Genomic DNA, 57,671 nt, shown 5'->3' with positions numbered 1-57,671 from the left:
TATATTGCGATGACATTGGCTGTATTGGGCATTTCGATACCGAACTTCATCCTGGCAACCTTGCTGATCCAGCAGCTGGCTGTCAATCTGCAGCTGCTGCCGGCTGCGACCTGGTCCTCACCGATGCATATGATCATGCCGATCATCGCTTTAGCGACAGGTCCCACCGCAATCATCGCCCGGCTGACTAGATCCAGCATGCTGGAAGTGCTGACGCAGGATTATATCAAGACTGCGCGGGCAAAAGGGTTGTCTCCGGCAAAGATTGTCATCAAGCATGCCTTGCGAAATGCGCTGATGCCGGTAGTGACGATTCTTGGAACATTGGTGGCTGCCATTTTGACAGGTACGTTCGTCATCGAACGCATCTTCGCCATCCCCGGCATGGGAAAGTACTTTGTTGAAAGTATCAATAACCGGGATTATCCGGTCATTATGGGTACGACTGTATTTTATAGTGCCTTCCTCATTTTCATGCTCTTTTTGGTAGATGTGGTGTATAGCATCCTGGATCCGAGAATCAAGCTGCATAAGAAAGGAGGCAGCTGAAATGGAGCATCCGAATAGACCGATCGAAACGACGGCCCGGCACGTGCCGGATGAATGGTTCCGGCCAATCGAGAAGGATTTGAAAAAAGCAGAAGAAGTGGCCCGGCCCAGTTTGTCCTTTTACAAGGATGCCTGGCTCCGATTGAAGCAGAACCGCTTGGCTGTCACAGGGTTGTTCTTTTTGATTGTGCTCATCCTGGCGGCAATCTTTGCCCCGATTTTCTCGCCTTATTCCATTTCGGAAGGGGCGCTTGCCAACCAGAATCTGGCACCATCTGCTGCGCACTGGTTCGGGACGGATAATCTGGGGCGCGATGTGTTCACCCGGCTTTGGCATGGGGCGCGTGTTTCCTTGTTTGTCGGAGTCGCAGCTGCTTTGATCGATTTCTTCATCGGCATAATCTATGGCGGCGTCGCTGGGTACAAAGGAGGACGCACAGATAGCATCATGATGCGTATCATCGAGATACTTTATGGACTGCCCCATCTGCTTGTCGTCATTTTGCTGCTGGTGGTCATGGGACCGAGCTTGTTCACCATCATTGTGGCACTGACGATCACCGGCTGGATCGGCATGGCCAGGATCGTCCGCGGTCAAGTGATGCAGCTGCGCAGCCATGAGTATGTGCTTGCCTCCAAAACATTGGGAGCCAGCACCGGTCGGATCATCCGCAAGAACTTACTGCCGAATACGATGGGGCCGATCATCGTGCAGATAACATTGACGGTTCCATCGGCAATCTTCGCTGAAGCGTTCCTCAGCTTTTTAGGACTTGGTATACAGGCTCCGAATGCCAGCTGGGGATCGATGGCAAACGATGGTTTGTCCGCCATCCTTTCGGGAGATTGGTGGCTGTTATTCTTCCCGGCATTGTTCATCAGTTTGACGATGTTTGCCTTCAATGTACTGGGTGATGGCTTGCGGGATGCGTTCGATCCGAAGCTGAGGAGGTGATTGGAATGGAAAAAATACTTGAAATCAAGGACTTGCATGTTCATTTCTCGACATATGGCGGTACTGTCCAGGCAGTCAGAGGTGTGAATCTGTATTTGAATAAAGGAGAGACGCTGGCGATTGTGGGAGAATCGGGGAGCGGGAAAAGTGTGACAAGCAACAGCATCATGCAGCTCATCCCAGCTCCATCAGGCAAGATCGTCCAAGGGTCCATTCATTTCAAAGGCAGGGATTTGGTACAGACCACCAAAAAGGAAATGCGGGGCATACGCGGTGTCGATATATCGATGATTTTTCAGGATCCGATGACAGCTCTCAATCCGACTTTGACTATCGGTGATCAGTTGACGGAAGGATTGAAGCAGCACGCATCAATCAGTAGTGAAAAAGCAAAGGAGAAGGCGCTGGAAATGCTCCGGCTTGTCGGTATCACCAGCCCGGAAAGCCGGCTGAAGCAGTACCCGCATCAATTCAGCGGCGGGATGCGGCAGCGGATCGTCATTGCCATGGCATTGATTTGCGAACCGGATCTGCTGATTGCCGATGAACCGACGACTGCACTCGATGTGACGATCCAGGCGCAAATCATGGAATTGTTCAAGGAGATCCAGGAAAAGACAGGTGTATCCATCATCCTTGTCACGCATGATCTTGGTGTCGTTGCCAGGGTAGCGGATCGTGTTGCTGTCATGTATGGGGGGAAGATTGTAGAGACCGGCAATAAGGACGATATTTTCTATCGTCCGCAGCACCCTTATACCATCGGTCTGCTGCAATCCGTACCGCGGCTCGATATGAATGACGATATGCTGCAGCCGATCGATGGGACGCCGCCGGATTTATTCGCACCGCCGCAAGGCTGCCCATTCACAGCCCGCTGTGCCCATGCGATGCAGGTTTGTGCAAGGGTCCATCCAGCGACCAGCCATCTTTCCGATTCACATCAAGTGGAATGCTGGCTGCAAGATGCACGTGCCAAAAGGCAGCCTGTCTGATCAAATACCAGAGGGGGAAAAAGGGATGAAAAGAAAATGGAAATTATCTACTGTAGCTTGTCTTGCTGCATTGATGCTTTTGCTGTCTGCGTGCACAGCGAATAACAGCGCTGGCGGCAGCGGTGATGGGGAGGGCGGAGAGGATAAAAAAATCCTGCGCCTGAATAATGGTCAGGAGCCTACATCACTTGATCCTCCAGAAGGCTTTGATAGCGTTTCGTGGGTGATGGTAAATAACTTGATGGAAGGGCTGACACGCCTTGATGAAAATCATCAGCCTCAGGCTGCCATTGCAGAGGATTGGGAAGTAAGCGATGATGGGAAGGAATATACGTTCAAGCTGCGCGATGATGCGAAATGGTCGAATGGGGATGACGTCACTGCCAATGATTTCGTTTATGCTTGGAAGCATATGCTCGATCCGGAGCAAGCATATCAGCCTGCATTCCTGGCGTATGTGATTGAAGGAGCGGAAGCATATAACAGCGGAGAAGGCAGTGCCGATGATGTTGCCATCGAAGCAGTCGATGATAAAACGCTGAAGGTGACACTGACTGCACCAACTGGCTATTTCTTGAATCTATTGACGAATCCGGCTTTCTTCCCGGTCAATGAAAAGGTTGCCGAGGAAAATCCGGAATGGTTCTCCGAAGCAGAGACATATGTAAGTAACGGGCCATTCAAGATCGATAGCTGGTCGCATGATAAAGAGCTGATCATGGTCAAAAACCCCGAATATTGGGATGCAGACACCGTGAAGCTTGATCAGGTGAACTGGGCGATGGTTGCTGACCGGAACACCGAATATCAAATGTATCAGAGCGGTGACCTGGACAGATCGTCCATCCCGGCCGATAATGCGAAAGAACTGATGGAAAGCGAGGAATTGGTGACCGAGGTACAGGCAGGCGATCAATTCCTGCGCTTCAATGTACAGAAGGAACCATTTACGAATGAAAAGATCCGCAAAGCCTTTGCGATGGCAATGAATCGTGATGATATCGTGCAGTATGTCCGTGGCATCGGCGAACAGCCAGCACGCGGTTTTGTGCCATATGGGTTCGAGACCCCGGATGGCGCAGATTTCCGTGAAGAGAATGGCGATCTTGTCCAAGATGATCCAGCCGAAGCAAAAAGGCTGCTGGAAGAAGGGATGGCTGAAGAAGGCTGGGAGGAGCTGCCGGCTGTGACCCTTACTTATGGCACCAATACAGAAAATGAACGATTGGCTGAAGGCATCCAGAGTATGCTGTCGGAAAACCTTGGTGTGGATGTCGAGCTGCAGACAGTTGAATCCAGTGTATTCAGTGAAGAGCAGACGAAATTGGTCTATCAATTATTCCGCGGATCCTTCCTTGCGGATTACGGCGATCCCGTCAACTTCCTGGAAAGCTTTACAACTGATTCTTCCTCCAACCGTACAGGCTGGTCCAACGAAGAATACGATAAGCTGATTGCTGATTCCAAAAAACAAACCGATGAGACAAAACGTTTCGGGATGCTGATGGAAGCGGAAAAGATCTTGATGGATGAAATGCCGATCGTGCCGCTGCACTTCTACCAGCATGTGTATTTGCAAAAGACGAATGTGAAGAATATCATCATGCACCCAGTCGGCTACTTGGAGCTGAAATGGGCTGATATTGAATAAGGAAGAAGGAAAGAAGTGGTGAAAGCCACTTCTTTTCCGGCTTCCGGACCATACATATAACAAGAGGAGGAGATGAGCGTGAAGCCGCCTGTATGGAAAAAAGGGGATACAATCGGGATTGCAGCTCCGGCAGGTCCGATTAAAAGAGAAGAGCTTGTGCGAGGCATCAAGATTGTGGAATCATTGGGTGTCCATGTGAAGCTGGGAAGGCACGTCCATGATAAGTATGGCTATCTTGCCGGTACCGATGCCGAAAGAGCCGCCGATTTGAATGACATGTTCCATGATGACGAAATAAAAGGGATCATATGTGCCCGAGGCGGCTATGGTTCCGGACGGATAGTCGAACTACTCGATTACGAAGTCATCAGACAAAAGCCGAAGGTGCTGCTCGGATACAGTGATATAACGTATTTACATACTGCGATACGGCAACGGACAGGGCTGATCACCTTTCACGGTCCCATGGTGGCTTCCGACATGGGGGAGTCCGACTTTGCCAAACTGAGCTATGATCTGCTGCAGCAGTTCTTCATACCGCAGGAAATCGTCTATACGACCGCTATTTCCCGGCTGGAGGTCATCGTGCACGGCAAGGCCAGCGGACCCTTGGTGGGAGGCAACTTATCTTTGGTGACGAGCACGCTGGGTACACCAGATGAAATTGATACGAAAGGCAAGCTGCTGCTATTGGAGGATGTCGATGAACAGCCGTATCGGATCGATAGTATGCTGAATCAGCTGAAGCAGGCAGGCAAGCTTCGGCAGGCTGCAGGTGTCGTTATCGGGGATTTCACCAATTGCGACGCGAAAGATCCCGAAACGTCGCTGTCCTTCGACCAAGTACTGGTTGATTATTTCGCTGATTTGAATGTACCGATCATGAAGGGCTTTTGCATCGGCCACTGCAATCCGAATATTACGATCCCGCTTGGGACGGAGGCGACGATGGACACCGAGACGAAAACATTGCGTGTACAGGCAGGAGTGAGCGCATGAAGATTGCCCGGATAGATGTGTTTCAGTCAGCTGTGCCGTTAAAGAAAGCCTTCAAGACCGCGCTTCGAACAGTGACGGTTGCAGAATCCGTTGTGGTGAAAGTGACGACAGATGATGGTTTGATCGGCTGGGGGGAGGCTCCGCCGACACATGTCATAACCGGGGACAGCCTGGCGAGCATTCGATATGCCGTGAAGGCTGTCATAGAGCCGGCCATCCTTGGCATGTCGCTGATGGAAAGGGATATGCTGCTCAAAAAGCTCCAGCAGTGTCTCATAGGCAATACGAGCGCCAAGGCAGCAGTGGATATGGCCTTGCATGATTGTATCGCACAGCATGCCGGATTGCCTTTATATCAATTCCTCGGCGGAGCCAGGGATACCTTGGAGACAGACTATACCGTCAGCGTCAATAGTCCCGAGGAAATGGCGGCTGATGCAGCAGCATTCGTAGAAGATGGCTTCCATACCTTGAAAATAAAAGTCGGCAAGAATGACATCGATACGGATATGAAACGGCTCCTTGCAGTCCGGGAGGCAGCCGGCTCCAATATCACGCTCCGGCTTGATGCAAACCAGGGCTGGGATACAAAGACAGCCATCCGCGCCATCAGCAGGATGGAGGACCTGGGATTGGATATCGAGCTTGTGGAGCAGCCTGTGGCAGCTGCCGACTTGAAGGGGCTGCAGTATGTGACAGCCAATGTCCAAACACCGATCATGGCAGATGAAAGCTTATTTTCCCCGCAGGATGCCCTGAAGATTTTGGAAATGCGGGCGGCGGACTTGCTGAATATCAAATTGATGAAAGCAGGCGGCATTCAGCAAGCATTGGACATAGCCCGCATTGCCGGGAGCCATGGTGTGGAATGCATGATGGGATGTATGATCGAATCCCGGATTGGTATCAGTGCAGCAGCGCATCTGGCAGCAAGCCAGACGCATATCACCCGTGTCGACTTCGATGCACCGCTCATGCTGCGGAATGATATCGTAACGGGAGGGGTCCGTTATGAAGGGGAAAGACTTATGCTGAATGCATCTCCCGGGCTTGGTATCCTGGCTGTGGATGCCTTGGAGGAAAAATGATATGAAAGAGCATATGATTGCTGTTTCCGTCGCGAATCTATGGACGCATCCCGGCTCGGCCAGGCAGGTGGATATGTCCATTGCCGGTAATCCAGCCGATCCAGCGCGCTGGGTGCATGAGCTGTCGCACGCTGACCGCTTGGAGCTCCATGAGAACGATTTGCTTCAGTCCCAAGTGCTATTCGGGACAACGGTATGGGAAGTGGGGAAAAAGGATGACTGGATCAAGGTTGTGGTTCCCTCCCAGTCCACGCCGAAAGAAATAAATGGCTATCCTGGATGGATTCCGGCCCGGCAGCTAGCGGCCCCTCTTCCGAAGACCGATCGCATGATCGAAGTAAGGGCAAAGCAGGGCACGCTTATCCTTGATGAGACTGGGGAAGGAATTCCGCTCAGTTACCTGACAAGACTTCCATTGGCACATGAATCAGGGACTGCCTTCACGGTCCTGACACCGCTCGGCCCGGGGAGGATTTCCAAGTCTGAAAGCGGCTTCTGTGCCAAGCGGCAGGAGAGCGGATCGGAACTGATCGCCTATGCAGAACAATTCATCGGCTTGGACTATCTATGGGGCGGCATGAGCAGCTGGGGCTATGACTGTTCCGGCTTTGCTTATAATATGCATCTGGCCGGCGGATACACCATTCCAAGGGATGCCAGTGCACAGGCTCTGGAGGGAAAGCCGATAGCTTTGAATCAGGCAGAGCCAGGTGATTTGCTGTTTTTTGCATATGAAGCAGGGAAAGGGAGCATCCATCATGTCGGCTTCTATCATGGAAACGGAAAAATGCTGCATGCACCGAAAACAGGGAAACAAATCGAAATACTCGATTTGGCTGATACGGTTTACGAAACCGAGCTTTGTGCCATCAGGAGATATTGGAACTGATAGAGTGCCCGCGGCACTCTATTTTTTTTGGACAGATGTTCTAGCAAACCATGGAGGAAACATAGAGTAAAGAGTAGACCAGCTGATAAGGAGGTCCTCTATGCTCAAGAAGAAGCCAAGCAAAAAACGACGCATCAAGTCCCACATAGTCATCAGTATGCTGATTGTCTGTTTATTCGCTGTCATCGTGGCGCTCCCGACATTGATTGTAGTACCATTTATAGACCCCGGCGGAATGGAGAGGACGGCAACAGCGATGGAACAGGAAAAAGAAGTCAAGGAAACAGCTAATGTAGCGGTGGAAGTCAGCCGCACAGCAAGCAATACAGTCGAGACGGTCCCGCTCGAGACATACGTGACACGTGTGGTCGCATCCGAGATGCCGGCCGAATTCGAGCTGGAGGCACTGAAAGCACAAGCCGTCGCGGCCCGGACATATGTGGTGCGTTATATGGAAGATCATCAGGAAGAAAACCCGGAAGCGATCGAGGTATCCGATACCACAAGCGACCAAGTATACAAGAATGAAGACGAGCTTCGCCAATCATGGGGAAAGGACTATGAGGAGAAAATGGCCAAATTGACGGAAGCCGTGCAAGGAACCAGCGGGGAAATCATCACTTACGACGGGGAACCGATTACACCTTCTTTTTTCTCCACCAGCAATGGATTTACGGAAAATGCAGAAGACTATTGGGATAATCCGCTGCCTTATCTGAAATCAGTCGAAAGCCCATGGGATAAGCAGTCGCCGAAATTCGCAGACCAGAAAGTGATCGGAATTGCCGAAGCGGAAAAGCTTCTTGGAGTGGAAATCGATCCGAACAAACCGCCAGGCGAGCTGAAGCGAAACGATAGTCAGCGGGTAGCCGAGGTGGAAATTGGCGGCAAGCAGTTCACGGGCAGGGAAATCCGGGAGAAGCTGGGACTCAAATCGACAGATTTCACCTTATCCCTCAAAGATGATCATCTTATTTTCCAGACGAAGGGTTATGGCCATGGAGTCGGCATGAGTCAATATGGTGCCAATGGCATGGCTGCCGAAGGGAAATCGTACAAAGAGATCCTGACATACTATTATACGGATACAAAGATTGATAAATTGCCCGCAGAAGGCGCAAAGCTGGTGTCGAAATAAGGTTGGGAAAATTTTCTGGAAGAAATGTATAGGAATCTATCTTTGTGACCACAATGGTTGCAGAGGTGATGATCTATGAAGGAAAAAAATAGCGTTTCAAAATCCAAATGGAAACGTCTTTTCCGTAAAAAATGGTTTTTCCCAGCATTGTATCTTGGTATTTCCGCTTTGCTATTAACCGCGGTATTGTGGTATCAGAGCGGTACGAACGAGCCTGAGCAGGCAGAAGATGATAAAGGTATCTTCGATTCTCTTGATTTCAGTGGAGATGAAGAGGCTACGCCTGTAGCAGAACAGGACGAGGTTGTGAAGGCTCCTGTAGCAGAAGATGCAGAAGCAACAGTCGTAACTAAATTCTATGATCACAAAGCCGACAGCGAATCCCAAGAGAATGCACTCGTACTCTACGACAACAAATACTATCAAAGCACCGGAGTGGATTACGCTGCAGCAGATGGCGGAACTTTCGATGTCCTGGCAGCTTTGAGCGGTACAGTGACGGAAGTGAAAGAAGATGCCTTGCATGGGAATGTTGTCCAGCTGGAGCATAGCAATGGCGTTACGACGTATTATTCCAGTCTAGAAGATGTGAAAGTGGAAGTTGGTCAAGAAGTGAAGCAAGGCGATGTCCTGGCGACAGCAGGCCAAAGCCTGTTCGCGAAGGATAAAGCGACACATCTTCACTTCGAAGTTCGCAATGGAGACACAGCCGTAAACCCCGAGAGCTTCTTCAACCAGCCGGTAAGCAAGCTCCAGGAAGCGAAGGCAGAAACAGAAGCAGTGCAGGAAGAAGCAGCTGATACATCCAGCCAGAAGGAGCAAGAGGAGACGGAAGCACCGGCAGAAGACGGTACGGATGCCAATGCAGACCCAGCGGATGAAGCAGGTGATTCGGAAGAAACACCAGATGCATCCGATGAAGAAAAATCTCCTGAACAGGATGAGCAGCCAGAGGACGATGCAACTTCTTCTTCCTCCCAAGCTCAGACTTGAGCCAAAAAACACTCCGGGACCGGAGTGTTTTTTTTGTTTTTCGTTAGGTATAAAGCAGCCCACCGATATGAGCAGGAAATTCAGGAATTTGTCGAACGAATCCATCCTGAAACCGCTTGAAATAATCTGAAAAGATGGAATAATGAAATGGTGCCAAGCACAAGGTGAAAGTCTAAGTCAAGTGATACCATGGAGGTAAGATTGGGAAATGTGAGAGGAGAAAGGAACGTTGAATCGATCAAGTTTGCGTAAGGAAGCAACTGACTTGGGCAAGCTCTCGGCTGCAACAAGCCGGATGACTGATCTTTGGTCTTTCATTCAACTAGTGGAGACAAGTCATGACGTAAAGCAGATTACAGACCTGGCTGCAAGTTTCTGTATACAATCCGGATCAGCAGAAGTCATGCTTGCAGCGATGGATTTCCTGGGTATGAATTACTATGAGGAAGAGCTTCAGCTTATGATCGAAAGGAATAAGCATTGCCTGCATCAGCGAAACAGATCATATGCCCGTTTATATGAACTGATCATTCAATATCAGGCGTATAAGCTGCCGGGTGATGAATTTGAAAAGCAGATCAGCCGCCATCAAGCTGATTTTCCCGAAGCAAGGGCCTTGATTCTGATCGGCAGGATCTACCAGCATTTTCACTGCCACGATTATCATGCCATCGGCTACTATTTGGACGAATTGCAGGAAACGATCCTCCACATCAAAGACTATTTCCTGCGGATGATGATGACTGTCCGGATGGACAAGCTTTTGTTCCAGTATCATTGGAAGCGGAACGAATTGATCCTAGCCAGGAAACATAGCCGAAATATCCTCCATCATACATATCTACCAGGTCAGCGTGCCGTGCAGCATTACAAGATGGGATTGACCTTTCTTTTTGATGACAAGATAGCAAGCTTCTCCCATCTGGCAGAAGGAAGCAAGCTGGCAAAGCAGTACCATATCTCGTGTCTTGCCCAATTGCTCGACAGGCAAGTCCTGCCGATAGTGGCTGCTCATTTCGGCATTCCGCACGCGTATCTGACGGATGATCCGCATGCCCTCGCTTATATCGAATTCCAGCTTGGACAGATCGATAATGCAAGAAAGCGCTATCCCAAGTGGAAGCCTGAAAAACAGACTGCATTCTATAAATACTTCTATGGACTGATCCACCAAAATAAGGATTACCTGGTAGCATCCTATCACCTGTTCATCCGCCGACACAAAGACTTCTATTTTTCCCGTTTACCTATGTATGCCATCCAAAAAATCGATAACGACAGACCCTCCACGATGTAGGAGGGTCTTTTTTATGGAATAAAACCAAGGTACAGGTAATAAGATGATACAAACCAAAGCAAGTGTTTGAAGGGAACGAGTGTGAAGCGCTCAACGCCACAGATGTCCAAACAGCTATGACTTGCCAAAGAAAAGTACATATCCGGATTACTTCATCGCTTCTCATCTTGTCTCATGAACATCAAGAACCGTCAACTTAAGGAGGCATGGGCTGTGCATGATTATATCAAGGAGCGCACGGTGCGCATAGGCAAGCACATTGTGGAGACGAAAAAGACAGTACGCGTCATTGCAAAGGAATTCGGTGTATCCAAGAGTACCGTGCATAAGGACCTGACAGAAAGACTGCCGGAAATCAATCCTGATTTGGCCAATGAAGTGAAGGAAATCCTCGATTATCACAAAGCGATTCGTCATCTGAGGGGCGGCGAAGCGACCAAACTGAAGTATAAATTGGAAACCAATACCGACGCTCCGGCCTGAAACACGACTTTCATCCTGTAAAGATATGACCATTCCTTTTCCAATATTCCTACTTTTATCCTTCTTTTCTTTCACAAATTGCTACTATTCTCCATGTTTTGTGCTAAACTATAAAATAAGTAGCATTATGTTCTCGAACGGATGCGACAAAGTTCTATCTTTACAGGGAGGATCTGAGGATATTGGCACGAGATATAGGAATTGACCTCGGTACGGCAAACGTACTAATACATGTAAAAGGAAAAGGAATCGTTCTGAATGAACCATCCGTTGTCGCGATGGATAGAAATACAGGGAATGTACTGGAAGTAGGGGAAGAAGCACGACGCATGGTAGGCAGAACACCTGGCAATATTGAAGCGATTCGTCCGCTTAAGGATGGCGTAATTGCTGATTTTGATGTGACAGAAGCGATGCTTCGCTATTTCATCAACAAGATCAATGTAAAAGGTTTTCTATCCAAACCGCGCATGCTGATTTGCTGCCCGACGAACATCACGAAAGTCGAACAAAAAGCAATCAAGGAAGCAGCAGAGAAATCAGGCGGTAAGAAGGTGTATTTGGAAGAAGAACCAAAAATAGCTGCAATCGGGGCAGGGATGGATATCTTCCAGCCAAGCGGCAATATGGTAGTCGATATCGGCGGCGGTACGACGGATGTCGCAGTTCTGTCCATGGGGGACATCGTGACTGCACAATCCATCCGAATGGCCGGGGATAAGTTCGATGCAGAGATCCTGCAGTATATCAAACGCAAATACAAGCTATTGATCGGGGAACGCACAGCCGAGAATATCAAGATCGAGATCGCGACCGTCTTCCAAGGAGCGCGTCAGGAATCGATCGATATCCGCGGCCGGGATATGGTAAGCGGTCTTCCGCGCACCATCACTGTCCATTCGGAAGAAATCGAAGAAGCATTGCGTGAATCGGTTGCCTTGATTGTACAAGCGGCACGCACGGTACTGGAGCAGACTCCTCCAGAGCTGTCCGCGGATATCATCGATCGCGGTATCATCCTGACTGGCGGCGGCGCGATGCTGCATGGTATCGACCAGCTGCTGGCAGAGCAGCTGAAGGTTCCTGTCTTCATTGCCGAAGATCCGATGGATTGTGTGGCAAAAGGCACTGGCATCATGCTTGAAAATATCGACAAACTAGAGAAACGCAAAGTAGTTTGAGAAATTGACCTCTTCTGTATGCAGAAGAGGTTCAATTCGTTTAGGAATCTGCCGATATAAGTAATGGAAACCAATATTTTTGGCAATCAGACTACTTAGGAGGATCACACATTGCTGAAAGGATTATATACTGCTGCATCCGGTATGCTCGCCCAGCAGCGCAAGCAGGAAGTACTGTCCAATAACTTAGCCAATGCGAATACGAATGGATACAAGGCAGATCAAGGCCAGCTTCGGGCCTTTCCCGAAATGCTTTTGAAAGCGACGGAGAGCAAGCCGGCATCGGTCGATGATTCCCGCTACATTTCCGTTTCGAGGGAAATCGGGAACATCAATTCAGGTGTGTATGTACAAGAGACGATCCCGAATTTCGTGCAGGGGGATTTGCGTGAAACAGGCATCAGTACGGATACGGCATTGGTGGATGGTGCATATCCGGATGAGAATGGCTCCGTCTTCTTCAACCTCCAAACCGCGGATGGGGAAGCCTACACCCGAAATGGCAGCTTTACGATCGATGCGGAAGGTTTCCTGACAAATGATCAAGGCAGCTACATATTGGATGCCGATGGAAACCCGATCCAGACGAACGATCAGACGTACACGATGACAGCTGATGGCACGATGCAATTCGCCGATGGCAGAAACATCCAGCTCGGATTGACTTACGTACAGGATGCAAATCTGCTGGACAAGCAGGGAGAGAATGTATATACCGCAAGTGAAGAAGCGCAGGCAGAAGATGCCAGGGCGACGGCCGGGGTTGCATACAACATCGTCCAAGGTGCCGTAGAGGGTTCCAATGTCGATATGGAGCAGACGATGACCGATATGATGCAGGCATATCGAACATTCGAGATGAACCAGAAGGTCATGACGGCTTATGATGAGAGTCTTGGAAAAGCAGTCAATGAAGTAGGGAAGCTGTAAAGGAGGAGCAAGATGAGCAGAATGATGACACAGGCTGCGGTAACGATGGGACAGCTGCAGCAGCGATTGGATTTGATCGCGAATAATATGGCAAATTCGAGTACAGCAGGGTACAAAGCGCAAACCTCCAATTTCTCTTCCTTGCTTTATCAGCAGCTGGACAATCCGCCGAATGATGAGGCGAACACGGATAACAGGAGTACAAGTGACGGCATCCGCATCGGCTCGGGAGCCTATATGAGCAGTACGAATCCGCTCATGACGAAAGGGACGATCCAGACGACAGATCGCAATCTCGATGCCGCATTGGTGAATGACAATCAATTTTTCACCATCACTGGACAAGACGGACAGCAGCGCTACACGCGTGCCGGGAATTTCTATCTTCAGCCGCAGCAGGACGGGACAGTGGCGCTGACAACAGCTGATGGAGACTTTGTCAACGGTGCCGATGGTCCTATTGCATTACAGCCTGATTTTGATAGTATTACAATCAATGACAGCGGAGAAATCGTTGTTGGCCGTAATGGCCAGACTGCTGTGGAAGCGAACCTTGAGATCACGGCAATCGATAATCCGCGCGTGCTGACCAGAACCGGCGATACGGCCTTTGAGCTGAATGATCCGGCACTTGCACGGGGATTGGCTCCGGATGAAGTCGAACTGCAGGCAGGCAGCCTGGAGGGCTCGAATGTCGATCTAAGTGAACAAATGACTGCAATGGTCAATACACAGCGCGCCTATCAATTCAATGCCCGTTCGATTTCCATGAGTGATCAGATGAGCAGTCTCATCAACCAGATAAGATAATTAGTAAGGAGCCAGAACGTTATGCCGAGTAATGCATCCAAACTCCAGACAAAGGAACAATATGAGAAGAAAAACCAGGCAGAAGGAGAGAAGGCGCCGAAGAAACAGCGGAGAAGGCTGTTCCCGATTTGGCTTCGCTTGCTGGTGGTGCCGATCATCCTCGTCATCTTCCTGCTGCTTGGCATGCTGTTTGGGTATGGAGTACTTGGAGATGGCAATGCACTGGACGTCCTCAAACGAGATACATGGACACACATCTATGATTTGATCAACGAGAAGTCCTGAAAAAGGCTTGCTCCCGATTGCGGGAGCAAGCCTTTTTTTTATGTCCTGCCCCTGCTTTTCCTGATCGCATAAATGACAAACAGGATGGCGGCGATGACGAGGAAGATATGGATGATACCTCCGAGAATATTGAAAATGACACCAATGAGCCAGAACGCGACTACGATGATGCCGATCCATAATAAAAGATTCAGCATTTGACCTACCTCCCAGCACTTTTATGGAACCATACCCCAACCTGGAAACACATGAAACATACAAGCTTCATTTTTGGTATAATACGTTAGGAAAGACAACCATTCAGGAGGCTCACCATATTATGTATGATGTACAACAAATCAAAGAAATAATCCCGCATCGCTATCCATTTTTGCTGGTGGATCAAATAACGGAAATCGAAGAAGGGAAACGTGCTGTCGGAAAGAAGAACGTGACGATCAATGAACCATTCTTCCAAGGGCATTTCCCTGATTATCCGGTAATGCCGGGAGTATTGATCATCGAAGCCCTTGCACAGACAGGTGCGTTTGCGATGCTGATGAAAGAAGAGAACAAAGGGAAGATCGGTTTTCTTGCCGGTGTCGACAAATGCCGCTTCAAACGCCAAGTAAAACCAGGTGATACATTGAAACTGGAAGTGGAAATCATCCGCCTGAAAGGACCGGTCGGCAAAGGAAAAGCGACTGCGACCGTTGATGGGGAGCTTGCTTGCGAAGCAGAAATCACATTTGCCATCAAATGAGGGAACGAAGCATACTGCTTCGTTCTTTTTTACTATTTTTTACATCTCCTTTACATATTGGAAGACCGGTTTATAGTAATATAGTCTTGTAAGCCAATATTGGAGGGGGAAATCATGCAAATAGAAAAAAGGGATCAGTATATCATCAATCGCAATACCATAGCTGTCCTTCATCTGAATGATCCAATCTATCAAGCTCGTGTCCTCGAAGCCGATAAAGAAATTTGGGTGGAACAATCACCTCTTGCCATCATCGATCATAGCTGTATGCAATATGGTTCTTCCTATGAAGGCAGGGTGCATGCAATCGGCAGGCTGCTGCGGACAGATAAGAAGGTGCCTATCCCTGTGCATCCTGCTCATGGTGTTTTTATGCTTCCGACTTCCTCACCTACGAATTCCCATTGCGTCTGGCTGTCTTTCTATCACATACAATCCTACAAAGAAACAAAAAGCCGCACCCGAGTCAGCTTCTATAATGGTACCGTTTTGTTCACGGAAACATCGGAGCGCTCCTTCGACCAGCAATATAAACGGACGGGCACTGTCATCGCGCTGCTGAACAATGAGCACTTCTTCATAGGACAGTCACTTTCCTGAATGATCAATCGCTTCTTCTGCCGAAGCTGTTATGTTATCATGTAAACTATCATAATGAGCTTGAAAGTGGAGGAGGACACCTGTCTTATGCGCACCACATACACTGGAACAGACCTGATGGAGCAGCTGCTGCTTCAGCAGGATGAGCTTTTTGCATCAATCAGACGGGAGGATATTGCCCTCGATGCATTTTTAAGGCGGGAAGCAAGGCGGCCTGAACATCATCCGGTATTCCGCTATGTATTGAGACATTACATAGGCTTGGTCAATCCGAATTTAACCGAGGAATTCGAACAGACCTTTTTCCATCTGTTTCAAGAAGCTGCACGTCAGCCGGACAAGCGCAGCATTGTCGGTTTGACAGCAGCATTATTCGAAGTGAAGAATCGCCGGGGCAACCCTTCGATGCAATTTCCGCAAGTGACCCATATGCTGCATTTATTGAATGTCCATTATCCGATATATGATCCGGCAGTTACCGCGTTCCTCGGTATGCCGTCAGCTAATCATCTCAGCGGATTCGATAAAAAGATGGCTCGTTACATCGAGCAATACAAGCAGCTTTTCGAATGCTGCCAGTCCATCCTGCATGACAGCCGTTTCCAGGCATTGGCATCGGCATTCGACGAATATTTCCAGGAGCCCGGATATGAGGCGCCAAGCGATGCGAAGAAGCTGGATCTGCTGATACAGGCACTCTGCCGGACAAGCTGAGCACTTACAACGGTAAGTGCTTTTTTTTGTGGGAAAAATAAGGACTTGATGGATAGAGTTTGTAATCATATTTCATCCAGTTTGTGTTGTCATTACAGTTCTGTTAAAGCTATTGCGATATGGAAGGCTGAGGGTATATAAAGAAGAAAAGACGGATATGATTTCTTAAAAAAGAAAGCAGGTAGATGCAAATGACGAGAAACTATACCATCGACTTCTTCAAATGCCTAGCCATCTTCGGAGTCGTTTGTATCCATACGCATACATTCCGGGATACAGCCGTCCCCTTCGGAAATGGGGAAATTTGGGCATTCATCATTGATACACTGGCGCGTTTCTCTGTCCCATTCTTCTTTGCCGCATCCGGCTATTTATTCGCTATGAAGCTGCAACGGACAGATGACACATTCGCGTATTTCAAACGCTATACGGGAAAGCTGATCGGTCTGCTTGCCGCCTGGTTTTCTTTTTATTGGATATATGATTTCATCAGGATGCTGACCACTTCCTCCGGGACGATGAATGAGCAGAAAGCCCAGCTGACAGCTTATTTTCAGGATACCTTCCAGTGGCGTACATTGCTGGACGGGATATCCTATACGCAATATCAGCTTTGGTTCATGTTCGCTTTGATCTTTTCGATCATCATCATTTACGCTGCCTACAGGCTGCGGCTCCTGAAGCTTACCTTGCTGGCAGGTCTTCTGCTTAATTTGATCGGTCTCCTCGGACAATCCTACGGACCATTGTTTCACGTCACCATGGAGGAAACGACGAGAAACGGTATTTACTTCGGATTATTTTATACAGCGCTTGGTGCTTGCTTTGGATTGTATGAAAAGCAAATCATCCAGAAAGCCCAAGCAATCCGTTTGAAAACGATAGGAATGGTTATAGCTGCCGGTTTTATCCTGCAGCTGATCGAACGTTATCTCCTGCATTATGGACTGGACTTGCCGCAAGGGGAATATTTCATCAGCACGATTCCTTTGACGATAGCTCTCCTGCTGTTTACCCTAAAAGCACGGCATATCGGAAATCACCGTTATGTCAGCATAGTCGCAAAGAATGTAGTCGGCATTTATTTGATCCATACATTTTGGCGAAGTATTTTCGATCAAGCGCTGGATCAATCGAACATCACGCATACATTTGCCTGGGGCCTTCTATATGCCCCGATTCTATATGCGGTGTCCCTGCTGTCTTACATGGGCTTGCAATATATGAAAGGGAAGCTCAGCAACCCGACTGTCCCAAGACAAGCGAAGCCTCGTACTGCCCTGCGACCAAGCAACAGTCTCATCAAATAGACTGGCGTTTTGCCAGTCTATTTTTTTATTGTAAATATATGTGCAATTTTCTAAAAGTTACGGTAATCTTTTACTATATACATAGAAAAAGGATGACAAAACATGACATATCATACGAATCCTTTCCGTCTTCTGACAAATGCGAAGGAGACATTATTCAAGCTGCGGGAAGCGGAGGAGCTTCGCGGCCATTGGCTGTGGACGATTCTGATCCTGCTGGCATTTTGCCTGGTTTATGCAGCGCTCGGATGGGTGGGTGCTGGTACGGAGGCGTTGAATCAATTGAAATCAGACTACATAGGCTCGGATTATGAATACGCCAAGTTTTGGTTCATGATCGGACGGGCCGTCTCGGGGCTGGTTCTCGGATTGCTTATAATCTTTGTTGTGTCGCTTGTATTCTATCTTTTTTATGAAATTCCTTATCAAAAACTGCTGATCATCCAATTAAGCGCAAGCATGGTATTTCTGCTGGAAGCCGTCTCCTGGCTGCTTTTATTGCCGGCTGCCGGTCTGGAATGGGATCGTTCACCCTTCTCGCTCGGCATCCTTGCTGATTTGTTCACGGACAGACCTTGGATCATCAGCTTATTTGGTGCCATATCTTTATTCCAACTGTTCATCCTGTATTTCCAGGCCAAGTGCCTGCTTGGGCTGTATCCGGCAAAACGCTGGCATGTATGGGCGGTTGCCGGCATGATCTATCTTTGTTATGTACTTCTGCTGACATTGTTTGGCGGTATCGGCAATAAGATTGTTGCCTTCATCTTCGCATAGGAGGTCTATATAGGATGATGAAAAAGCTAGTATTGCCATTGGGAATCGTCCTCGTACTGGTCAATATCGTCATTTTGTCCCTGGATGATGAAGGGCAGGTGGGCAGGACGAATTTCATACCTAAGTGGGAACAGGTGACAGCACAGGATGTAAAGGAGACTTTATCCGTCCCCGCTGTGCTGACATCTGCAGAAGAAGTGCCGGTCTATTTGGATCCGGAATCAGGGTCGATGTCCGAAATCCTTGTCAGGCCTGGTGATACGATTGAAGAAGGGGATGATCTCTTTACTTATAAAGCAGCTGATTATGGGAAGACATATCGCGAGTTGACGGCTGCGATCACAACGCTTGAGCAGCAGGCCGAGGCAGTGGAGCAGGCCATCTCGGCTGTGGAGGGAGCTGGGGACATCGAGGCAGCTGCAGCTCCTATGGAACCGATCGTGCCAACGGAGGATGGGGGAGATGCCGATGCAGCAAATGAGGCGCTGCGTCAGGCGACAGAAGAGCAGACAGCCCAAATGCAGGAGCAATATCGTATCGGTTTGGAAAAAGAGCTTGCCCAGAAGCATGCAGAGCTGACAGCAGCCGAGGCACAGCTGTCGGAATTGGAGGAAACAGGGGAGTATGTGACCGTGACGAGTCCTTCAGCCGGCACGGTGAAATCAGTCAGGCAAACCGGTGAGGGGCCGATCGTCACCTTGGAGAGCAAGGAGCTTGTCATTTCCGGTGAGCTGACGGAAGCGGAGCGCAAGCAGGTACAGGACGGGATGGCGGTCGAAGCGAAGCTCCGTGACGGCGGTCCTGTCCTGGAAGGGGAAATCGCGGATTTGGCGGAACAGCCTGTTGCTGCGGCACAAGAAAGCACTTATAGATTCGAAGCATCCTACGCTTCCGAAGAGGAACAAACTGATCAGCTTGTGGCTGGCTATCATTTGGATACCGATATCTTGCTTGATTTTGCCCGTCAGGCTCCGGCAGTCAAGCCAAGCCAAGTGAAAGACGATCGAATCTGGAAAATGGCAAATGGTCAGCTATTTACGGCAAAGGTGGAAATAGGGGCACAGAATGACAAGCAGGCTGCTGTCACCTCCGGTCTCGAAGCGGGGGCATTCATTCCGGCCAAGCAGGGAGATCACTATCAGAACGAGCCCTTCGTTACACCTTGGAAACCGCATCAGATGGCTTGGTCGACTTGGAAGGATTCATTTACAGGCTATGAATTCCTGCTTGGTTTGCTTGATCATTGATTGTAAATTGTTTTTAAAGAAGTGGTTGATTCTACTGCAAGCCTTGTCGAATAAGCGTACAATTTGTTTACAATCACGTACGTAAGGGGCCCATTGTATGAAAGTTCATTTGATCGCAAATATGTATCCAAGCAAGCAGCACCCCAATTATGGGGTTTTCGTCGAAAATACAGAGAAGATCCTTGCCCGATCGGGGGTGGCTTTCGACCGCACCGTCGTTACCAAACAGGCCGGTTCGATCGGAAAATTGATCGCTTATGGAAGCCACTTCTTTAAAGTGATCGGCAAATCGTTATTCCGGAAATATGATGTCACTTATGTGCACTATGCAACACATAATTCCATACCAGTATTGATTGCCAAGAAATTGAATAAGAAGATGGTCATCTATACGAATGTGCATGGCAGCGATGTGGTGCCGGAGTTTAAGAAACGGCAAAAATATCAGCCCTATGTGAAGCGGCTGCTGGAAGAGTCGGACACTGTCATCACACCGAGTGCTTATTATAAGGAGCTTGTGCAGCAGAAGTATGGGTTGACGAATCGAATTGAAATATTTCCTTCCGGCGGTATCGACAAGCAAACCTTCTTTGAAAAGGAAACAAAGCTTGCGTGCCGAGAACTGGAAATAGATCCTGCTTACAGCTATATCGGATTCGTCGGCCGGATCGATCGCGGAAAAGGCTGGGATGTCTATTTGAAGGCAGCCAAGCTGCTGAAGGAGCAGGGGAAGCTAGGGAACTGCAAGTTATTGTTCATCGGTGATGGCCTGGAAAAAGAAAGCTTCGAAACAATGGTGGACAGCTATGGCTTGCGGGATCATCTTGTCCATTTCCCGCTTTTGTCCCAGCAAAAGCTGAATAGTGTATACAACAGCATGACTGTGTTCTGTTTCCCGACGATGCGGGAAGGGGAAAGCCTCGGTCTAGTCGGTCTGGAAGCGATGGCTTGCGGTACGCCTGTGATTGGCAGCAGCATGGCTGGTCTGCTGGACTATATGGAAAATGGCCGCAACGGCTTTCTGTTTGAGCCGGGTTCGGCAGAGGGGCTTGCGGCAAGCATTGATACTTATATGGAATTGCCGGAAGAGGCAAAGCAATCCATGCGGGAAGCTGCAAAGCAAACAGCTGCCGCTTATGAAGTCGAGGCGATCAAGCCTCGTTTGACGGAAATTTTTTCTGTATGAAGTCCAACTGTGGTTGGGCTTTTTTATTAAGTGATTGTAAAATCAGGCTTGGCATTGTTAAGTTTGTTCTGAGCATCTAGTAAATTCCGCCTGCTCTTTTTATAGTTTAAAAGAAGCATTACAAAAATCGACATAAGCGTTTTGTACTGCGAATCTAGCAAAGAAAGAGGGTAACAGGTGGAAAGAAGCAGAGCGACGTATCTCATTGTTTTTGGTGCTGGTCTATTTCTCACATGTATGGCATGGATCCTGCCGGCTGATGTGCAGGCAGAATCGTCCAGCCATACTTTTTCAACTGGCACTGCGACGGTACAATTGCCGGATGGGAAAACAGTCGAAGTTACGAATGATAAAAATGGTACGCTCCGAATCATGGGGGATGCCGGGACACTTTATGATTCCACGATTCCAGATGCCGATATAGCTTCCATCCAGGAAGCCGAGATGGCTGACGATTCCTATTTGATTGTTGAATATCGTACGCATGGTACTGCCCAAGCCTTGCAATTCGATGTGTTGCATGTGACAAGCGAAAAGCTGGAACGCATTTATCAATCTGATTTATATGAAGGGGCAAGGCTCACTGTTGCGAAGGACCGTTCCGAGCTTGAAGTCAGCTATCCGAAAATCGAACAGGATGTGCCGCTTGCCGAGCCAAAGGAAGTATATATCGAGGCATTCACGGTAGCACAGGAGCAAGTGACGAAAGAAGATAAGAGAACGGAACCGGCAGAAAGCAGTACAAAGGCACGTACATTCCGTGCAAGTGCAGCCGGATATACGAACCCAAGCTATGACACGATCAGCCGTAAGCTGACAGCGGCAGCCGTCAAATATGATGTGCCGCCGGAAATCGTCAAATCCATCGCTTTCCGTGAAAGCGGATGGAAGCAGTATTGGACTGGCACCACGCCTGCGTATCAGGATTCCTGCAGCGTTTCGGATGGATCGAATGTAGTGATCGGCTACGACTGCATCGGTATCGGGATCATGCAGGTCTCTGACTATGATCGAAGCGACAAGCAGGAAATCCAAAAGCTGATGCACGATATCGATTATAATATCGATCGCGGTATGCAAATTTTGAAAGATAAATGGAATGAAGCCAATGCAAAAGCCGAATCCACTCTAGCCTATAATCTGATACCGAAAGTCAATGACGGGAATCCTGATAAGCTGGAAAACTGGTACTTTGCCATTCTGGCATATAATGGCCGCCTGGAGCGGAATGATCCGATAGCCAATCCGCAGACTGCTTACCAGGAGCTTATTTATAAGGAAATGGAAAATAACTCATTGGTTGCAACGACGCCATTCCCGACCCACCTTTTAACACCGGGCAGGATCAGCGGGAAGCTTGGTTCCTATTTCTCCTTCCAGACAAATCAAGTATCCACCCCCGGCCCATTGCATGAAAGCACCCAGAATTATGGGAATGGAAGCACGGTTTACGTGACTGCGGATAAGCTCACATTGCGCAGCAGCCCGAATGGGTCAGCCATCGGCACCTTGCCTCGCGGTGAGAAGCTGACAATCACTGGAGGCTATACTGCCAATGATTCCAGTGTAAATCATTATGTCTGGTATCCTGTACGCACCAGCAGCGGGAAAACGGGATATGTAGCAAGCGGTTATCTGAGCAAGGATCCAGTAGTCGTACACAATCTGGAAGGTGCCCGCCGCAATGCTACAAGCGCAAGCATCTCCAACTTTGGCTGGCACTTGGAATCTCCTGAAGCAGTCGTGCTTGGCCGCAGTGACCTGCCAATCGATGCCTTTACCGGAAGCGTGCTGGCAGCACAGCTGGATTCACCGCTTCTTTTGACTGACCAGGACAAGCTCGAACAAGTGACCATTACCGAAATAGAGCGTCTGGATCCTTCCACGATCTATATCGTAGGCGCAGAACCAGCCATTTCGAAAAGTGTCGAGAGCAGCCTGCGTCAGAATTTCCCTGATAGCAGGATCGAGCGTGTAGCTGGTTCCCATCGATATGCGACAGCTGTAAAAGTGGCAGAAGAAGTAGCGTCGGTTTCAAGTAAGCCATCGGAAATCTTCCTGGCCGTCGGAGATGAGAAATCCCCTGATGCCCTGACAATCGGGCCGCATGCAGGAAGCGAAGGAATCCCTATCCTGCTTACAAGAACGGATCAGCTGCATGATGAGGTTAAGAACTATATCAAACGTAATGGTATCAAAAAAGTGACGATCATCGGCAGCGAGACCGTCGTTTCAAAACGTGTATCCGATCAAATCAAGCAGCTTGGTGCATCGGTCGAGCGTGTATATGGCCCTGATCGTTATTCGACAAATGCAGCGGTGATCACGAAGTATCATGGAACCAATCCGGATCAAGTATTCTTCGCTAACGGGCAGACGACAGTGGATAGTCTGTCAGGTGCCCCGCTGGCAGCCAAGTATGATGCCCCGATTGTCCTGACAAGACCGGATGCTGTAACCAAGCCGACAAGGGTCTTCCTCAATAAGATCGGCGATCAGCCGGAAATCTTCTATCTCGGCTCTGATGCCGCGATAACAGACAATACACGCAAGGAACTGGAAGGAATATTGCGGTAGGAAAAAGGCGCGAACATTAGCAGTGTTTGCGCCCTTTTTGTGATAATAATAATTTCAATAATTAGAAAAATATAGTATAGTGAGAGTATCACAGTAAAGGAGGCATTTTCATGAAGAGTACTGGGATTACGAGACGGGTCGATCATCTAGGCCGTGTCGTCGTGCCGAAAGAAATCAGAAGAGAGTTCGGCATAGAAGAGAAAGATCCTGTTGAAATTTTTGTCGAAGGCGACAAGATCATCTTCCGAAAATATCAGCCTGGTTTTACTTGTGCCGTAACGGGAGAAATAACACCGGAAAACAAGCAATATGCAGATAATCTGTATTTAAGCCCGGAAGGTGCCCGTATCCTCTATGAAAAACTTAAAGAAGAATTTGAGTCCAATTAAAAAAGACGAAGCGGACAGTATTCTGCCGCTCGTCTTTCTTTTTTAGACGGAAGTTGTACCTTGGCCGCCATCGATCCTGAAATAAGAGCCGGTGATGAAGCTGGACCGGGCAGAGGCAAGGAATAGTATCAATCCGGTCACCTCATCGACTTCCCCATATCGTTTCATCGGCACACTCGCTTCAAAACCGCGGCGTGCCGCTTTCTCATTTCCTTTGGCTGCCTTTGTCTCGATGGCAGACATCCATTCCGTATCGATAGAGGAAGGACAAACGGCATTGACACGGATACCATACTCTGCGACCTCCAATGCTGCAGTCTTATTCAGTCCGAGTATGGCATGCTTCGAGGCTACATAGGTGCTCATGCCGGGACCGCCAAGCAGACTGCCGCTGCATCCTGTATTGACTACCACGCCGCTTTCCTGTTTTGTCATGACACGCAATACATGTTTCAATCCGAGGAAGGCGCCGACTACATTCACCTGGAGCACTTCCTCCATACTTTCTACCGTTTGTTCCGTTATATGGACGAAATCGCCGCTGATGCCGGCATGGTTGATAAATACATCAATTCGTCCGAACCGGCGGCATGTCGCCTTGACAGCATTCTCGATATCTGTCTCTATGGTAACGTCTGCAGGGAGCAAAAGTTTGTCTGCTTCGATGGTTGCAGTGGCTGCTTCCAATGCCTCCTCTGAAAGATCGAGCAGCGCAAGCTTCGCGCCTGCTTCCGCAAAAGCTCTCGCGACCGATGATCCAATAGCGCCGGCAGCACCAGTGATCAATACAACCTGTCCTTTGAATTCCTTCACTGTGAGAGCCCCCTTTGCTTTTTATATGGAAGTAACTGACTGAAATTTTCAACAATGCATTATCATAGTAATCTTAGCGCATTGACAGCTAGGTAACAATGCTCAATAATCTAGGTATTGTAACCTAATCAACAAAAAGACTTATTACATATAACAAAGAGATAATTAATAAACAATGAAGGCGGTTTTGTTAATGAAAGTGAAGACTGACCGACGCAGCAGAAGAAGTGTGAAGGCGCTTAAAAAGGCGTATGTGGATTTGATTCTGACCCAGGAGGATAAACGGATCAGCATTCAGCAGATTGCGGATCGAGCTGACTATAATCGCGGCACCTTTTATAAGCATTTCACTGATAAGGAGTGTCTGAAGGAAAGGATCCTTAACGATTTCCTGGATGGCATAGCCGTTGCATTGCTGGAGCCGTATAAAGACAGGGCTTATGTCGACCTGCAGGAGCAGGCTCCTTCGACGATGCGTATATTCACCCATATCTATGAAGAAAGAAATGTCTTGAAGGCATTGCGGATCCTTTATCCCGATATGGGGGAAAAGATGCTGGACGTCTTTGTCCGATGCTTATCCGGTGCGTTTTATCTGGAAACGGAAAGTCCGCGGATCCCGGTTGATTATGACTTGATGATCCACTTCCAGATGGCTGCCACTGTCGGCTTCATCATGCGCTGGGCAGATACGGACTTCAAATTTTCCACCTTGCATGTTTCGGAACAATTTACGGAATTGGTGCGGGTCCGCCCCTACCGATTAGTCAATACAACGATAGAAAAAGAAGACGGCTCCCAAACATAAGGCGGGAGCCGTCTTCTTATATGACAAGGCAGGCAGCGCCGGCGACAAGCAGGCCGACACCGGCTATTTGCTTTAATTTGATATGCTCTTTCAAAAGATAATACGACAGCAATAGCGTCCATACATAGGTTATGCTTGTCAGCGGAAAGACGATGGAGTAAGGCAGCATCGTAAGCACATATATATTGATCAAGGCAGCAGAACCGTAACACGTCAGTCCGGCCAGCAATGTCCGATACGTGGGTACGGACGGGTCGCTTGCCCGTTTGAAGAAAAATCCTCCGCCAGCTCCGAGTATGGTACAGGAGAGCAGCAAGACCCAGCTAATTTTCCCCACCCCCGATCAAGATTGCCCCGACAATGATCAATGCTGTTCCGAGTATATGCGTGGCTGATATATGTTCATCCAATAGAATCGCGCCCATTATCAATGCAAATACATAACCAAGGCTCAGCAGCGGGTGCAGCACGCTAAGCTTGCCAAAACGGAAGGCGATCATCATTGTCACCGCTCCTGCCCCATAGCAGATACAGCCAATCAGGAGCGGGATGTTGATATTTCCATCTGCGATTTTCCATAATAACTGACCGACACTTGTAAAGACGGCCGACAAAAGAATCAGGGCGATACCCAGTTTCTGCTTGTCAGGGCTGTCGTGTCCGGACTGTGCGTTCTCCATCGCCGGGCTCCTTTCCCTTTTTATACAGACAGGCAAACAGGAGGAAAAAGATGCTCACCATTGCATTGCTGACTTGATAGCGATAGTCCTGTGCCGGCAAACCGACAAGGATTGTAGCAGTGTTGAACAGGACAGGCAAAATCGGCAGCCAAGCAATCGCCCCGAGCTTGCGGGATGCAATCAAGCTGAACAGGATGATGAGGATGCTGAATACCGCCGGGCGCCAGAAAAGCTCTTCCGTATGGTAGCGGGATGTTTCCAATCCGTATTCCAATACATCATATAATGTCTGGCTCACCGGTTTTGTTTCCAGTCCCATTTCATTCGGATCAACATCGATCGTGTACGGATTGGTGTAGCCATCAATCGGTTTATTGATTTGCCATACCAGGGAAGTTTGCTTGAGATAGGCCTCGATGACGATGGCAGGATTCTGCTTGACGATATCGAACCAAACCGATAAGTACTTGCCCATATCTGCCACGATGACATCATCCTTGAAGTTGTCATGGAATTTGATCCGATCCGTCAGATAGGGATTATACGCATCCCAATCCTCAATGGGCAGGATCGTATCCAAATAGGCAAGCTGCTCTTCAGTCAGCTCTCCATCCTGGGAGACCACCGCAGCAATTTGCTGAGTCGGGATGCTCATGGATTCATTAGGATTGGCAGATTGGATATCATAAGCCGTAAATACCGGTCCGGTGACAACTATATAAAGTGCCGAGACAAGCACAAGCGGTGTCAGCAGCTGCTTCCAGCTGCGCCGGTAAACGAGGAGCATCCCAATGGCAGTTAGGACGGCGATCGGCAGGCCGTTATTACGGAAGAAGGCAATGCCTAGCAATGCGACAGTGAATATTGCTATCCCGCTCCACGTCCGCAAATTTTCCCCTTCCTGCAATATCGTCTTCATGACAAAGATAGTCAGAAAGACGATGAAGGTGCTATAGACGACGTCCTTCCATAGAATGGTGGAGAAGATGCCATTGATCGGCAATACAGCCCATAGAAGAGCCGCAACCCAGGCGATTCTCTTTCCAAGTCCGTATTGACGGAAGGAATAAATCCCATAAGCATACACAAACGACATGAGAAGGATTTGGAATATGACGATGACAGCCGGCGAATCCCAAATCTGCGTCAGCACCAAAATCACCATCGTATATGCGAATGGATGCCAGTTGTTAAACTCCATATTCTCCACTTGCCGCCAATGGTTCAGTGAATCCGGACTCATATTTCCAGGGAAGAAGGCAAGCAAGTAAAACATCCAAACAAAGATCATCGGCAGCATATACCATAGGATCTGCCACTTGCTTGCGTCTGTCCGCTGCCATCTGCTGCCCCCTTTCAGCAAGAGGAAGGCGATGAACGAGAAGAAACAGAAGATGGCCGCAAGTGAAATGAGGTCGATGATGACTGTCTCATACCAAGGCCGATTGACGAACAGCGGCCAGTCCATCAGGCTGATCAGCGTATAGACAGAGAGTAAAGCGATGCCTGCCGTTATATAGCGTTTTTCCATGACAGACTGGATGATCTGCTTGCGATACCGGAGAAATGCATAAAAGAAACCTATGCCGACAATGGAAAGGACGACATACTTCAAAAGGGATGTATCCTGTCTGGCCTGCATGATGGCTAATACAGAAATAGTGGCTGCAAGACCTGCAGCCACACTGATCAAAAGGTTTGGAACGCGCGTCATTACATGGAGCCCCCAGTTCTCGTCATACCTTGGACAGGTTTTGGTTTGCTTTCTGCCTGGATCCGGTTCATTTCCAATTCATATTGTTTGCGATGATTGGATGCCACCGTATCCAATATGGCACCGCAAGCAAAACTCAGCACCGACAGGACGACCAGCCCGACAGCGAGGATGGCGGAAGGTACCCGGGTGATGTACTGTGTGGCAAAATATTCTGCAATCACCGGGACGCCGACAGCCAATCCGAGTAAGAGAAACAGGGCGGACCAGGCTGTGAAGAAGAGCATCGGCTTGTATTCCTTGAACAGCGAGAAGATTTTATACAGCACCTTGCGGCCGTCAGCCAATGTATTCAATTTTGAATAGCTTCCTTCCGGGCGGTCCCGATAAATGATCGGCACCTCGACGATCGACAGCCGCTTATCAAGGGCATGGATGGTCATCTCTGTCTCGATCTCGAAGCCCGGGCTCATGATCGGCATTGTCTTCACGAAAAGACGATCGAAGGCACGATAGCCGGTCATGATATCGGAAAGCTTCTTTTTATATAGGAAGTTGATACAGTTTTTCACCATCGTATTGCCGAGGTTATGGAATTTGCGTTTATTCTCTTTTACGTAGGTGCCGTTGGACAGCCGATCGCCAATGACCATATTGGCGCGTCCTTCCTGAATCGGGGCAATCAGGTCATGGACGAATTCAGCAGGATACGTATTATCCCCATCGACCATCACATAGCAGTCTGCCTCGATATTCCGGAACATCGAACGGACGACATGCCCTTTTCCTTGCTGGTATTCATGGCGGACTATGGCGCCATGCCGCCGGGCGATCTCACTCGTCTTGTCCTTCGAATTGTTGTCGAACACATAGATGTCCGCATTCGGCAGCTGATTACGGAAGGCATCGATGACATCGCCGATTGTTTGTTCTTCGTTGTAGCATGGAATCAATACAGCTATTTTCACTACGTACACTCCATTCCTTTTCTAGGATATGTCGAACCAAGTCTAGCAAAGGATTATTATGCAACTGTTAATCAATGGTGAAGTAATTGTAAATAGTATGAATATACGAATATTTTGTAAAGTTATGCCCGAGCCCAGTAACTGGAAGGGATGGAGTTGTGTTACCCCCTGCTGTCTACGTTAAGTTACTGTAAATTGCCTTGAAACGGCTTTCTATTCAGTCTTATAATTTACCCAGCAATACGCATCCATTGAGCTACATGCTGCATGGGCAAATAGAGAGAGGTCCTATCATGAAGTCGAAACTTCGCATGGCAAGCCTGCTGCTGCTGTTCGTGACCCTCGTGCTGAAGGTTTCCGGGTTGATCAGGGATATGCTGATAACCAATTATTTCGGAGCCGGCAGCGAAGCGGACGCTTATTATGCAGCCTTTGCATTACCGAATATGTTCATTCTTTTCCTGACAACAGGAATGAAGAGCGCATTTGTTCCCAGTTATATCAAATACAAGGAAAAGGACAGGGGGCTGGCGCATCTCCAGGATGTCTGGAAAGGCACGCTCCTGTTCAGTTTGCTGATATCGATCGTTTTCATTTTCATAGCGCCGCTGTATATCGGACTGCTGTATCCGAATTTGGCAGGCGACAACGCGCAGATGGCAACGATCATGACAATCATTTTCCTTTCATCTTTATCATTCGTCGGCGTCAATGCCGTACTGGAGGCATACTTCGATGCGGAGAACAGATATTACTTATCGGTACTCGCACAGGCGATCGTCCTCTTGGGGACCATCGGAAGTGCTCTTCTCTTCGCGGATGAGATAGGAGCGTATGCTTTTGCTTTCGGCAATTTGGCAGGTGTCATCCTGAGCTTGCTTTTCAAGCTGGTGCTGTTGCTGCCAAAACGAACGCTCTCGCTTAGGGGCAGGATTGATTGGGCGGAAAACAAACAGTTTTACCGCATTTTCATCCCGGTAGCGCTCACGGCGATGATTGGGCAGATCACCCTGCTGATCGATAATTCATTTGCCAATATGCTTGGCAGCAGTTTCGTTACATATTTGAATACGGCTAAGAATCTGACGCAATTCCCGCAGAATATCGTCGGGGTGAGCATCGGCACAATCGTATTCCCGCTGCTTGCCGCCGCATATGCCAAGCAAGATATGGCTGGCTTCAAGGCGAACATCACCCGCGGTTTGCAGATTATGTATTTCGTTCTGCTGCCCGTACTGACAGGCATGATGCTCTTGATGCCGGAGATTGTCTCCCTCCTGTTCGAAAGAGGGAATTTCACCTCGCACGATGTTGGGGAGACAAGCACAGCAGCTTACTACTATTTCGGGACGATATTGTTCTACAGCCTGGTCATCATCATCAACAATGGTTTTTATACGATGGAAAAAGGTCATTACATGATGCGGCTCGGGTTCCTATCCATCGGCCTGAAGTTCTTGCTCAACTACTTATTCACGGAAAGCTTCGGTTTTATCGGTATACCGCTTTCTACATCGGTGACGGGTTTGGTTTATGCAACTGCCTGCTTCCTCCTGTTCCGGAAGCTCACAGGCGGGATACCTGTACGGGAGATGCTCACGGATGTCGCCAAGACGACTGCCGGGGTGCTGATCATGGGGGGCGCTGTCCTTCTGATCAAAGCCATGTTGGGCGATGCACAGCCAATCCTGACGATTCTGATCTGTGCAGCAGCAGGAGTCATCGTATTTCTGATCTGCGTATTCCTGATGAAAATCAAATCATTCTATATCTTATTGGGAAGAGGCGGCTCCGCTGCTGAGTAATTGGCAAGAGTGGCACGAAGGAGGACAATCATTTTGCAAGCTCTGACAGAAAAACTCAAAGACAATCATCATACATTCGAAAAACTGTTCATTTTCTTCATCTTAGCTCAGCCGTTTCTCGACCTGCTGTCGTATTTCGGGATTCCAGTATCCAATCCTGTCCGGCTGCTCGTCATACCAATCGGGGCACTGTATATGCTTGGTTATCCAAATCGGCGCTGGAGCAGGAATACCCTCATCTATATGACCTTGCTTGCCGTATACTTTGCCATCAATTTCGGCGTCAGTATGATCTGGAAGGATCCTGTTTCAGCAGTTGGCGAGCTGACATTCATCCTGAAGACGTTCTTCTTCATCACTGCACTGCTTGTTTATGCGATGATTTTCCGGCATATCGGCGGGAATCGGGAATGGCAAGTGATGGTGCCGAAATATCTATTCATCAATACGAGTGTCGTCAGTTTGGTGATGCTCCTTGCCGAGATAACAGGAACCGGGAAACGGAGCTATGATTACTTGGAAAAGCAAGGGCATTCCGGCTGGTTCTTTTCCGGCAATGAAATCAGTGCCATCTTGGGCATGGGTTTCTGCGGTGCGATCATTTACTATCTATTCATAAAGAAAAGCAGCTTTGCACAAATTATATGTACAGTTCTGATAGCGGTCATGATATGGGCGATGCTCACGATCGGCACCAAGGTCGCTTTCGGGGCAGCCTTGCTTGTGCTCGGGCTTGCATTCATCGTTCTTCTTGTACAGGCAATCATCGAACGAAGGAACTTCATCCAGGCCGGAGTCGTCCTTGTCCTGCTGGCAGTCACAATCCTCGTCTCGCCTGAGATGCCGATCGGAAACAACCTTGGCTTATCAGTCGATATGGCAAATGAAAAAGCAGCCCAGCAGCAAGAGGCAGAGGCCCCTCCGATACCGGCAGAAGGGGAAGAAGGAGAGGCTCCGCCTCCCGGAAGTGTCAGGCAGTGGAGTTCCTGGCAGCTCATGGCACTGAATGGCCGGGAAGAATTCTTCGGTACCGTGCTTTATTATTTCGAGCATGCACCTGTCATTCAGAAAGCATTCGGTATGGGAATCGGCGGGAACTATACCGGGGAAGAACCAAGGATAATCGAGATGGATATCCTGGACTGGTTCTTTGGCTTCGGATTTATCGGGACACTCATCTTGGTACTGCCATTGGTGTTTGTCATCGGCAGCATCCTGGTCTTCATCTTCAAGCAGCGATTCCGGACGTTGAACGCGACAGCATTGTTCAGCGGAATCGGGGCTTGTATCGGTCTCGGTGCAGCATTCATTGCCGGGCACATCCTGTCATCACCGGCATCCGGATTTTATTTGGCATTGTTCCTCGGGTTCCTGTATGGCTTGCTCAAGCAGAAACCAGGGAAATTCTTTCAATAGATCTCACCTTAACTGGAATGGAGCGAATCAGTGATGAAAAAGAAAAAGTTGCTTCTGATTTCGTCTATCGGCGGACATTTGACACAGCTATTGCAGCTGGAGCCGCTATTCAAGGAATATGACTATCATATCGTGACAGAAAAATCCGAAATAACGGAACAAATGAAAGGCAAGCATCCGATGAGCTTTCTTGTTTACGGAGCTCGCAATTATCCTTTCCGCTATATATTCAAGTTCAGTTACAACATCATAAAATCCGTTTTCCTATTCCTTAAGCATCGTCCGGATGTCGTCATCTCCACAGGGGCTCATACATCCGTGCCGATGTGCTACATCGCCAAACTGTTCGGGAAACGCGTCATCTTCATCGAGAGCTTTGCGAAGTCCACTTCCCCGACCATATCAGGCAAGCTGATCTATCCGATCGCCGATTTGTTCATCGTCCAATGGGAAACGATGAAACAGATTTATCCAAAAGCGGTCTATGGGGGGTCCATCTATTGATACTGGTCGTCTTAGGCACACATGAGCTTCCTTTCATGCGTCTTCTCAGGGAAGTGGAGCGGCTGAAACGGGAAGGGATCATCACAGATGAAGTCATCGTCCAAGCAGGACATACGAAGTTCGAAAGCGATTTGCTGACAATCAAGCCATTCGTCAATTATGAGGTCATGGATCAGCTGATGGAGGATGCACGATTGGTCATCACGCATGCTGGGACCGGTTCGGTCATTTCAGCTTTGAAAAAGGGCAAGAAGGTCATTGCAGCAGCCAGGCTGAAAAAATACGGGGAGCATAATGATGATCACCAGCTGCAGCTATTATCCATTTTCCTGGAACAAAGGCATATCCTGAGCTGGGGAGAAGGGGAAGATCTGGGCGAAGTGATCCGGCAGACGGAAAGCTTCGAGCCTGTCCCGTTTCAATCTGGGAAAGAGCGGATGTTCAGCATCCTCAGTAATTTCATCAAAGAAGCTTGATAAATGTAAACGAAATGTAAAAGCGCTGGAGCCGTTCATCATGTAAAATTTACATTGTGTGTAATTGTGTTTTGTCAACAGAAACCTTATAATGGTACAGAGCATGTTAAGAATACTGTCGAAATCTAGTAAGTTATGATACTTGGATTATAATAACAATCATGGAACGATTTGCAAGCTATTTAGGAGGATACGAATGGTACACATAACGCCTTTAATCATGGCGCTGGCAGCGTGCTTCATCCTTTCGGTCGCGCTGACGCCTATGGTGAAAAAGCTGGCATTCGCAATCGGAGCAACGGATAAACCAAACGCCAGGAAAGTACATCAGAAAATCATGCCGCGATTAGGCGGATTGGCCATTTACATCAGTTTCGTCATTGGTTACCTGATATTTATGCCGAATGATTCGAATACGGCGCCGATACTGATTGGAGCTACGATGATTACGCTGATCGGTGCTTTGGATGATAAGTTCATCCTATCGGCAAAAGTTAAATTCATCGCACAGATTGCAGCTGCAACTGTGACGGTGCTGGGCGGTATTCAAATCGACTTTGTGACACTGCCATTCGCTGGCCGCATCGAATTCGGTGCTTGGGCTATCCCGATTACGATTTTGTGGATTGTCGGTATAACGAACGCCATCAATTTGATTGACGGTTTGGATGGATTGGCAGCAGGAGTTTCAGCCATCGCATTATTCACGATTTCCATGATAGCGATCAGCATGGGCAACCCGCTGTCTGCAATGATGGGCGTGCTCCTGTTAGGCAGCACACTTGGCTTCCTTGTCTTCAACTTCCACCCGGCTAAGATATTCATGGGGGATACTGGAGCATTATTCCTCGGCTATATGATTGCCGTATTATCGGTAAGCGGTCTGTTCAAGAACGTTGCCTTGTTCTCCTTGGTCGTGCCGATCATCATTCTCGGTGTACCGATCTTGGATACGACATTTGCAATCATCCGCCGGATTGTGCAGAAGAAGCCTCTGTCAGCACCGGATAAGCTGCATTTGCACCATTGTCTCTTGAATCTAGGATTCTCTCATCGCCAGACTGTTATCGTCATCTATGCAATCAGCGGGATCTTCAGCATGACAGGCGTCCTTTACACAGAAGTCACCATGTGGGGCTCGACAATCCTGATCATTGCCTTGGCAATCCTGATCGAATTGATCGTCGAGATCACTGGATTGATCAGCGACCGCTATCGTCCGATCCTCAACATGGTAGGTTTTCCAAAAGTGACGGAAGAAGAACAGCAGCGCAAGCAGCATCAGCAATAATGAAAGACCCCTTCTCCAAAAGGAGAAGGGGTCTTTCATTTTACATAAAAAATCACGCTGATAAACATCAGCGTGAAGTTTGTGTGGACGGGTTGGCAGTAGCTGCAACGGCCGGATTGGACATATACATTGCTTGGACCAGCTGTTCACTTGCATGCCCGTTCGAATATTGATTCCATTGTCTGGAGAAAGCGTGCACCTTCTCTAATTGGAAGGCGTTCTTTTTAATCACTTTAATTATCGATTTTGTATCCCTGACCATAGGTCCCGGTAAAGATTCGAGGTATTCATCCGATACGCCGCGTTTTTTCTGATAATCCTCCAAATCATATGTGAAGAAGATGATCGGGCGATGAAGCAGCGAATACTCGAAAGGTATCGAGGAATAGTCGGTGATCAAGATATCCGTCACTAAAAGCAGCGGATTGATATTCTTATAGTGTGTGACATCAATTACAAAGTTTGGATAGTAGTTTGCCAGATCCCAAGTAACAGCAGGGTGAAGGCGCAGGAACAAAACATATTCCTGTCCCAGCTCCCGGTAAAGCTGCTCGATATCAAGCTCGATTTTAGGCTTGGCCAGTTCATCATCCCGGTAAGTGGGAGCGTAAAGGATGACTTTTCGCTTCTTGATGATCGGGTATTGCTCGGCAAGTTCTTTTTCGATTTGTGCAATCCTGCTGTCATCGAAGAAGAAATCGGTACGCGGCATACCAGTTCGCAGTATATTGGCATTCGACAGTCCGAAGCTCTCCTGGAAGATGGATGCCATCTTTTCGGACCCTACCGTCACATACGTAAATCGGCTGTATACTTGCTTGAATCGTTCTTGGGCTTTCGGGCTCCTTGTCTGGACAGAAGGATCCTGCAAGCCGAATTTCTTCATTGCCCCTGCAGCATGCCATAGCTGGATGCATGTGACATTGGGCTTGAAGTCGGTTACGGCCAGAAATCCGAAATAATTATCCACCATCACGACGCGCGAAGTGGCCAGATGGTATATGCCTTTGATAAAGCCGCTCATATTCGCCATGGCAAAAGGTATGATCTCCGCATCAAGATCAGTGAATTCTTCCCGGCAGGAAGGAGTCTTCAGTATGACTATTTCTCCCGCATTCCATTTTTCAAGCGATTTAGCCGTATACAAAACATTATCCCCAAAAGAGGAAACCAAGGTGGTTTTGTTCTTTTGGGGAAACAGCTTGAAAAATATGAATAGCGTCTTGAAGAACGCTAGATAGAGAGAAATAGCTAATTCTCTAACCATTATTCACTTCTAGAAGATCGTCTTTGATCTTAGAAGTGGAGATACCGACTGTACGCGGCAGGTAAACGACTTCGCAATATTCTTTAAGGAAGTCGAATTTGCCTTCCCAGTCACTGCCCATGACGAATACATCAATATCATGTTCCACGACATCGCGGACTTTTTGATCCCAGCTTTCCTCTGCGATGACTTCATCCACATAACGAATCGCTTCCAGGATCATTTTGCGGTTTTCAAAGCTATGGTAAGACTTCTTGTCTTTCAGCTTATTGAATTCATCTGAGGAAATGGCCACGATAAGATAATCGCCCATTTCCTTCGCGCGGCGAAGTAAGTTCACATGGCCCCAGTGCAACAAATCAAATGTACCGTACGTAATTACTTTCTTCATTGTTGTGCCTCATTTCCTTTATAGTTTTGGTTTTCATATATAAAAGTTGTCTTCATCTTCTTTGTCACAGTGCAATTATAAATCATAACATTTACACCTATTTAACATTATATTTACATTTTAATTAAATTTCAAGTCTGCTATGATAATAGAATGCAAATATATGCAAGTATTGTCGAAAACGGATACATAATTACCTGGATTCCCTGTATTTGGTTAAGAAAATGTATAAATGACTAGGGATGAAACATGCTAAGGAAGAGCAAAAAATCCTTTTAAAATACGAAGTATGTGTAAAGAACTTTACAAATGCATTGTTGAATTACCTACATATGAAATTTATAATAAGGATTGGATTGCAAGTTGAGAGGAGAAGTACTGCATGGAAAACATCAGCCTTCGAAATAGGAGAGCCATCTCGGTTCGGATCGATGCGGGGATTTTCTATATGGAGATTCCGATCAAAGCCTCCTATATCGCTGATTATGAAACTTATCGATTCCTATTGCTGAATCGCTATACAAATGAAGAAATTTACCTGACTTTTGAAGAAGATCACAGTGTGGATGAATATACGATTTGCAAAGTGACATTGGACCCTGCTGAACATTCCCAAATACTGCAGGATGGAGTTATGTGGGATTTGTATGTGGAACGGGAAAATGAAGGGGAGACGAAGCGGGCGCGAATCTCCAATCCGCCGGAGCATCTGCAATATCATTCTTATTTCATACCTGGAACGGACAAGGTATTTTATCCTTATCGCACCGGGAAAGGGAATGTATCTTTCCGGATGAATGACTATGTGTTCTTTGCCAATCTGGAAGAAGTACATTTGAAGAAACAGGGTGTCCTTCATTTTTCTGGCTCCTTTAACTATGCTCCGCTGTATCAGGAGGATGGTTACAAGCTGGAAGATATCAAACTGGTCGTGACAAACAATTTGAATGAAGAGGAAGAACAGGTATACCCGCTTCAATTCCAGGAGCGTGAAGACTTGGCAGATAAATACGCAGGTAATGAATTGCTCCGTCATTCCGGTTTTGAAGGGGAATTCGATATAATTCCGCATGTCGATATGGATGAGAGGAAGTTCCTTAAATTTTACGTGGAACTCACTTATTCAAAAGACGGAAAAAGACGCACCATCCGCAGTATCCGGATGCGCCACCTGAAGAAAGACCGGACATTGCCAGTGTCAGTGAAAACAACGGTAAATGGCAAGAAATTCCGATTGACGGCAAGGTTGACGAAGAAAAAATATCTTTCCGTCCAGACGTCTGAGTATTTCTTTATTCGCGAGAGTATATCGCGGGCAAAGCGTAAATGGGTCCACATCCGCCGGGGGAAATTCCTCAAGAATAGCTATAAGCAGGTATTCAAGCTATTCGGCGCCATCCTTCCGGTTGATAAGAAGCTGATGGTTTTCGAAAGTTTCCTTGGAAAACAGTACAGCGATAACCCGAGGGCTATTTATGAGTACATGCGTGAAAATCATCCGGAGTACAAAATGTATTGGAGCTCCGATCGTCGAGCGGTTCCTTATTTTGAAACAAAAGATGTGCCCTATGTACGCCGCTTCTCGATTCGCTGGTTATTCCTGATGACGCGGGCTCGTTATTGGGTATCAAACAGCCGGCTGCCATTATGGATTCCAAAACCAAATCATACGATTTACTTGCAGACTTGGCACGGTACGCCTTTGAAACGGCTTGCGGCGGATATGGACGAGGTTCATATGCCGGGAACGAATACAGAGAAATACAAGCGGAATTTCTTATTCGAAGCATCTAAATGGGATTATCTTGTTTCCCCGAATGCCTATTCCAGTGAAATTTTTGCGCGGGCATTCGGCTTTGACAAGGAGATGCTCGAAACGGGATATCCGCGAAACGATTTCCTTTATACACATAATAAGCCAGAGAACATAGCTGCGCTGAAGAAGAGCTGCGGACTTTCCGAGGATAAGAAGATCATCCTGTACGCACCGACGTGGCGGGATAATCAGTTTTATCAAAAAGGGAAGTATAAATTCGATTTGGAGCTGGACTTGGAGCGCATGCGCCAAGAATTGGGTGATGAATACATTGTTGTCCTGCGGCTGCATTATCTTGTGGCAGAGAATCTGGATCTTTCCAGCTATGAAGGATTTGCGTATGACTTCTCCAAGCATGAGGATATCCGGGAGCTTTACTTGATGGCAGATATGCTGATCACGGATTATTCTTCCGTATTCTTCGATTATGCCAACCTGCGTCGTCCGATGATGTTCTTCGTATACGATCTGGATGATTATCGGGATAATCTCCGCGGCTTCTACTTCGATTTCGAAGAGAAAGCACCGGGACCTTTGTTTAAGCATACAGAACAGATCATCCAGGAAGTGAAGCGGATCGACAGGGAAGGCTACCAGCCGGATGAGCGGTTTGAAGCATTCTATAACCGATTCTGTTACCTGGAGGATGGAAGAGCCTCCGAACGTGTCGTGAAACAAGTGATTAAATAAGATGAACCACCGTCAAATTCCTGGCGGTGGTTTTTTAATAATTTTCTTGGGATGTCAATTCATTTCAATAAACTGGAAATTGTTGAATCAATGGAATCATTTTTAATGTAAATAAAGTGATAATTTAATAATAGATTGTAAAGTTTTGTTTAGTTTTGTAGAATTATAGATAAATAGGTAATTAGTTACCTATTACATACCATTGTTACCTATTCCTAGTAAAAATGAAGGAGTGGTGGATGAGGTAATCGTACGATACATAAACCGCGATGCAATGGCGTTTGAACATTGAAAATTGAATATTCAGGAGGGTGAAATGAAGAAATTCACGTATGCACTCATCTTTTTGCTTCTATTCGGCTTAGTATCTCCAGCGAGGTATGTGTCTGCACAAGAGACGATAAATTCCGAGCAGCAGACAGAAGCTATCCAGCAAACGGATGAGTCACAGACAGAAGAACCGGTGACCGATGCTCCGGAAGAACAATCCGGACCTGTAGATGAGACGGCTGATGACTCGGAAGCCATCCCAGCTGAAGAAGGATCTGAAAACAGTGAGGGGGACGTTTCGGAGGAAAGCGGAACGGTCGATGGAGATCAGCAGACTGAGGAAGATGTGAAGCAGGAAGAAGAAGCAAAAGCAGATTCCCAGCCTGCTGAGGAAGAGGAAAAAGCCCAAGAGGAAGACGCAAAAGCCCAAGAAGAAGAGGCAGATTCGCAAAGTGAAGAGAAGACAATGCGAGCTGCGGCTGTTGATCAAGCTGAGCCTGTGGAAAGCTCAGCTGATTTGATGGGGCATTTGCGTTCCAATGCGGTGATTTATCCTGAGCTTACTGATACGAGTAAGTCCACAGGAGCTGTCGCGGGCGGTTATACGGACATTGTTTACTACATCAAGAAACAAGCTGAATGGAATGATGATACGTATTATCTCATTAGTAAAGAGCCAAGCAGTACTTCTGGTGTCATCGGGTGGGTAAAAGCCTCCGAGATGAGTACCCATACTCACGCTGTCGTGAACAGCGAGAAGCAGACATTTGTGATCAATGGATCTGGAAATGCATACAGCAAGCCTTGGGGAGGATCGAAGGATCTTGTCTATAAGCTTAGCGAGTACAAAGGACAGCAGCTCCATGTAAGCGCTGAAGAAAAAGTCGGCAGCAACACTTGGTACAAAGGGACACTTGCTGGCAAGACTGTCTATATTCATTCTGCATATGTAGATGAATATGAGCCCGTGAAGATAGAAGAGGAACAGAAAACCAGTCTTCTTGGTCATTTAAGGACAAAAGCGGTCATCTATCCTGATATCAATGATCCTTCCTCTGCAATCGAAGCTGTAGCTGAAGGTTACACTAGTGCCGTCTACTACATCAAGAAGCAGGCGAAGATAAACGGCGAGCTGTACTACTTGATCAGCAAAGAGCCAAGTGCGACCAACGGCGTCATCGGCTGGGTAAAAGCTTCTGATATGTCTACGCATACACATAAGACAGTGGACAAAAACAAGAAGACATTCACTATCAAGGGAACTGGGCAAGCATTCACGAAGGCTTGGGGAGGATCGAAGGATCTAGTCTACAACCTTAGTGATTTAGAAGGTGAAACCTTCTATGTGAATTTGACGGAGACTGTCGGCAGCAACACGTGGTACCGCGGTATGCTGAATGGGAAGCAAGTGTTCATTCATTCTGCATATGTGACTGCATATGATCCGGAAATTACGGAACAGCGTACAAGCAAGCTCGGTCATCTCCATGCTGACGCAGTGATTTATCCTGACTTGAAGAACCCTGCATCCACACTTTCAGCTGTTGATGACGGCTTCACCGATGCTGTGTATTACATCAAGAAGCAAGCGTCCCTTGCTGGTGAGCTTTATTACTTGATCAGCAAGGAGCCAAGTGCAACCAACGGTGTCGTCGGATGGGTGAGGGCGTCAGAAATGTCTACACATGATCATACGACAATCAGCAAAGAACGGAAGGGCTTCCTGGTAAAGGGTTCTGGTCAAGCGTTTACCAAAGCTTGGGGAGGATCGAAGGATCTAGTCTATAATCTATCAGACTATCAGAATGAAGTTTTCCAAGTGGATCTGACAGAGACCGTTGGCAGCAACACGTGGTATCGCGGAACGCTTGATGGTAAAAAAGTATTCATTCACAGTGCATATGTCCAAGAGGTGAGCGAGACGAAAATAAGCCGTCTTGGCCACTTGAAATCAAATGCTACCGTTTACGATAACTGGGCAGATACATCCAGCGGCAAAAATGCTGTTGAAGCAGGCTTGACTGACGCTGTTTACTATATCAAAGCGCAAGTGCAAGTAAACGGAACAACCTATTACAAAATCAGTAAAGAGCCAAGCAGTACAAAAGGTGTCGTCGGCTGGGTCAAATCCACCGAGATGTCGACGCATGAACATACGACCATCGATAAGACTGCCAAGACATTCTATGCGAATGGAAAAGGCAGCTCCTATGCAAAAGCATGGGGCGGAGCGAAGGATTTGGTCGTAAGTGATATGTCCAAATATGAAGGAAGCACATTCCGTGTCAACCTGACGGAAAAAGTCGGCAACAACATCTGGTACCGCGGTGTCCTGGATGGGAAGACGATGTGGCTGCATGAATCATATGTAGTCGAGAGCTATAACAAAGAAACGCAATATGACTTGACGCTGGAGGAAGCGGTGGCCATTCAAAGAACTGCATCCCCGCAGACAGATAGTGAATATAAAACATATGTCTCCGCTCAATACATCAATAGCAATAATGAAGTGACAGCGGATCTCCTGAATGTACGCGGCGGTCCGAGCACAAGTTATTGGGTAGTAGGGACATTGTCCAAAGGGGCGAAAGTCAATATCATTGGACAAACTGGCAGCTGGTACCAAATCGAGTTCACCAATTCCCGTCAATGGGTGAATGCCAGCCCTTCCGATGTCGAGTATTATCTTGATCCGAACAACTTCATCAATGATGAAAAGCAGCGTTTCCAGTTCCTTGATCTGACGAGATCAAGTGGGGCGGATGCAGCTACGCTGAATAAGTATCTGGCTGGAAAAGGGACGCTTGATGGACAAGGACAAGCATTCATCGATGCTGCCAAGCTATATGGCATCAATGATGTCTACTTGGTGTCCCATGCCACTCTTGAGACAGGCAATGGTACATCCACACTGGCTCAAGGAGTGAAATATAACGGTACAACAGTCTATAACATGTATGGCATTGGTGCGTACGATGATTGTCCCGTTCAATGCGGTGCCAAACGGGCGTATGACGAGGGTTGGACATCCCCATATCTCGCCATTGTCGGAGGAGCACAGTATATTGGGAATGGCTACATCAATTCAGGTCAAAACACATTGTACAAAATGCGTTGGAATCCTGAAGCAATGGCTGAAACCGGTACTTACGGCAAGCAATATGCCACTGACATCGGCTGGGCATCCAAGCAAGTTTCCACTATGTATAATCTGTATCAAAATCTAGGTATTTATACCTTGTATCTTGATATACCACACTATCGTTAAATCAGGAAAGCACATTATCCAATGCGGATAATGTGCTTTTTTGTTAATTAATATTTCAAATTGTAAATTTTTTGTCGATATATTATGAGAAAAGGTTTTTAGCAATAATTTTACATCATTTTACTTCCTAATCCAGAATGGCCAAAAAGGGGGCAGGCGGAGAAATTGATGGCTATGATCATTTTCAAATACGGGAACAGAGGGCAGACATGAAAAAAATAATAAGCGTGATGGTTGTCTTTGCAATATGTTTTAGCATTATGCCGGCTGGGATTTTTGCACAAGGGCATGATGTTCAGAATACAGAAGATGTTGCGAGTGATCCGAATGATACCAGCGTGACAGGGGAAGAAAGCTCCGAGGATACGCTGAGAGAGGATCAAGCTGAAACGGATGTATCAGAAGAGGGCGATTCGTCAGCTGAAGCTGAGGCTCAGGATGAAGCAGCAGCCGGACAGGAACAATCGGATCAGCCAGTGACAGAAGAGGCGGAAGTGAAGGTCGAGTCAGCAGAACCGTCAGGAAAACAAACCGGAACCTCTGTAACAGAACAGGCTGAAGCAAAAGAGCCGGAAGCTTCAGGGCAGAAGGAAGAAGAGCCGAAGTACAACGAGCTCGGGATCAAAGAGGGTACGATGGTTTACGGGATGGATATCAGTAAGCTATCGGCAGAGCAGCTGCAGTACATACCAATAGACTGGCGCGATGGCATCGATGAAACCGAAGCGGAATCCACTTCGGAGCCAAGGATCTCCAAACGAGCAAGCTATCCGGATGTAAACGATTGGATCAAAAAGAACTCGCCAGCCGCTGCCTCTATTAAATATGAACATAAGAGCCAGTTCGCCAGATTCAGTTATCGGTACGGGAGAGGAGCGGTGGAAGGTGTCGTAGCACATGAAACTGCCAACCCGAATTCCTCCATCCGATCAGAAATGAATTATATGGTGCAAAACCATCATAATGCTTTTGTTCATGCATTCGTCGATCATGGCAATATCATTGAGATCCATCCGACAGACCTAGGTGCATGGGGAGCCGGTTATTATGCAAACCAGCGCTTTGTCCATGTTGAATTGGTCCGGGAAAATAATTTTGAAGATTTTGCTGAATCAATCAACAATTATGCAGACTATATCGCGTATGTTTTGGCTAAATATGATCTTGGTGTGACAAGTGCGGAAGCGAATGGAAGAGGTACATTGTGGTCGCATAATGCGGTCAGCAAGTTCCTTGGCGGTACGAACCACGTCGATCCGCATGGATACTTTGCACAATACGGATACAATTGGAATGACTTCGTCAAGCTTGTGACCGAGAAATATAATCAAAAAGCAATCAAATACAGCAAAACCAGCAAACTGGGTCATATCAGATCTGCAAGTGCGAGAATCTATCCGAATCTGTCGAATCTGTCCAGCAGCACCCAAGCAGGAAGCGGTAAGACAAATCAAGTTTATTACATCAAGAAAGAAGCAAGTGTCAACGGAACTACTTATTATCTAATGAGTACGGAACCAAGCGCTTCTGCCGGAACAATCGGCTGGATGAAAGCCAAAGATGTAAAAGTGCATGATCATAAAGGTGTCAACCGTGATAAATCCATGTACACAATCAAAGGAGTCGGGGAAGCCTTTGACAAAGCGTGGGGCGGCTCCAAGAACAAAGTATATGACTTGGCATCGATGAAGGGACAGGTATTCACTTCCAATCTCACCGAGAAAGTCGGAAATAATACCTGGATACGCGGTATGCTCAAGGGCAAGGAAGTATGGGTGCATGCCAGCTTTGTTACAGATAAAAGAAAAGAAAGCAATACAAGCAAGCTGGGCCATCTGCGGACGGGGGCCAAAATTTATGAGGAAGCCAAGACATCGGCAGCATATCGAAATGCCGGAAGCGATGATTATAATCAGGTTTATTACATCAAAAAGCAGATCGAAAGAGATGGTCAGCTGTTCTATCTGATCAGTTATGCTCCGAGCAGGACGAAGGACGTGGTTGGCTGGGTCAAAGCAGAGCAGATCAAAACACATGCTCATACAGGTGTGAGTAAGCAAGCGCAGACGCTCTACTTGACTGGTGCCGGCAAATCATACAATAAAGCCTGGGGAGGCAGTAAGAACCTCGTTAGCAGCAACTTATCTGCATCAAGAGGGAAAGCCTTCAAAGTGAACCTTACAGAAAAGGTCGGAAATAATATTTGGTACCGAGGCACACTGGATGGCAAGCAGATGTGGCTGCATAGTTCCTATGTGTCCGCCAAGGAAGAAAGCAAGATAAGCAGGCTTGGTCATTTGAGGGCGAAAGCGCTCATCCTGACTGCGCCTGGTATTGCAGCGGGGGCAAAGGATGCCGCTGATGGCTATACGAATCAAGTTTATTACATAAAGAAACAAGCGGTATTCGATAAGAAAACATATTATTTGATCAGCCATGAGCCCAGCAGCACAAGCGGAACAATCGGCTGGGTGGAAGCAAGTCAAATGAAGGTATATTCCCATGTGACTGTCGATAAGGAAAGCAAAACATTTGCAGTCAGGGGGACAGGCAGCGCCTATACAAAAGCCTGGGGCGGATCAAAAGATTTTGTTTATGATCTCAAGAACCATGCCGGCAAGGAATTCAAGGTCAATCTGACAGAGAAGGTCGGAAGCAACATGTGGTACAGAGGATTGTTGGAAGGAAAAGAAGTGTGGATCCATTCAGCATATCTGAAATGAAAAATCGCACCATGCCAGTGAGCGTGGTGCGATTTTTTGTTACAAAATGCAGGAATTAGTTGTAAAATAAAGAGAGTGTTAAATGAGTGTAAATATCGGAGGACAAAATGAAGTTGAAGTATACAATCGCAATTCCCGTTTATAATGATGAAAATACAATCAGAGAATGTCTGGACAGTATCATCAACCAAACTATCGATAATGACAAATTGGAAATCATCTGTGTAAATGATGGTTCTACTGATCAAAGTCCAGCTATCCTTGAAGAGTATAGCAATACATATAGTTTTGTGCGTGTGGTGCACCAAGAAAACAGTGGTTCACCGAGCGGCCCGCGAAACAAAGCAATTGAACTTGCAACAGGTGATTTCATTTTCTTTGTAGATGGTGATGATTATCTTGGTGAAGAAGCTTTGGAGCGGATGGAGGAAAAAATCCTTCAATACGATAGCGATATCGTAATCGGAAAGTATGTCGGCATCAACAGGGGGGTTCCGCAAGCCATTTTCCGGAATCCCGATAATTTCAGTTTCTATGGCTCCAATGCGATGTATACGGTGAGTGTGCAGAAGCTATTTCGTGTAAGCCTGCTGCGGGAGCATAATATCCGATTCCCGGAGCATTATTCATTGGGGGAGGATCAGCCATTCATTATCCAAGCCTATGCATATTCCAACTCCATATCCATTGTGAAAGATTATCCGTGCTATTATTTGACGAATAATCTTACTGTTGGACGGGAGCAGTTGACGAAAAAACCGATTACTGGACGCATTTATATGCATCAATTCGAAGAGACGCTTGCAGCAGTCGCGAGCTTGAATCTTCCGAAAGAGAAAAAATTGCGCACTTACTATCAATATTTGACTCGTGTGTTGAACATCGAGCTTCGGACGACGATTACACGGTCATTTCAGATGGAAGATAAGCAATTCATCTTTGATTCCTTGAAAGCATTGATCAAGCAGCATAATTTCCTGGAGATTTATCCGAATTTCAATACAAGGGAGAAGCTTCTGCTGCGGATCATAGAGCAAGGGGATCTTGAAGATCTCATCAATTTCTGGTATGCGGAGCGTCATCCAGGCAATATGCAAGTCTTCCATGGTTTGATTTATCCGAAGGCAGAGAAAGCTTACGAATTAGCCAAGGCTGAAACATTGTCCTTCCATCGTTCCAACAAGCTTGCAGCTGCTGTGACACGTATACAGAAAAAAGCAGAAGGCTTGCTGATAGAGGGGTACAGTTATCATACCCTTGTCGATGCTTCAGAGGAGCAGCTTTTCCTGAAGCTAAGTGACAGGGATAGTGAACGTGTGACGTCACTTGCGGTTCAAAAAGGAGCCTATGACACAGACAGCCCGATTCCTGTGAATCCTGAAGTGATGCAGGAACAGATCATTTCCCTGTTCCATGTTGTCATCCCATCATCGGCATTGGAAAGATTGGATGCCGAGAATGGCATCGTCGATCTGCATCTTATCAGCAGAATCGAGAACTATACAGCCATCGCACGGATCATTGGGGAAATACCGCAGCATTCGACTGCCAAGCTCACATCCTCGAAGCAAAAAAATCATTTGTTGAATGTGACGACCTATGATACGAAGCACGGCAACTTATCCTTCAAACTGAAGGATACGGCAAAAAAGAAACCGAAACAGCCAAGCAAAAAACAGCGTGTCGTCAACAAAATCAAGCGGATGCTGAGGGCTTGACCTGGGTTATCGTTTCAAAAAACATCCGTGTTATGCTATCTTAGATGAACAATAATTCCGCTTAGGAGGACACAGCAATGAAAACACCAATCTTCGTCTTCAACTCATTGAATGTGAAACGCGGTGGGTTGACAAAAGCGGTATTGAAACGTGCCAACCTCTTGGCAGACCATTACGCTGAGGTTGTTTTCTTTACACTTGCTTATCAACAGGATCATAAAAATATCATTGAAAAACTTTATGAATCCGGACAGCTGGACAGGCGCATCAAGGTGAGGAATTTCTACACCGACCTGCTTGGTGTGGAGCTTGTGACAGCGACTGTGCAAATGCCGGTGGAGCTTCCTGGATACAGTCATATTGTCGATAAGAAGAGTAAATTGCCTGCTTATCGCTATTATAATAATGGGTTGTATGAGCAATACCGCCGATTTGAAAAAGATGGTTCACTTAAACTGATTGATTATATGGATGAGAGCCGTACAAGACAGCGAAGGGAAGAATACCTTCGCAATAATCGCCTTATCAGGGCAAGTCATATGGACATGACTACCAATAAACCTAAGCTGCACAGATATTTCCATACAGACGGTACCTGCAAGGTTGCCGTTTGGATCGATGAATCTGGCGAGGAAGGCAAAACGATCTTGTTTGACCATGACAAGGAATTTGCCAAAGTGCAGCATGCCTATGCCTTTTGGATCGAGGAGGCTGTAAAAGAGTATGAGGAGCCAGTCCTATTGTCGGACTCCAGGAAAACGGACGAAACGGTTCTGCGGGTGAAAAGCGATGTCGAGAAAATCGGAGTCGCGCATAGTTCCCATATCGCTGCCCCGTATAAAGATGACTCCGAGACGAAAATTACATGGCATGCTTTCTTCGAGGGAATCGATGATTACGACAAAGTGGTTGTCTTGACGGAGCATCAGAAGAAGGATATTATTTCCAGGTATGAAGTGGATCCAAATAAACTGCATGTCATTCCGCATGCTGCCCCGCCGACCGTACCTGCTTCAGGGGAGAGTGTGGATCCGCATCTAGCAGTGTCCCTGTCCAGGTACTCGCAAGAGAAGGCTGTCGATGAAGGCATCCGTGCCTTCCGTCATGTGGTTGACAAGCTGCCGGATGCCCGTTATCACATTTACGGCTTCGGACCATTGGAGTCACAGCTGCAAAAACTGATCGACGAATTGGGACTGCAGGATAATGTGAAGCTGATGGGCTTCACCACCGATCCGGCAGCTGCCTATCAATCCGCAGCCTGCTCGATCCTGACATCCAATTATGAAGGATTCGGGATGGTACTGACAGAGAGTATGGCGGTGGGAACACCAGCTATTTCCTATGATATGAAATATGGACCACGGGAAATCATCCGCGACGGAGTGGACGGCTTCATCGTGGAACAAGGCAATCAGCAGCAGCTTGCTGACCGGATCCTTTCCATTATGGAGGATCCGGCACTGCGCAGTGAAATGGCAAAGAAAGCAGTCGATATCACAGGGCGTTTCAGTGAGGAAAACTATGAACAGTCTTGGATAGAGCTATTTTCTTCGCCATCCGAGTCGAATAGTAAGAAGAGATCACTATTCGGTTTTTTGAAAAAATAATCCATTTCATATTGGATATCAACAAAATGCTTGGTACGGTGCTTCATAGCATACCAGTAGGAGGAAAAAATGATGAAGACCCCTATATTCGTGTTCAATTCACTGAATGTGGAGCGAGGCGGCCTGACGAAAGCAGTGATGAAACGGGCGAATATTCTCGCAGACCATTACGGGAAAGTTGTTTTCTTCACACTGGCTTTTCAGCAGGACCACAAGAATATCATCGAAAAGCTGTATAAATCCGGACAGTTGGATAGAAGAGTGGAAGTAAGGAACCATTATACGGATCTCTTGCATATCAGCAAAGTCGATGACCCGAAGGAAGCATCCGTTGAAGTAGGGCAAATGCATAAGATACAGGATAAAAATAGCAAGCAGCTTGCTTTTCGTTATTATGAGGACGGCATCTATAAGCAATATCGCCGTTTCAATGGAGACGGAACGCTGAAGCTGATCGATTATATGGACGAAAGCCGCACCCGATTGCGCCGGGAGGAGTATTTACGTGATGGCCGCCTTGTGCGGACAAGTCATATGGATAAGCTGACGAATAAGCCTAAATTACACCGTTATTTCCTGGAAGATGGTACATGCCGCATCACCGTTTGGGTGAATCCATCCGGCAGCGAAGGCAGGGTCATCGTTTTCGGTGAGGAAGATATCGAATATGAATCCATCCATCATGCATATGCTGCCTGGATCGATAAAGCGGTACGGGACTATGAGGAGCCAGTTCTCATGTCCGATTCAAGGAAGACGGACGAAACAGTCCTGCTCGTCAACGCAGATGCGGAGAAAATCGCTGTCGCGCATAACAACCACTTTGAGCCGCCTTATGATGAAAGTGCGAAAACGAAGAAATCCTGGAAGCATTTCGTGGAAGGCATCAATTCCTTCGATCATGTGGTCTTCCTGACACATGAGCAGGAGAAGGATATCACCTCTCGCTATGATGTCACGACGAAGCTGCATGTCATTCCGCATGCAGCTCCTGCAACACCAGCTGCCAAGCTTGCATATCAGCCGAAGGTGGCTGTCACGCTGGCTCGTTTTGAAGGCCAGAAGCGGCTGGATGAGGGAATTGCAGCGTTTAAGCATGTCGTGGAGGAGATTCCGGATGCGGAGTACCATATCTATGGCTTTGGACCGCTGGAAGAAGAGCTGAAGGCTCAAATCAAGCGTCTTGGCTTGGAGGGGAATGTGAAGCTGTTAGGCTTCTCCTCTGATCCGGCAGCTTCCTATCAGTCCGCTGCCTGCACCATTTTGACGTCCGATTTTGAAGGTTTTGGTATGGTCCTGACAGAGACACTGGCTGCTGGTACTCCTGCAGTAGCTTATGATATCAAATACGGACCCAAAGATATCGTAAGAAATGATATCGACGGTTATCTGGTCAAAAAAGGCGACCAAAAAGCGCTTGCCGAAAAAGTGGTGGCCATCATGAAGGATCGCGATCTTCGTGACAGACTTTCAGCCAGGGCGACGGAAGTCATCGAGCGATTCAGTGAAGAGAGCTTCAAGAAGGATTGGGTCGAAATGTTCGGTCAAACCTACACGCCGACAGAGGATGACAAGCCGACGGAGAAGAAACGATCGTTCTTTGGATTTGGCCGTAAATAATGAAAACAGCCGGTATATTACCGGCTGTTTTCTATTTGTGTAAATTCTATGTGAATAATTGTAAAGTTTCTGTTTTCATGGCATAATGAGTAGGTCTATCATACGAAGATTCCTACCAGATGGTTTGATCTTGAAAGGTTGTTACAAGTGTGTCAAATCAAGAAATCGTAGAAATAATGGATATTCCTTTCAATAAATTAACGCAAAAAGAGCTATTGCAGCAGCATCTCTACCCGCGGATCGATTCCGGGGAACGCACGTATATCGTGACTGCCAATCCAGAGATCGTCATGCAGACAAGGGAAGATGCAGCGTATAAAAAAAGCGTCAAAAGCGCTGATTATATCATTCCGGATGGAGCCGGGGTCGTCATTGCTTCCAAAATGCTCGGCAGCCCCATCGAAGAGCGCGTCACCGGCTTCGACCTGATGTTCAAGCTGCTCAGTTATGCCGAAAAGCATAACCTCAGCTGTTATTTCCTTGGGGCCAAACAGGAAGTGAATGAGCGGGCCGTAAACCGGGTACGCTCCCAGTATCCTGGTATCCGCATCGCAGGAAGCCACCATGGCTATTTCAGCGAGGACGAAGACGCATCGGTGGCAGGGCAAGCGGCGACTGCAAAACCGGATTTGATTTTTGTCGCAATGGGGTTCCCAAGGCAAGAGAACTTCATCGCAGCGAATCAGCATCTGTTCGAAAAAGGTGTATTCATGGGTGTCGGCGGTGTATTCGATATACTGGCCGGTGAAATGAAACGCGCACCGCGAGCATGGATAAAACTGAATTTGGAATGGCTATACCGTCTGATCAAGCAGCCTTTCCGCTGGAAACGAATCCTTAAGGCATTCGAATTCATGTTCCGTGTATTGATACGCAAATAAAAGACCGAAAGGCATATGATTGCCTTTCGGTCTTTTTTAGTTGGATGAGCCTGCGATGGCACGCTCGCGATATGCTTCTTTTTCTTTCTTTGACATCTTCTTATATTCGTTGAGGAATTGATCGTATCTGGGGATGACTTCATCAATGGAGCCATATTCCCGGACTTGTCCGAATTCCAGCCAGAGGATTTTATCGCAGAACTGTTTCATCTGTCCGAGCGAGTGACTGACGAATATCATTGTCTTGCCCCTGTCCTTGAATTCATGCATTTTAGCAAGGCTCTTCTCGGCAAAGGCTTTATCTCCTACGGACAAAGCTTCATCGATGATCAGAATGTCAGGGTCGATATTGACAGAGATGGAGAAACCAAGACGTGATTTCATCCCGCTGGAATAGTTTTTCACCGGCTGGTCGATGAACTTCTCCAGCTCGGCAAATTCGATGATCTTCGGTTCAAGCTCGGCAATTTCCTTTTTGGTCAAACCAAGCATCAAGCATTTCAGCTCGATGTTCTGCCTGCCTGTCAAATCACCCTTCAAGCCTGCAGAAACAGCAATCAAAGCCGCCTCCCCATTCAAGGTGACAGAGCCGGTCGTCTCCGGCACGATGCCGGCAATGATATTGGAAAGTGTCGATTTACCGGATCCATTGATGCCGATGAATCCAACTACATCGCCTTTTTCAGCTGTAAAGCTGACATTGCGCAAGGCGTAGAAGTCTTCCCCGTATTCTTTGGGGAAAATGATATCCTTGATACGATCCGAGCTTTTGCTATATAACTTATATTTTTTGCTTACATTTTCAACGATGATTGATTTATCCATAAAAATCCCTTTCTAATTAGAGAAAGTCGATAAAGTGTCTTCTGAAACGGATGTGCAAGGCAGCACCGATCATGAAGATGATTGCAGTGACTACCCAGAAATAGATGGTGTATTCCCATGAATTAATGAAATACCAGCCATTCTGCCCCATCAATGACGCACGGTAGCCCTCGACGAGATAATAAAGCGGATTAAGCTTCATCACTATAACCAAGGGATCAGGAAGCTTGTGGGAGACCCAAAGGATAGGCGTCAGATATAACACCATTCTCAGAGTAGCTTGCAGAAGCAGCTGGATATCCCGGATAAGGGTTGTAAGAGTCGTCATAAGCAGCACGAATGCATAAGTGAATGCAAAGGTCGCAATCATGAAATATGGTAACTGCAGCATATAAATGCTGATTGGATAACCAGTGATTTGCATCAGGATTATTGTCAAAACTACGAGTATCAGATGTGGATAGAACTTAGAGAAAATCGTGATATTTGGAATCACGCTCATCGGAAAATTCATTTTTGATAACAATCGCAGTCTGCTATAGATTGATTTAGCACCCTGGGTTGCTGCCGGCTGGAAAAACATCCAGATGATCAGACCAGAAACGAGCCAAGGGAAGAAGTCGAAATAGCCGCCTGAAGGATTAGGGATCTTACGTCCTTCACCACCGCTGATCAAATAACCGAAAACAAGCCAGTAGATGGCGATTTGAATAACAGGGCTGATTATTTCCCAAGCCAATCCGAGATAGTTGGCATTATTGTTATTCCTAAGTTCATAAAGCGAAATACGTCGAATGAGATGAAAATGCTTGAATTGTTCTTTTAGAACAGTGATTGCTGATTTCATGAGAAAGTCCTTCCTGCTAGGATGTTCTTTTGTTCAGACCTCTTAAATTATACTAGCAACAACCTTAGAAAACAATTTTAATTTACATTGGCTTTACAATGGAGCGTAAGGCATCAAAAGGAACTGCCACCCGGTAAGAAGGGTGGCAGTCTTGTTTTGGTTATGGCGTTGTCGCAGTTCCTGTCGAACCGACTGAGGTACTGTCATTTGTGCCGGTACCTGTCGAATCATCGTAGGTCGAACCGCTGGAACCGCTGGTTGTACTGTCGGAGGCACCTGTATCATAGCTCGAAGTGCCGCTTGATTCTGTGCTGCCATCTGTAGCAGAACCAGTGCCGGTCGTTCCGGCAGATCCAGTGTTTCCAGTCGTTCCAGTGGTGCTGTCAGTCGTCCCGGCATCAGAACTGCTGCCGGTCGTGCCAGTGCTGTAGTCGGTTGATCCGGTGCTTCCGGTAGTACCGTCGCTTGTCGTCCCGGTACTGTCAGTGGAAGGATCTGTTGTACCATCCGTTGTTCCGGTACTATCATAAACCCCGCTGCCATCTTCCGTTTCCACGCTATCGGTGTCCACTTCCTCGGGCAATCCGAGATGTTCCCGAAGCTGCTTCTGGACATCTGCGAGGGAAGTTGGGTCGACCTGGTAGTACCAGATGCCATCGGATAGTTTTCCGCCGGTGCCGTCCAGATTCAAGGTGTTGATCGTCAGGTCATTACTTGTGCCGTAAGAGATGAAGCTCTTGATCTGGTCGAATGTCAGGCTTGTGCTTAGGTTGTCCCCTACATCCTGAATCAAATCGTCATATTTGAATACCGAGCCGGCAGATGATGCTTTCGTTATCATGGCCTTGATGATCTCCTGCTGGCGCTTTCCGCGTTCGATATCATTATCATAATGGCGGGTGCGCGCAAGGGCCAATGCTTCTTCGCCATTGAGTTCCTGCAGACCTGCCTCCAGGTGGATGGCATCTTTCTGGTCCTTCGAGTTCTGCTCATACAGCTCGTATGGAACATCCACTTCTATACCGCCTAGTGTATTGATGATATCCATGAAGGCGTTGAAGTTGATTTCAGCATAATAATCCACTGGGACGTTAAGGAAATTCTCGACGGTTTCCACACTGGCCTGGGCGCCGCCATATGCATGCGCATGGGTGATTTTCGTCTTGCGGTTCACTTCAGGTACATAAACGTATGAGTCGCGCGGGATGCTCAGGAGATCGACGCTGTGCTCTTCCTTATTGAAAGTGGCAAGGATCATCGCATCGGAGCGGGAATTCGACTCATCACGTGTATCGCTGTCATCCACCCCCATGAATAGAATCGATACATTATCCTCGACGGGATCGACTGCTGCATCGCGCAATGCCGATTTATCCCGCGCATCGTCGACATGGGCATTCTGGATCGCATTGGCTGCAGAGGTCCATAGATGTGCAGCATATGCAGCGCCTCCGGCTCCAAGGATCAGGATCGGGATGAGCAGAAGCATCAAAACTCGTTTTTTATTTACTTTTTTCTTCACTATTCGCCTGGGAGGCTGCGGTTGGTAAGGTGACCTTCTCGACATGATTAAACTCCTTTTTTTACTGATATATCTGAATGTTTATTCATTGAATTGCTGGTGAAGTCTACCTATAATCAGAACATGCTAACCTTAATTGTACTATGAAACAGTTACAACGTAAAATTACTATTATATTACAAGGACATCCCGCTTGCAGCTGGGAAAGTGCGGGGCTGATGACCTTTTTTCTAAACTTTTTCCACACTTTTTTGGGGCGCATCCCGATTATAGCTGTGAAAGGAGGGAGGAATATGGCAGTCATCGCAACACATGATAATACACGCCTCAGCATTGTTTTTTTCGATGGCACCGATCCGGAGACAGGCAAGGACAAATACAAAACAAAATCTTTTAACAACATCAGGCTTGATGCGACACCGGATGAACTGCATGCATTCGCGGATGCATTAGTACCGCTGCAGCAGCGGGAATTTTACGCAGTGGAAAAGAACGACCACTCCATTCTGCGTCAAGAGTGATTCGACAAAAAAGGAGGAATGATGCATGAAGAAACTGGATCTGCAGTTTTTGAATGAAGAGGGCAAGACAGTGACCATCAGCCTGGAGCTGCCAGTCGAGCCATTCGACGAGGCGGCGATCAATCAGGCAATGGACACTGTCATCGCACAGAATGTCATCTCATCGAGCGGCGGAGCGCTTGTCTCAAAAAAAGCAGCCCGCATCGTCGATCGGACCGTACAGGAAATATTCTGATCCATAAGGAGTGCGTGCTCAGGGAGCTGCACTCCTTTTTTATGAGAAAGGAGGCGTTCCGATGGAACCATGGCTTGCAATCATAAAGGAATTCGGATTCCCGGCCGCTGTGACCTTCTATTTGATGCACCGGATCGAAACCAAACTGAATACGCTGATTGCTTCCATCCATAGTCTGCCGGAGAAGCTGAAGTGAACTGTGTTTAATGATATCGGGACCGCAAATGACTTTACTGACATCCCTCTGGAAAGCAGCGAGTTGCACTGGAAGATTGACGGATGTTGTGCAAGAAAGCAAATAGGCCCTACAATGTAAAAAATGAATATAACTAAAGAGAATCCAGATCCAAGCCTATAATTGATGTAAGAAAATCCTGCCGTTGCTGTGGAAAGGAAGGACCAATGATCCTTAAGGAAAATGATTTCTTTGTTGGTTTGTGGAAGGCCATTCTGGTTTCGGGCCTGTTTTATGCAGGTCTGCTGTCCATGTATTTTCTGTTCACGAGATAATCGTCTGTGCAGAGCGATCAGGTGCTGAAATGACTTATCTGCGGGCGGTACCGTATTAAAAAATGTTCGAAGGATGCCATTGAATCGGCATCCTTTTTTTGCCCTGCAACATTACAAAATCTTCATGTATATTTAACAGCAGCTTCACGGCTGTAAGCTATGATGACAATCATACATATTCTAATGATGGTCGAGGTGGCAGAAATTGAAGCGTTGGAAGAAATGGACAGCCATGTCGCTGGCGGCGGCAAGTTTGACGATACCGGCCGTAGGGCATGCAGAAGACCTGAAAGCCTACAGCCAAGATCAAGGACAAGCACTTCAAGTAGAACAGATTGGCCGCTATGACAGCGGCAGCGGGATTGGAGAAGGCGGTACGGAGATTGTTGCATATGATAGTAAGACAAAACGCGCTTTCTCGGTGAATGGGGCAGCGAGAGCTTTGGATATTTTGGATTTAAATGGATTGAAAGAAGGAAATGAAGAGATTCCGCTGCTTAAGCGTGTTCTGCTGGAATCATTCGGAGTGAGTGCTTCTGATGTAACGAGTGTCGCCATCCATCCGGAAGGGGAGTATATCGCAGTCGCTGTCCCAAGTGAGGCAAAGACCGATCCGGGTCATGTCGTATTGCTCGATACCGATGGGAATAGACTTGCCAGTGTCGAGGTCGGGGCTTTACCTGATATGGTGACCTTCACGCATGATGGGACGAAGGTACTCGTTGCCAATGAAGGGGAGCCTTCGGATGATTACACTGTCAATCCGGAGGGTTCTGTGAGCATCATCGATGTTGCAGATGGATTGGACAACCTGACAGCGGAAACGGCAGAATTCACTGATGACATCGTGGATGAGGATGTACGCAAAGTAAATCCCGATCCGGAAAACTCTTCATATGCGGAAAACTTGGAGCCGGAATACATAACCGTGGATAAGGATGATCGTTTTGCGTATGTTGCCATCCAGGAAAGCAACGCGATTGCAAAGCTGGATTTACAGTCGAATCGTTTCACGACGGTGAAGAGTCTTGGATTTAAAGATTTTTCCCAAGAAGGGATGGAGCTCGACCCATCCAATAAGGATGATGGCATTCAAATCGACAATTGGCCTGTACTCGGCATGTATATGCCGGATGGGATGACAGCCTTCGAATCAGGCGGGAAGACATATATCATCACCGCGAATGAAGGGGATGCCCAGGATTGGGAAGGCTTCTCGGAGGAAGTCCGAGCAGCTGATTTGGCGGCAGAAGACACGTTTGCCTTGAATGCAGATTTGTATGAAGGATATACACAGGAGCAGCTCGATCAGCTAGTGCAAAATGGATTGTTCGAGGATGAGCAGTTAGGCCGTCTGAAGACAAGCATCGCGGCACCGAAAAATGCAGATGGAAAATATGAAGCTGTATACGGCTATGGCGGAAGGAGTTTTTCCATTTGGGATGCAGACTCCTTACAGCAGGTGTACGATAGCGGTGCTGATTTTGAAAAAATAACTGCTGAAGCGATTCCGGAGTATTTCAATACGACAAACGATGAGGACAAGCTTGATAATCGCAGTGACGACAAAGGCCCAGAGCCGGAAACAGTCATCACCGGGGAAGTGGATGGGAAAACATATGCCTTCATCGGTCTGGAGCGGACAGGCGGTATCATGGCTTATGATGTGACCAATCCTGCCAGTCCGGCGTTTTCAACATACTTTACGAGCCGGAATTTCCAAGGAGATGAAGCACCCGTGGATGGTGGCAGCGGGGATGTTGCGCCGGAAGGACTGACATATATCCCGGCTGCCGACAGCCCGACTGGCCAGACGCTGCTGCTGGCGGCACATGAGGTGTCCGGAACGATTGCGGCTTATGCATTGGGGGAGAAGCCGGCAGAACAGCCGGAGCCTGTGCCGGAAGAGGAAACTGCACCACCAGCAGCAGAACCGAATGAGCCGGAACCGGAAGAGCCCGCAGAAGAGGAGGCTGCACCGGTAAATGAAGAAGAAATGCCGCAAGAGCAAGATGAGTCTGAGCGGGAGGCAGAGAAAGCAGAAGAACCGGCAGCTACTGGAACGGATAATACGACAACAGAGCCGGCATCCGATGAAGAGGCAAGCGCGGAGACAGCAGCTTCCGCGAAATCAGATACGGATGATGAAAAAGGTCAGCCATTACCGAATACCAGCACCAATGCATTCAATTGGATGCTGGGCGGGGCAGCGCTCGCTGCTGCTGGTGTCATATTCTTTGGAATCAATAAGATGCGCAAGCGCACATGAGGAAAAGCAGTCACCGAATGGTGGCTGCTTTTTCGTTTCTTAGCTATAGTGTTTTGAAAATGTTAGCAGTATAATGGCTATGTATTCGCTTACAAAGGAGGGAGCACATGGCTGTATTATCATTGATTTTCTTGGAAGTAATTGCGCCTTTATTGATTCTCCTTGCAGTCGGCATCATCCTGCAGCGAAAATTTTCATTACAGCTGGGGACCTTGTCCAAGCTGCTGACGTATTGCTTCCTGCCTGTGAACGGTTTTATCAATATGTATCAAAGCAGTATGCCACTTGCTGTGTTCGGACAAATCATACTCTTTTTGCTGTTGTTCACGACGTTTTCCATTGGTTTCACGGAGATCACAAGCCGGCTGTTCAAGCTTGAACGCGGGGTTGCAGCCACCTATAAGAATAGTGTGGTGCTGATGAACTCC

At 47.5% G+C, this 57,671-nt stretch carries 53 protein-coding genes (2 of these 53 cut by a window edge); 42 read left to right on the top strand and 11 right to left on the bottom strand.

Going from position 1 to position 57,671, the window contains the following annotated elements; genetic code table 11:
* From CHH53_RS00525 to CHH53_RS00455, 15 genes are all read left to right on the top strand, one after another.
* Nucleotides 1-549, top strand: partial view of an ABC transporter permease gene (locus CHH53_RS00525; RefSeq protein WP_095214167.1) — the 3' portion only. It extends 387 nt beyond the left edge of the window; the window shows 549 of its 936 coding nt (coding positions 388-936); its start codon lies off the left edge, out of view; it ends in the stop codon at nt 547-549.
* A 1-nt stretch (nt 550) separates the two neighbouring features.
* A complete protein-coding gene (locus CHH53_RS00520; protein WP_095214166.1) occupies nt 551-1,504 on the top strand; it encodes an ABC transporter permease in 954 nt (317 codons plus the stop codon).
* A 5-nt stretch (nt 1,505-1,509) separates the two neighbouring features.
* The gene (locus CHH53_RS00515) at nt 1,510-2,499 is read left to right on the top strand and encodes an ABC transporter ATP-binding protein (protein WP_095214165.1); all 990 of its coding nucleotides are present in this window, start codon (nt 1,510-1,512) and stop codon (nt 2,497-2,499) included.
* Between the two features lie 25 nt (nt 2,500-2,524).
* Nucleotides 2,525-4,150, top strand: a complete 1,626-nt coding sequence (locus CHH53_RS00510; RefSeq protein ID WP_095214164.1) for a peptide ABC transporter substrate-binding protein — start codon at nt 2,525-2,527, stop codon at nt 4,148-4,150.
* Between the two features lie 72 nt (nt 4,151-4,222).
* Nucleotides 4,223-5,149, top strand: a complete 927-nt coding sequence (locus CHH53_RS00505; RefSeq protein WP_095214163.1) for a S66 peptidase family protein — start codon at nt 4,223-4,225, stop codon at nt 5,147-5,149.
* Nucleotides 5,146-6,237 carry a dipeptide epimerase gene (locus CHH53_RS00500; RefSeq protein WP_095214162.1) on the top strand — a complete coding sequence of 364 codons (1,092 nt, stop codon included), beginning with the start codon at nt 5,146-5,148 and terminating at the stop codon, nt 6,235-6,237. Before CHH53_RS00505 ends, CHH53_RS00500 begins: the two co-directional genes overlap by 4 nt.
* Before the next feature lies 1 nt (nt 6,238).
* The gene (locus tag CHH53_RS00495) at nt 6,239-7,126 is read left to right on the top strand and encodes a C40 family peptidase (protein WP_233134729.1); all 888 of its coding nucleotides are present in this window, start codon (nt 6,239-6,241) and stop codon (nt 7,124-7,126) included.
* A 100-nt stretch (nt 7,127-7,226) separates the two neighbouring features.
* The gene (spoIID, locus tag CHH53_RS00490) at nt 7,227-8,264 is read left to right on the top strand and encodes a stage II sporulation protein D (RefSeq protein WP_095214161.1); all 1,038 of its coding nucleotides are present in this window, start codon (nt 7,227-7,229) and stop codon (nt 8,262-8,264) included.
* Nucleotides 8,265-8,339: 75 nt separating this feature from the next.
* Nucleotides 8,340-9,257: a stage II sporulation protein SpoIIQ gene (spoIIQ, locus tag CHH53_RS00485; protein ID WP_095214160.1), complete on the top strand. Its 918-nt coding sequence runs from the start codon at nt 8,340-8,342 to the stop codon at nt 9,255-9,257.
* A gap of 229 nt (nt 9,258-9,486) precedes the next feature.
* Nucleotides 9,487-10,554 (top strand): AimR family lysis-lysogeny pheromone receptor, encoded by a 1,068-nt coding sequence (locus tag CHH53_RS00480; RefSeq protein WP_095214159.1) that lies wholly within the window; start codon nt 9,487-9,489, stop codon nt 10,552-10,554.
* 213 nt (nt 10,555-10,767) lie between these two features.
* Nucleotides 10,768-11,037: a sporulation transcriptional regulator SpoIIID gene (gene spoIIID / locus CHH53_RS00475; protein WP_038564118.1), complete on the top strand. Its 270-nt coding sequence runs from the start codon at nt 10,768-10,770 to the stop codon at nt 11,035-11,037.
* A gap of 179 nt (nt 11,038-11,216) precedes the next feature.
* Nucleotides 11,217-12,218 (top strand): rod shape-determining protein, encoded by a 1,002-nt coding sequence (mreB, locus tag CHH53_RS00470; protein ID WP_095214158.1) that lies wholly within the window; start codon nt 11,217-11,219, stop codon nt 12,216-12,218.
* Nucleotides 12,219-12,329: 111 nt separating this feature from the next.
* Nucleotides 12,330-13,148: a flagellar hook-basal body protein gene (locus CHH53_RS00465; RefSeq protein WP_095214157.1), complete on the top strand. Its 819-nt coding sequence runs from the start codon at nt 12,330-12,332 to the stop codon at nt 13,146-13,148.
* A gap of 12 nt (nt 13,149-13,160) precedes the next feature.
* Nucleotides 13,161-13,958, top strand: coding sequence for a flagellar hook-basal body protein (locus CHH53_RS00460; RefSeq protein ID WP_095214156.1), 798 nt, complete (start codon nt 13,161-13,163; stop codon nt 13,956-13,958).
* 21 nt (nt 13,959-13,979) lie between these two features.
* Nucleotides 13,980-14,243 carry a DNA-directed RNA polymerase subunit beta gene (locus tag CHH53_RS00455; RefSeq protein ID WP_095214155.1) on the top strand — a complete coding sequence of 88 codons (264 nt, stop codon included), beginning with the start codon at nt 13,980-13,982 and terminating at the stop codon, nt 14,241-14,243.
* 38 nt (nt 14,244-14,281) lie between these two features.
* Here the strand turns inward: CHH53_RS00455 and CHH53_RS17080 are convergent, their stop codons facing one another.
* Nucleotides 14,282-14,440, bottom strand: coding sequence for a lmo0937 family membrane protein (locus CHH53_RS17080; RefSeq protein WP_198946004.1), 159 nt, complete (start codon nt 14,438-14,440; stop codon nt 14,282-14,284).
* 122 nt (nt 14,441-14,562) lie between these two features.
* On the opposite strand from CHH53_RS17080, the gene fabZ reads away from it, so the two are divergent.
* The 9 genes from fabZ to CHH53_RS00410 all read left to right on the top strand — a co-directional run bounded on the left by fabZ (nt 14,563) and on the right by CHH53_RS00410 (nt 23,785).
* The gene (gene fabZ / locus CHH53_RS00450; protein WP_095214154.1) at nt 14,563-14,985 is read left to right on the top strand and encodes a 3-hydroxyacyl-ACP dehydratase FabZ; all 423 of its coding nucleotides are present in this window, start codon (nt 14,563-14,565) and stop codon (nt 14,983-14,985) included.
* Between the two features lie 114 nt (nt 14,986-15,099).
* Nucleotides 15,100-15,585, top strand: coding sequence for a competence protein ComK (locus tag CHH53_RS00445; RefSeq protein WP_095214153.1), 486 nt, complete (start codon nt 15,100-15,102; stop codon nt 15,583-15,585).
* A gap of 87 nt (nt 15,586-15,672) precedes the next feature.
* Complete coding sequence (locus CHH53_RS00440; RefSeq protein WP_095214152.1) at nt 15,673-16,299, top strand: hypothetical protein; 627 nt, start codon at nt 15,673-15,675, stop codon at nt 16,297-16,299.
* A gap of 191 nt (nt 16,300-16,490) precedes the next feature.
* On the top strand, nt 16,491-17,609 hold the full coding sequence (locus CHH53_RS00435; protein ID WP_158221435.1) for an acyltransferase: 1,119 nt from the start codon (nt 16,491-16,493) through the stop codon (nt 17,607-17,609).
* Nucleotides 17,610-17,711: 102 nt separating this feature from the next.
* Complete coding sequence (locus tag CHH53_RS00430) at nt 17,712-18,386, top strand: hypothetical protein (protein ID WP_095214150.1); 675 nt, start codon at nt 17,712-17,714, stop codon at nt 18,384-18,386.
* A gap of 14 nt (nt 18,387-18,400) precedes the next feature.
* Entirely contained in the window at nt 18,401-19,633 is a 1,233-nt protein-coding gene (locus tag CHH53_RS00425; RefSeq protein WP_095214149.1) for an efflux RND transporter periplasmic adaptor subunit, read from the top strand.
* Nucleotides 19,634-19,730: 97 nt separating this feature from the next.
* On the top strand, nt 19,731-20,819 hold the full coding sequence (locus tag CHH53_RS00420) for a glycosyltransferase family 4 protein (RefSeq protein WP_095214148.1): 1,089 nt from the start codon (nt 19,731-19,733) through the stop codon (nt 20,817-20,819).
* Nucleotides 20,820-20,996: 177 nt separating this feature from the next.
* Nucleotides 20,997-23,396 (top strand): cell wall-binding repeat-containing protein, encoded by a 2,400-nt coding sequence (locus CHH53_RS00415; protein ID WP_095214147.1) that lies wholly within the window; start codon nt 20,997-20,999, stop codon nt 23,394-23,396.
* Between the two features lie 110 nt (nt 23,397-23,506).
* On the top strand, nt 23,507-23,785 hold the full coding sequence (locus tag CHH53_RS00410; RefSeq protein ID WP_095214146.1) for an AbrB/MazE/SpoVT family DNA-binding domain-containing protein: 279 nt from the start codon (nt 23,507-23,509) through the stop codon (nt 23,783-23,785).
* Nucleotides 23,786-23,827: 42 nt separating this feature from the next.
* Here the strand turns inward: CHH53_RS00410 and CHH53_RS00405 are convergent, their stop codons facing one another.
* A complete protein-coding gene (locus CHH53_RS00405) occupies nt 23,828-24,598 on the bottom strand; it encodes an SDR family NAD(P)-dependent oxidoreductase (protein ID WP_095214145.1) in 771 nt (256 codons plus the stop codon).
* A gap of 193 nt (nt 24,599-24,791) precedes the next feature.
* Between CHH53_RS00405 and CHH53_RS00400 the strand changes: the two genes are divergently transcribed.
* On the top strand, nt 24,792-25,406 hold the full coding sequence (locus CHH53_RS00400) for a TetR/AcrR family transcriptional regulator (RefSeq protein WP_158221434.1): 615 nt from the start codon (nt 24,792-24,794) through the stop codon (nt 25,404-25,406).
* Nucleotides 25,407-25,422: 16 nt separating this feature from the next.
* Here CHH53_RS00400 and CHH53_RS00395 read toward each other — a convergent pair whose 3' ends face one another.
* From CHH53_RS00395 to CHH53_RS00380, 4 genes are read right to left on the bottom strand one after another with little or no spacing between them, the layout of a single operon-like run.
* A complete protein-coding gene (locus CHH53_RS00395; RefSeq protein WP_095214143.1) occupies nt 25,423-25,743 on the bottom strand; it encodes an EamA family transporter in 321 nt (106 codons plus the stop codon).
* Nucleotides 25,730-26,086 carry a DMT family transporter gene (locus tag CHH53_RS00390; RefSeq protein ID WP_095214142.1) on the bottom strand — a complete coding sequence of 119 codons (357 nt, stop codon included), beginning with the start codon at nt 26,084-26,086 and terminating at the stop codon, nt 25,730-25,732. The genes CHH53_RS00395 and CHH53_RS00390 overlap by 14 nt, the downstream gene beginning before the upstream one ends.
* The gene (locus tag CHH53_RS00385; RefSeq protein ID WP_095214141.1) at nt 26,052-27,800 is read right to left on the bottom strand and encodes a DUF6020 family protein; all 1,749 of its coding nucleotides are present in this window, start codon (nt 27,798-27,800) and stop codon (nt 26,052-26,054) included. The genes CHH53_RS00390 and CHH53_RS00385 overlap by 35 nt, the downstream gene beginning before the upstream one ends.
* Nucleotides 27,800-28,768 (bottom strand): glycosyltransferase family 2 protein, encoded by a 969-nt coding sequence (locus tag CHH53_RS00380; RefSeq protein WP_095214140.1) that lies wholly within the window; start codon nt 28,766-28,768, stop codon nt 27,800-27,802. Before CHH53_RS00380 ends, CHH53_RS00385 begins: the two co-directional genes overlap by 1 nt.
* Nucleotides 28,769-29,061: 293 nt before the next feature.
* Between CHH53_RS00380 and murJ the strand changes: the two genes are divergently transcribed.
* The 5 genes from murJ to CHH53_RS00355 all read left to right on the top strand — a co-directional run bounded on the left by murJ (nt 29,062) and on the right by CHH53_RS00355 (nt 34,260).
* Complete coding sequence (gene murJ, locus CHH53_RS00375) at nt 29,062-30,573, top strand: murein biosynthesis integral membrane protein MurJ (RefSeq protein ID WP_158221433.1); 1,512 nt, start codon at nt 29,062-29,064, stop codon at nt 30,571-30,573.
* Between the two features lie 33 nt (nt 30,574-30,606).
* Complete coding sequence (locus CHH53_RS00370) at nt 30,607-31,989, top strand: O-antigen ligase family protein (protein WP_158221432.1); 1,383 nt, start codon at nt 30,607-30,609, stop codon at nt 31,987-31,989.
* A gap of 33 nt (nt 31,990-32,022) precedes the next feature.
* The gene (gene pssD / locus CHH53_RS00365) at nt 32,023-32,493 is read left to right on the top strand and encodes a PssD/Cps14F family polysaccharide biosynthesis glycosyltransferase (protein WP_095214137.1); all 471 of its coding nucleotides are present in this window, start codon (nt 32,023-32,025) and stop codon (nt 32,491-32,493) included.
* Nucleotides 32,490-32,969 (top strand): PssE/Cps14G family polysaccharide biosynthesis glycosyltransferase, encoded by a 480-nt coding sequence (pssE, locus tag CHH53_RS00360; RefSeq protein WP_095214136.1) that lies wholly within the window; start codon nt 32,490-32,492, stop codon nt 32,967-32,969. The genes pssD and pssE overlap by 4 nt, the downstream gene beginning before the upstream one ends.
* A gap of 196 nt (nt 32,970-33,165) precedes the next feature.
* On the top strand, nt 33,166-34,260 hold the full coding sequence (locus tag CHH53_RS00355; protein ID WP_095214135.1) for a glycosyltransferase family 4 protein: 1,095 nt from the start codon (nt 33,166-33,168) through the stop codon (nt 34,258-34,260).
* A gap of 67 nt (nt 34,261-34,327) precedes the next feature.
* Here CHH53_RS00355 and CHH53_RS00350 read toward each other — a convergent pair whose 3' ends face one another.
* Nucleotides 34,328-35,407, bottom strand: coding sequence for a CDP-glycerol glycerophosphotransferase family protein (locus CHH53_RS00350; RefSeq protein ID WP_233134726.1), 1,080 nt, complete (start codon nt 35,405-35,407; stop codon nt 34,328-34,330).
* A 112-nt stretch (nt 35,408-35,519) separates the two neighbouring features.
* Nucleotides 35,520-35,918: a glycerol-3-phosphate cytidylyltransferase gene (gene tagD / locus CHH53_RS00345; protein WP_095214133.1), complete on the bottom strand. Its 399-nt coding sequence runs from the start codon at nt 35,916-35,918 to the stop codon at nt 35,520-35,522.
* A 382-nt stretch (nt 35,919-36,300) separates the two neighbouring features.
* Between tagD and CHH53_RS00340 the strand changes: the two genes are divergently transcribed.
* The 7 genes from CHH53_RS00340 (at nt 36,301) to CHH53_RS00310 (ending at nt 50,514) form a co-directional block, all read left to right on the top strand.
* The gene (locus CHH53_RS00340) at nt 36,301-38,424 is read left to right on the top strand and encodes a CDP-glycerol glycerophosphotransferase family protein (protein WP_095214132.1); all 2,124 of its coding nucleotides are present in this window, start codon (nt 36,301-36,303) and stop codon (nt 38,422-38,424) included.
* Between the two features lie 316 nt (nt 38,425-38,740).
* Nucleotides 38,741-41,962, top strand: a complete 3,222-nt coding sequence (locus CHH53_RS00335) for an N-acetylglucosaminidase (RefSeq protein WP_095214131.1) — start codon at nt 38,741-38,743, stop codon at nt 41,960-41,962.
* Between the two features lie 209 nt (nt 41,963-42,171).
* Nucleotides 42,172-44,685, top strand: a complete 2,514-nt coding sequence (locus CHH53_RS00330; RefSeq protein WP_158221431.1) for an N-acetylmuramoyl-L-alanine amidase — start codon at nt 42,172-42,174, stop codon at nt 44,683-44,685.
* Nucleotides 44,686-44,792: 107 nt separating this feature from the next.
* Nucleotides 44,793-46,403, top strand: coding sequence for a glycosyltransferase family 2 protein (locus CHH53_RS00325; RefSeq protein WP_095214129.1), 1,611 nt, complete (start codon nt 44,793-44,795; stop codon nt 46,401-46,403).
* A 77-nt stretch (nt 46,404-46,480) separates the two neighbouring features.
* Nucleotides 46,481-48,013, top strand: a complete 1,533-nt coding sequence (locus CHH53_RS00320; protein ID WP_095214128.1) for a glycosyltransferase — start codon at nt 46,481-46,483, stop codon at nt 48,011-48,013.
* A gap of 69 nt (nt 48,014-48,082) precedes the next feature.
* Nucleotides 48,083-49,633, top strand: coding sequence for a glycosyltransferase (locus CHH53_RS00315; RefSeq protein ID WP_095214127.1), 1,551 nt, complete (start codon nt 48,083-48,085; stop codon nt 49,631-49,633).
* 149 nt (nt 49,634-49,782) lie between these two features.
* The gene (locus CHH53_RS00310; RefSeq protein WP_233134721.1) at nt 49,783-50,514 is read left to right on the top strand and encodes a WecB/TagA/CpsF family glycosyltransferase; all 732 of its coding nucleotides are present in this window, start codon (nt 49,783-49,785) and stop codon (nt 50,512-50,514) included.
* 36 nt (nt 50,515-50,550) lie between these two features.
* Here CHH53_RS00310 and tagH read toward each other — a convergent pair whose 3' ends face one another.
* The 3 genes from tagH to CHH53_RS00295 form a co-directional block, all read right to left on the bottom strand.
* Complete coding sequence (gene tagH, locus CHH53_RS00305; RefSeq protein WP_095214125.1) at nt 50,551-51,339, bottom strand: teichoic acids export ABC transporter ATP-binding subunit TagH; 789 nt, start codon at nt 51,337-51,339, stop codon at nt 50,551-50,553.
* Between the two features lie 16 nt (nt 51,340-51,355).
* Nucleotides 51,356-52,186: an ABC transporter permease gene (locus CHH53_RS00300; RefSeq protein WP_095214124.1), complete on the bottom strand. Its 831-nt coding sequence runs from the start codon at nt 52,184-52,186 to the stop codon at nt 51,356-51,358.
* Between the two features lie 160 nt (nt 52,187-52,346).
* On the bottom strand, nt 52,347-53,753 hold the full coding sequence (locus tag CHH53_RS00295) for an LCP family protein (RefSeq protein ID WP_095214123.1): 1,407 nt from the start codon (nt 53,751-53,753) through the stop codon (nt 52,347-52,349).
* 248 nt (nt 53,754-54,001) lie between these two features.
* On the opposite strand from CHH53_RS00295, the gene CHH53_RS00290 reads away from it, so the two are divergent.
* From CHH53_RS00290 to CHH53_RS00270, 5 genes are all read left to right on the top strand, one after another.
* Nucleotides 54,002-54,229 (top strand): DUF1659 domain-containing protein, encoded by a 228-nt coding sequence (locus CHH53_RS00290; protein ID WP_095214122.1) that lies wholly within the window; start codon nt 54,002-54,004, stop codon nt 54,227-54,229.
* A 25-nt stretch (nt 54,230-54,254) separates the two neighbouring features.
* Nucleotides 54,255-54,464: a DUF2922 domain-containing protein gene (locus CHH53_RS00285; RefSeq protein WP_095214121.1), complete on the top strand. Its 210-nt coding sequence runs from the start codon at nt 54,255-54,257 to the stop codon at nt 54,462-54,464.
* A 61-nt stretch (nt 54,465-54,525) separates the two neighbouring features.
* Complete coding sequence (locus CHH53_RS00280; protein ID WP_095214120.1) at nt 54,526-54,660, top strand: YvrJ family protein; 135 nt, start codon at nt 54,526-54,528, stop codon at nt 54,658-54,660.
* A 519-nt stretch (nt 54,661-55,179) separates the two neighbouring features.
* A complete protein-coding gene (locus CHH53_RS00275) occupies nt 55,180-57,243 on the top strand; it encodes a choice-of-anchor I family protein (RefSeq protein WP_095214119.1) in 2,064 nt (687 codons plus the stop codon).
* A 107-nt stretch (nt 57,244-57,350) separates the two neighbouring features.
* A protein-coding gene (locus tag CHH53_RS00270) for an AEC family transporter (RefSeq protein WP_095214118.1) crosses the window boundary here: on the top strand, nt 57,351-57,671 show its beginning. 606 nt of this gene lie beyond the right edge of the window; the window shows 321 of its 927 coding nt (coding positions 1-321); its start codon is at nt 57,351-57,353; the stop codon falls past the right edge of the window.

Source organism: Terribacillus sp. 7520-G (assembly GCF_002271665.1).
Lineage (GTDB): Bacteria > Bacillota > Bacilli > Bacillales > Amphibacillaceae > Terribacillus.
This window is presented reverse-complemented; position numbering and strand designations above follow the sequence as displayed.

Excerpts from the sequence above, each read along its gene's own strand:
- CHH53_RS00520 (WP_095214166.1), top strand. The coding sequence starts at position 551 with ATGGAGCATCCGAATAGACCGATCGAAACGACGGCCCGGCACGTGCCG.
- CHH53_RS00515 (WP_095214165.1), top strand. The coding sequence starts at position 1,510 with ATGGAAAAAATACTTGAAATCAAGGACTTGCATGTTCATTTCTCGACA.
- CHH53_RS00510 (WP_095214164.1), top strand. The coding sequence starts at position 2,525 with ATGAAAAGAAAATGGAAATTATCTACTGTAGCTTGTCTTGCTGCATTG.
- CHH53_RS00505 (WP_095214163.1), top strand. The coding sequence starts at position 4,223 with ATGAGCGTGAAGCCGCCTGTATGGAAAAAAGGGGATACAATCGGGATT.
- CHH53_RS00500 (WP_095214162.1), top strand. The coding sequence starts at position 5,146 with ATGAAGATTGCCCGGATAGATGTGTTTCAGTCAGCTGTGCCGTTAAAG.
- CHH53_RS00495 (WP_233134729.1), top strand. The coding sequence starts at position 6,239 with ATGAAAGAGCATATGATTGCTGTTTCCGTCGCGAATCTATGGACGCAT.
- spoIID (WP_095214161.1), top strand. The coding sequence starts at position 7,227 with ATGCTCAAGAAGAAGCCAAGCAAAAAACGACGCATCAAGTCCCACATA.
- spoIIQ (WP_095214160.1), top strand. The coding sequence starts at position 8,340 with ATGAAGGAAAAAAATAGCGTTTCAAAATCCAAATGGAAACGTCTTTTC.
- CHH53_RS00460 (WP_095214156.1), top strand. The coding sequence starts at position 13,161 with ATGAGCAGAATGATGACACAGGCTGCGGTAACGATGGGACAGCTGCAG.
- CHH53_RS00455 (WP_095214155.1), top strand. The coding sequence starts at position 13,980 with ATGCCGAGTAATGCATCCAAACTCCAGACAAAGGAACAATATGAGAAG.
- CHH53_RS17080 (WP_198946004.1), bottom strand. The coding sequence starts at position 14,440 with ATGCTGAATCTTTTATTATGGATCGGCATCATCGTAGTCGCGTTCTGG.
- fabZ (WP_095214154.1), top strand. The coding sequence starts at position 14,563 with ATGTATGATGTACAACAAATCAAAGAAATAATCCCGCATCGCTATCCA.
- CHH53_RS00445 (WP_095214153.1), top strand. The coding sequence starts at position 15,100 with ATGCAAATAGAAAAAAGGGATCAGTATATCATCAATCGCAATACCATA.
- CHH53_RS00440 (WP_095214152.1), top strand. The coding sequence starts at position 15,673 with ATGCGCACCACATACACTGGAACAGACCTGATGGAGCAGCTGCTGCTT.
- CHH53_RS00435 (WP_158221435.1), top strand. The coding sequence starts at position 16,491 with ATGACGAGAAACTATACCATCGACTTCTTCAAATGCCTAGCCATCTTC.
- CHH53_RS00430 (WP_095214150.1), top strand. The coding sequence starts at position 17,712 with ATGACATATCATACGAATCCTTTCCGTCTTCTGACAAATGCGAAGGAG.
- CHH53_RS00425 (WP_095214149.1), top strand. The coding sequence starts at position 18,401 with ATGATGAAAAAGCTAGTATTGCCATTGGGAATCGTCCTCGTACTGGTC.
- CHH53_RS00420 (WP_095214148.1), top strand. The coding sequence starts at position 19,731 with ATGAAAGTTCATTTGATCGCAAATATGTATCCAAGCAAGCAGCACCCC.
- CHH53_RS00410 (WP_095214146.1), top strand. The coding sequence starts at position 23,507 with ATGAAGAGTACTGGGATTACGAGACGGGTCGATCATCTAGGCCGTGTC.
- CHH53_RS00400 (WP_158221434.1), top strand. The coding sequence starts at position 24,792 with ATGAAAGTGAAGACTGACCGACGCAGCAGAAGAAGTGTGAAGGCGCTT.
- CHH53_RS00390 (WP_095214142.1), bottom strand. The coding sequence starts at position 26,086 with ATGGAGAACGCACAGTCCGGACACGACAGCCCTGACAAGCAGAAACTG.
- CHH53_RS00385 (WP_095214141.1), bottom strand. The coding sequence starts at position 27,800 with ATGACGCGCGTTCCAAACCTTTTGATCAGTGTGGCTGCAGGTCTTGCA.
- murJ (WP_158221433.1), top strand. The coding sequence starts at position 29,062 with ATGAAGTCGAAACTTCGCATGGCAAGCCTGCTGCTGCTGTTCGTGACC.
- pssD (WP_095214137.1), top strand. The coding sequence starts at position 32,023 with ATGAAAAAGAAAAAGTTGCTTCTGATTTCGTCTATCGGCGGACATTTG.
- CHH53_RS00355 (WP_095214135.1), top strand. The coding sequence starts at position 33,166 with ATGGTACACATAACGCCTTTAATCATGGCGCTGGCAGCGTGCTTCATC.
- tagD (WP_095214133.1), bottom strand. The coding sequence starts at position 35,918 with ATGAAGAAAGTAATTACGTACGGTACATTTGATTTGTTGCACTGGGGC.
- CHH53_RS00340 (WP_095214132.1), top strand. The coding sequence starts at position 36,301 with ATGGAAAACATCAGCCTTCGAAATAGGAGAGCCATCTCGGTTCGGATC.
- CHH53_RS00335 (WP_095214131.1), top strand. The coding sequence starts at position 38,741 with ATGAAGAAATTCACGTATGCACTCATCTTTTTGCTTCTATTCGGCTTA.
- CHH53_RS00330 (WP_158221431.1), top strand. The coding sequence starts at position 42,172 with ATGAAAAAAATAATAAGCGTGATGGTTGTCTTTGCAATATGTTTTAGC.
- CHH53_RS00325 (WP_095214129.1), top strand. The coding sequence starts at position 44,793 with ATGAAGTTGAAGTATACAATCGCAATTCCCGTTTATAATGATGAAAAT.
- CHH53_RS00320 (WP_095214128.1), top strand. The coding sequence starts at position 46,481 with ATGAAAACACCAATCTTCGTCTTCAACTCATTGAATGTGAAACGCGGT.
- CHH53_RS00315 (WP_095214127.1), top strand. The coding sequence starts at position 48,083 with ATGATGAAGACCCCTATATTCGTGTTCAATTCACTGAATGTGGAGCGA.
- tagH (WP_095214125.1), bottom strand. The coding sequence starts at position 51,339 with ATGGATAAATCAATCATCGTTGAAAATGTAAGCAAAAAATATAAGTTA.
- CHH53_RS00300 (WP_095214124.1), bottom strand. The coding sequence starts at position 52,186 with ATGAAATCAGCAATCACTGTTCTAAAAGAACAATTCAAGCATTTTCAT.
- CHH53_RS00295 (WP_095214123.1), bottom strand. The coding sequence starts at position 53,753 with ATGTCGAGAAGGTCACCTTACCAACCGCAGCCTCCCAGGCGAATAGTG.
- CHH53_RS00290 (WP_095214122.1), top strand. The coding sequence starts at position 54,002 with ATGGCAGTCATCGCAACACATGATAATACACGCCTCAGCATTGTTTTT.
- CHH53_RS00285 (WP_095214121.1), top strand. The coding sequence starts at position 54,255 with ATGAAGAAACTGGATCTGCAGTTTTTGAATGAAGAGGGCAAGACAGTG.
- CHH53_RS00280 (WP_095214120.1), top strand. The coding sequence starts at position 54,526 with ATGGAACCATGGCTTGCAATCATAAAGGAATTCGGATTCCCGGCCGCT.